Source organism: Acidimicrobiia bacterium, from assembly GCA_040289475.1.
Classification (GTDB): Bacteria; Actinomycetota; Acidimicrobiia; order ATN3; family PSLF01; genus PSLF01.
In genome coordinates, this window is sequence record PSLF01000009.1 from 1,325 (window position 1) to 58,995 (window position 57,671).

51 protein-coding genes (1 of these 51 cut by a window edge) are annotated in these 57,671 nt (G+C 55.7%); 35 read left to right on the forward strand and 16 right to left on the reverse strand.

The features are described from left to right. Window positions 1–66: 66 nt before the first annotated feature. The 3 genes from C4318_05920 to C4318_05930 form a co-directional block, all read right to left on the reverse strand. On the reverse strand, window positions 67–291 hold the full coding sequence (locus tag C4318_05920; protein ID MER3454680.1) for a twin-arginine translocase TatA/TatE family subunit: 225 nt from the start codon (window positions 289–291) through the stop codon (window positions 67–69). A gap of 74 nt (window positions 292–365) precedes the next feature. Continuing rightward, window positions 366–1,346: a hypothetical protein gene (locus C4318_05925; protein ID MER3454681.1), complete on the reverse strand. Its 981-nt coding sequence runs from the start codon at window positions 1,344–1,346 to the stop codon at window positions 366–368. Further along, the gene (locus C4318_05930) at window positions 1,343–1,990 is read right to left on the reverse strand and encodes a hypothetical protein (GenBank protein ID MER3454682.1); all 648 of its coding nucleotides are present in this window, start codon (window positions 1,988–1,990) and stop codon (window positions 1,343–1,345) included. Before C4318_05930 ends, C4318_05925 begins: the two co-directional genes overlap by 4 nt. Before the next feature lie 44 nt (window positions 1,991–2,034). Between C4318_05930 and C4318_05935 the strand changes: the two genes are divergently transcribed. Beyond that, window positions 2,035–3,186 (forward strand): hypothetical protein, encoded by a 1,152-nt coding sequence (locus tag C4318_05935; GenBank protein MER3454683.1) that lies wholly within the window; start codon window positions 2,035–2,037, stop codon window positions 3,184–3,186. A 20-nt stretch (window positions 3,187–3,206) separates the two neighbouring features. Here the strand turns inward: C4318_05935 and C4318_05940 are convergent, their stop codons facing one another. Next, the gene (locus C4318_05940; GenBank protein MER3454684.1) at window positions 3,207–3,572 is read right to left on the reverse strand and encodes a transcriptional regulator; all 366 of its coding nucleotides are present in this window, start codon (window positions 3,570–3,572) and stop codon (window positions 3,207–3,209) included. A gap of 243 nt (window positions 3,573–3,815) precedes the next feature. On the opposite strand from C4318_05940, the gene glmS reads away from it, so the two are divergent. The 12 genes from glmS to C4318_06000 all read left to right on the forward strand — a co-directional run bounded on the left by glmS (window position 3,816) and on the right by C4318_06000 (window position 16,217). Beyond that, the gene (gene glmS, locus C4318_05945) at window positions 3,816–5,678 is read left to right on the forward strand and encodes a glutamine--fructose-6-phosphate transaminase (isomerizing) (protein ID MER3454685.1); all 1,863 of its coding nucleotides are present in this window, start codon (window positions 3,816–3,818) and stop codon (window positions 5,676–5,678) included. 7 nt (window positions 5,679–5,685) lie between these two features. Beyond that, complete coding sequence (locus C4318_05950) at window positions 5,686–6,093, forward strand: hypothetical protein (GenBank protein ID MER3454686.1); 408 nt, start codon at window positions 5,686–5,688, stop codon at window positions 6,091–6,093. Beyond that, the gene (locus C4318_05955) at window positions 6,094–7,695 is read left to right on the forward strand and encodes a bifunctional ADP-dependent NAD(P)H-hydrate dehydratase/NAD(P)H-hydrate epimerase (GenBank protein ID MER3454687.1); all 1,602 of its coding nucleotides are present in this window, start codon (window positions 6,094–6,096) and stop codon (window positions 7,693–7,695) included. A 64-nt stretch (window positions 7,696–7,759) separates the two neighbouring features. Continuing rightward, window positions 7,760–8,953 (forward strand): alanine racemase, encoded by a 1,194-nt coding sequence (alr, locus tag C4318_05960; protein MER3454688.1) that lies wholly within the window; start codon window positions 7,760–7,762, stop codon window positions 8,951–8,953. Between the two features lie 8 nt (window positions 8,954–8,961). Next, window positions 8,962–9,687, forward strand: a complete 726-nt coding sequence (locus C4318_05965) for a uracil-DNA glycosylase (protein MER3454689.1) — start codon at window positions 8,962–8,964, stop codon at window positions 9,685–9,687. Between the two features lie 18 nt (window positions 9,688–9,705). After that, window positions 9,706–10,236 carry a tRNA (adenosine(37)-N6)-threonylcarbamoyltransferase complex ATPase subunit type 1 TsaE gene (locus tag C4318_05970; protein ID MER3454690.1) on the forward strand — a complete coding sequence of 177 codons (531 nt, stop codon included), beginning with the start codon at window positions 9,706–9,708 and terminating at the stop codon, window positions 10,234–10,236. A gap of 4 nt (window positions 10,237–10,240) precedes the next feature. Further along, window positions 10,241–11,068, forward strand: a complete 828-nt coding sequence (gene tsaB, locus C4318_05975; GenBank protein MER3454691.1) for a tRNA (adenosine(37)-N6)-threonylcarbamoyltransferase complex dimerization subunit type 1 TsaB — start codon at window positions 10,241–10,243, stop codon at window positions 11,066–11,068. 12 nt (window positions 11,069–11,080) lie between these two features. Then, the gene (rimI, locus tag C4318_05980) at window positions 11,081–11,665 is read left to right on the forward strand and encodes a ribosomal-protein-alanine N-acetyltransferase (GenBank protein MER3454692.1); all 585 of its coding nucleotides are present in this window, start codon (window positions 11,081–11,083) and stop codon (window positions 11,663–11,665) included. A 69-nt stretch (window positions 11,666–11,734) separates the two neighbouring features. Next, on the forward strand, window positions 11,735–12,775 hold the full coding sequence (gene tsaD / locus C4318_05985) for a tRNA (adenosine(37)-N6)-threonylcarbamoyltransferase complex transferase subunit TsaD (protein MER3454693.1): 1,041 nt from the start codon (window positions 11,735–11,737) through the stop codon (window positions 12,773–12,775). A gap of 229 nt (window positions 12,776–13,004) precedes the next feature. Then, on the forward strand, window positions 13,005–13,292 hold the full coding sequence (locus tag C4318_05990; GenBank protein ID MER3454694.1) for a co-chaperone GroES: 288 nt from the start codon (window positions 13,005–13,007) through the stop codon (window positions 13,290–13,292). Window positions 13,293–13,425: 133 nt separating this feature from the next. Further along, window positions 13,426–15,051, forward strand: a complete 1,626-nt coding sequence (groL, locus tag C4318_05995; GenBank protein MER3454695.1) for a chaperonin GroEL — start codon at window positions 13,426–13,428, stop codon at window positions 15,049–15,051. Between the two features lie 140 nt (window positions 15,052–15,191). After that, window positions 15,192–16,217, forward strand: a complete 1,026-nt coding sequence (locus C4318_06000) for a hypothetical protein (protein MER3454696.1) — start codon at window positions 15,192–15,194, stop codon at window positions 16,215–16,217. Here C4318_06000 and C4318_06005 read toward each other — a convergent pair. Further along, a complete protein-coding gene (locus C4318_06005; GenBank protein ID MER3454697.1) occupies window positions 16,201–16,893 on the reverse strand; it encodes a DUF554 domain-containing protein in 693 nt (230 codons plus the stop codon). The genes C4318_06000 and C4318_06005 overlap by 17 nt on opposite strands. Window positions 16,894–16,907: 14 nt before the next feature. Continuing rightward, on the reverse strand, window positions 16,908–18,578 hold the full coding sequence (locus tag C4318_06010; protein ID MER3454698.1) for a methionine--tRNA ligase: 1,671 nt from the start codon (window positions 18,576–18,578) through the stop codon (window positions 16,908–16,910). 255 nt (window positions 18,579–18,833) lie between these two features. On the opposite strand from C4318_06010, the gene C4318_06015 reads away from it, so the two are divergent. Together C4318_06015 and C4318_06020 are read left to right on the forward strand one after the other, a co-directional pair. Beyond that, entirely contained in the window at window positions 18,834–19,991 is a 1,158-nt protein-coding gene (locus tag C4318_06015) for a GuaB3 family IMP dehydrogenase-related protein (protein ID MER3454699.1), read from the forward strand. A gap of 74 nt (window positions 19,992–20,065) precedes the next feature. Beyond that, window positions 20,066–20,635, forward strand: coding sequence for a hypothetical protein (locus C4318_06020; protein MER3454700.1), 570 nt, complete (start codon window positions 20,066–20,068; stop codon window positions 20,633–20,635). On the opposite strand, the gene C4318_06025 is transcribed toward C4318_06020, so the two are convergent. After that, window positions 20,632–22,107, reverse strand: a complete 1,476-nt coding sequence (locus tag C4318_06025) for a nicotinate phosphoribosyltransferase (GenBank protein MER3454701.1) — start codon at window positions 22,105–22,107, stop codon at window positions 20,632–20,634. The genes C4318_06020 and C4318_06025 overlap by 4 nt on opposite strands. Window positions 22,108–22,131: 24 nt before the next feature. Between C4318_06025 and C4318_06030 the strand changes: the two genes are divergently transcribed. From C4318_06030 to C4318_06060, 7 genes are all read left to right on the forward strand, one after another. Continuing rightward, the gene (locus tag C4318_06030; GenBank protein MER3454702.1) at window positions 22,132–23,760 is read left to right on the forward strand and encodes a GMP synthase (glutamine-hydrolyzing); all 1,629 of its coding nucleotides are present in this window, start codon (window positions 22,132–22,134) and stop codon (window positions 23,758–23,760) included. Next, window positions 23,738–24,229 (forward strand): hypothetical protein, encoded by a 492-nt coding sequence (locus tag C4318_06035; GenBank protein ID MER3454703.1) that lies wholly within the window; start codon window positions 23,738–23,740, stop codon window positions 24,227–24,229. The genes C4318_06030 and C4318_06035 overlap by 23 nt, the downstream gene beginning before the upstream one ends. A gap of 96 nt (window positions 24,230–24,325) precedes the next feature. Then, on the forward strand, window positions 24,326–27,085 hold the full coding sequence (locus C4318_06040) for a hypothetical protein (protein MER3454704.1): 2,760 nt from the start codon (window positions 24,326–24,328) through the stop codon (window positions 27,083–27,085). After that, on the forward strand, window positions 27,069–28,187 hold the full coding sequence (locus C4318_06045; protein ID MER3454705.1) for a chemotaxis response regulator protein-glutamate methylesterase: 1,119 nt from the start codon (window positions 27,069–27,071) through the stop codon (window positions 28,185–28,187). Before C4318_06040 ends, C4318_06045 begins: the two co-directional genes overlap by 17 nt. Further along, window positions 28,156–29,184 (forward strand): hypothetical protein, encoded by a 1,029-nt coding sequence (locus tag C4318_06050; GenBank protein MER3454706.1) that lies wholly within the window; start codon window positions 28,156–28,158, stop codon window positions 29,182–29,184. The genes C4318_06045 and C4318_06050 overlap by 32 nt, the downstream gene beginning before the upstream one ends. Window positions 29,185–29,203: 19 nt before the next feature. Further along, window positions 29,204–30,730, forward strand: coding sequence for a hypothetical protein (locus tag C4318_06055; protein ID MER3454707.1), 1,527 nt, complete (start codon window positions 29,204–29,206; stop codon window positions 30,728–30,730). Further along, a complete protein-coding gene (locus tag C4318_06060; GenBank protein MER3454708.1) occupies window positions 30,727–31,413 on the forward strand; it encodes a hypothetical protein in 687 nt (228 codons plus the stop codon). The genes C4318_06055 and C4318_06060 overlap by 4 nt, the downstream gene beginning before the upstream one ends. Window positions 31,414–31,456: 43 nt before the next feature. Here the strand turns inward: C4318_06060 and C4318_06065 are convergent, their stop codons facing one another. Next, window positions 31,457–32,047, reverse strand: coding sequence for a hypothetical protein (locus C4318_06065; GenBank protein ID MER3454709.1), 591 nt, complete (start codon window positions 32,045–32,047; stop codon window positions 31,457–31,459). Window positions 32,048–32,328: 281 nt separating this feature from the next. Here C4318_06065 and C4318_06070 point away from each other — a divergent pair, with 281 nt between their 5' ends. From C4318_06070 to C4318_06085, 4 genes are all read left to right on the forward strand, one after another. Beyond that, window positions 32,329–34,614: an ATP-dependent DNA helicase PcrA gene (locus C4318_06070; GenBank protein ID MER3454710.1), complete on the forward strand. Its 2,286-nt coding sequence runs from the start codon at window positions 32,329–32,331 to the stop codon at window positions 34,612–34,614. Window positions 34,615–34,770: 156 nt separating this feature from the next. Next, window positions 34,771–35,217, forward strand: a complete 447-nt coding sequence (locus tag C4318_06075) for a methylmalonyl-CoA mutase (protein ID MER3454711.1) — start codon at window positions 34,771–34,773, stop codon at window positions 35,215–35,217. Continuing rightward, window positions 35,204–36,358 (forward strand): ADP-forming succinate--CoA ligase subunit beta, encoded by a 1,155-nt coding sequence (locus C4318_06080; protein MER3454712.1) that lies wholly within the window; start codon window positions 35,204–35,206, stop codon window positions 36,356–36,358. Before C4318_06075 ends, C4318_06080 begins: the two co-directional genes overlap by 14 nt. A 62-nt stretch (window positions 36,359–36,420) precedes the next feature. Further along, complete coding sequence (locus tag C4318_06085) at window positions 36,421–37,311, forward strand: succinate--CoA ligase subunit alpha (GenBank protein MER3454713.1); 891 nt, start codon at window positions 36,421–36,423, stop codon at window positions 37,309–37,311. Window positions 37,312–37,322: 11 nt separating this feature from the next. Here C4318_06085 and C4318_06090 read toward each other — a convergent pair whose 3' ends face one another. Further along, on the reverse strand, window positions 37,323–37,925 hold the full coding sequence (locus C4318_06090) for a hypothetical protein (protein ID MER3454714.1): 603 nt from the start codon (window positions 37,923–37,925) through the stop codon (window positions 37,323–37,325). A gap of 228 nt (window positions 37,926–38,153) precedes the next feature. Between C4318_06090 and C4318_06095 the strand changes: the two genes are divergently transcribed. Next, complete coding sequence (locus C4318_06095) at window positions 38,154–38,777, forward strand: phosphoribosylglycinamide formyltransferase (protein MER3454715.1); 624 nt, start codon at window positions 38,154–38,156, stop codon at window positions 38,775–38,777. A gap of 37 nt (window positions 38,778–38,814) precedes the next feature. Here the strand turns inward: C4318_06095 and C4318_06100 are convergent, their stop codons facing one another. Together C4318_06100 and C4318_06105 are read right to left on the reverse strand one after the other, a co-directional pair. Next, window positions 38,815–39,276, reverse strand: coding sequence for a hypothetical protein (locus C4318_06100; GenBank protein MER3454716.1), 462 nt, complete (start codon window positions 39,274–39,276; stop codon window positions 38,815–38,817). A gap of 40 nt (window positions 39,277–39,316) precedes the next feature. Further along, on the reverse strand, window positions 39,317–39,769 hold the full coding sequence (locus C4318_06105; protein MER3454717.1) for a hypothetical protein: 453 nt from the start codon (window positions 39,767–39,769) through the stop codon (window positions 39,317–39,319). A gap of 187 nt (window positions 39,770–39,956) precedes the next feature. On the opposite strand from C4318_06105, the gene purH reads away from it, so the two are divergent. From purH to mdh, 6 genes are all read left to right on the forward strand, one after another. Then, window positions 39,957–41,558 carry a bifunctional phosphoribosylaminoimidazolecarboxamide formyltransferase/inosine monophosphate cyclohydrolase gene (gene purH / locus C4318_06110; GenBank protein ID MER3454718.1) on the forward strand — a complete coding sequence of 534 codons (1,602 nt, stop codon included), beginning with the start codon at window positions 39,957–39,959 and terminating at the stop codon, window positions 41,556–41,558. A gap of 36 nt (window positions 41,559–41,594) precedes the next feature. Further along, complete coding sequence (locus C4318_06115) at window positions 41,595–42,473, forward strand: bifunctional methylenetetrahydrofolate dehydrogenase/methenyltetrahydrofolate cyclohydrolase (GenBank protein ID MER3454719.1); 879 nt, start codon at window positions 41,595–41,597, stop codon at window positions 42,471–42,473. A gap of 9 nt (window positions 42,474–42,482) precedes the next feature. After that, window positions 42,483–43,397, forward strand: a complete 915-nt coding sequence (locus C4318_06120; protein MER3454720.1) for a 5,10-methylenetetrahydrofolate reductase — start codon at window positions 42,483–42,485, stop codon at window positions 43,395–43,397. Window positions 43,398–43,493: 96 nt separating this feature from the next. Next, window positions 43,494–47,861 (forward strand): hypothetical protein, encoded by a 4,368-nt coding sequence (locus tag C4318_06125; protein MER3454721.1) that lies wholly within the window; start codon window positions 43,494–43,496, stop codon window positions 47,859–47,861. Window positions 47,862–47,882: 21 nt separating this feature from the next. Further along, on the forward strand, window positions 47,883–49,346 hold the full coding sequence (locus tag C4318_06130) for a proline--tRNA ligase (protein MER3454722.1): 1,464 nt from the start codon (window positions 47,883–47,885) through the stop codon (window positions 49,344–49,346). 119 nt (window positions 49,347–49,465) lie between these two features. Further along, window positions 49,466–50,404: a malate dehydrogenase gene (mdh, locus tag C4318_06135; protein ID MER3454723.1), complete on the forward strand. Its 939-nt coding sequence runs from the start codon at window positions 49,466–49,468 to the stop codon at window positions 50,402–50,404. A gap of 72 nt (window positions 50,405–50,476) precedes the next feature. Here mdh and C4318_06140 read toward each other — a convergent pair whose 3' ends face one another. Then, window positions 50,477–52,306 (reverse strand): hypothetical protein, encoded by a 1,830-nt coding sequence (locus C4318_06140; protein ID MER3454724.1) that lies wholly within the window; start codon window positions 52,304–52,306, stop codon window positions 50,477–50,479. 153 nt (window positions 52,307–52,459) lie between these two features. Here C4318_06140 and C4318_06145 point away from each other — a divergent pair, with 153 nt between their 5' ends. Together C4318_06145 and C4318_06150 are read left to right on the forward strand one after the other, a co-directional pair. Next, entirely contained in the window at window positions 52,460–53,233 is a 774-nt protein-coding gene (locus C4318_06145; protein MER3454725.1) for an enoyl-CoA hydratase, read from the forward strand. A gap of 40 nt (window positions 53,234–53,273) precedes the next feature. Then, a complete protein-coding gene (locus C4318_06150) occupies window positions 53,274–54,194 on the forward strand; it encodes a hypothetical protein (protein ID MER3454726.1) in 921 nt (306 codons plus the stop codon). Between the two features lie 137 nt (window positions 54,195–54,331). On the opposite strand, the gene C4318_06155 is transcribed toward C4318_06150, so the two are convergent. From C4318_06155 to C4318_06170, 4 genes are all read right to left on the reverse strand, one after another. After that, window positions 54,332–55,330, reverse strand: a complete 999-nt coding sequence (locus C4318_06155; protein MER3454727.1) for an NAD-dependent dehydratase — start codon at window positions 55,328–55,330, stop codon at window positions 54,332–54,334. 8 nt (window positions 55,331–55,338) lie between these two features. Next, window positions 55,339–56,076 carry a hypothetical protein gene (locus tag C4318_06160; protein MER3454728.1) on the reverse strand — a complete coding sequence of 246 codons (738 nt, stop codon included), beginning with the start codon at window positions 56,074–56,076 and terminating at the stop codon, window positions 55,339–55,341. A 135-nt stretch (window positions 56,077–56,211) separates the two neighbouring features. Further along, window positions 56,212–57,225, reverse strand: coding sequence for a hypothetical protein (locus tag C4318_06165; GenBank protein MER3454729.1), 1,014 nt, complete (start codon window positions 57,223–57,225; stop codon window positions 56,212–56,214). Window positions 57,226–57,375: 150 nt separating this feature from the next. After that, on the reverse strand, window positions 57,376–57,671 hold the 3' portion of the coding sequence (locus tag C4318_06170) for a hypothetical protein (GenBank protein ID MER3454730.1). 4,009 nt of this gene lie beyond the right edge of the window; the window shows 296 of its 4,305 coding nt (coding positions 4,010–4,305); the start codon falls outside the window, past its right edge; its stop codon occupies window positions 57,376–57,378.

The window sequence follows — 57,671 nt, forward strand, 5'->3', positions numbered from 1 at the left end:
CTTTCCAGATTCTTTTGCATAGGCGCTTAGCCAATTCGGAGCAGTGAAAAGATCGCTATATTTCGGCTACTTGTGATCTGTATCCTTCTCTGGATCTGCAGCTGGTTTGGTATTAGAGGTTTCGGTAGACGGGTTTTGCGAGGACTGCTTACTTCCTTCAGCTACTGCCTGGTCGAACTCTTTTTTAGCAAGGCCTATGGACCGCGCAAGCTGAGGGAGTTTGTTGGCACCGAATAAGAGAAGTAGAATTATCAATATTATCAACAGCTCGGGCATGCCCACAGATCCCATGTTTCCCTTCCTTTAGCGCTTGGCTCGCGCGAGCGACACTAGTTGGCTTCTCGCTGCATCATATCACAAGGGAATCATGACCTCCCCAAGCCCGCTGCTTCAATGAACTCCTCTGCTACTCCCAATTTCCAAAACGAAAACGGGACGGGACCGAATCCGCAGACGATTTCGGAGGCGCCTGCTCTATGGTACAAGTCAATCCGGTCGGTAAGTTGTGCTGTTGTGCAGATGAGGCGGCTGGTTTTCGCTTCTTCATAAAGGGTTTCAGGGCTTTCGGGAGATCTCAGCTTGAACTCTTCCATCATCTCGAAAAACCTGGTACGCAAAAGCTTCTCGTTCTTAGCGACGAGGCACGTGAGTCCTACGGAAACATAGGGAACTTCGAGGCCATGATCATGCGTTCTGCTGCGTCCAGCTCGGTCCCGCAGCTCGCGTAACAAGGCGACCTTGGCTGAAAGCGACCGGGGGCTGATGGCCCAAGAGACGTTCCATCCGTCTGCATACAAAGCAGCAATCTCGAGAAGTTTGGGTCCTCCTTTCCCGCCGACTATTGTCGTGACAGGGTACTGGGACCTTATAAAGCGAGAGACAAGCTCGGTTGTGGTTTTGAGTCGAGCGAGTCGTTGTGATGCTGAGCCGAAGGGAACCCCTGCCGCCTCGAAGTCTGGCGGATACCATCCCGCCCCTAAGCCCAACCAGAATCGCCTGCCGGATCCGGAGGCGATCGTCTCTGCCGACCTGGCTAGAACTGCGGGCGGCCTCAAAACAGAACAGGCAACCAGAACGCCAAGATCGACCTTGTTCGTTGCTTGGGACAGGGCTCCTAGGGTTGCTGTGTACTCAAAGCTCGAGTAGCGATCTCTCGTGCCTCCGTACTTGGAGAGGTCCAAATACACGTGGTCGCTCATCCATAAAGAAGCAAATCCGACATCCTCGGCCCAGCGAGCTACTTCCAAAAGGCCCGTCCAAGAGGGGGCGGAACCGAGTGTACCTCCTGACCGGTGTGGTAGGGAGTAAGCATAGTGGGGAAGAGCCAGTCCGAACCTGATGCTCAGCTCAGTGCCTCCAGGCCCTTTACGAGTACTCCAACGCCCTCAGCCGGGATCACAAATGTCTGTGAGTTTTTCCAACTCTGGTACGTCTTGCAGTGAGCACGGGGAGCGTCTGTCACAATAGCCATAGTCGCGCACCCCGCCTCTCCCATCTCCTGGATAAGTCTCTCGAAAGTACGGTTCGCAGGCACCCGAGAATGTCCGTCCCACTCCAACACCGTAAGAAATACCGACTGACCTCGATGCTCAATCACGACACCTGAGCGGTATCGGCGTGTTCTAAATTGCGTGGGTGGAATGGCGCGGACTATATCTTCAAGACTTTGCACTCGCTGCTCTGACGGAGCGGCATCGGTAACGGCATGAGCTGCGGCCTCGACGAGTTCTAAAAGCGAGGACAATCGAGGGCAGGCCGAGCCGGACATTTGCAAATCACTATTCACTGACTGGGATTGAGAAGCAGAACTTTGCCTGTCTGTCACTACTGACTCGGCCAAACTGGCTTTGTCGATCCGTGTCGTGTTTCTTGCGATTTTGGACCGGGCTGCAGGGTGGTCGGCTCTCGACCTGTGAAGCTCGCGCTGGCGGCGGCCTGCGACATAAAGAAGTATTAGATACAGCAGGCCGATCGCGACCACTGCAAGCACGAATTCAGCGATCAGAGAAATCCTCCTAGGAGTAGCTTGTCGTTATGACTTTCGCATACCAACACATCGGCTTTGGCTTCTCTGCAGCGGATCGAGTTTGGCTGGAGGTCGTTCCAAATCTTTCTACTAACTCAGCCGCTTTTGTCGATTCTGTCCGCGCTGATCTGGAGAGGAGCCTAGCTGCCGGCGTATACGGTGGTAAAGGCTTCCGGAATTCGGGACAAATAGGCAATGTTGTTGCCGTATTGGATGTGCATTTCGACCCAGACCACCAGCGCAGCGTGTGGAGTATAGCTGGGAACCCACCCGGGATCGTTTTCGCTGTGCTCCAGCTCGCTGCTTTGGCATTAGATCGTATCGACCTTCGAAACCACAGTGGCGTGCATCCGCGCATGGGAGCTGTGGACGTGGTCCCCGTAGTTCCGTTACGAATAGCCGCCTTACACGACCAGGATTTGGGGCCGAGTCATACGCCAGATAGCCCTGAAACGCGGGTATCCCAATCGGCCAGAGAAGACCGTACTACGACAGATCTCGAGGGAATGTGGGCTCTGTGGGCGGCCAGAGAAATTGCCCAGCGTCTCTGGGTCGACTTTGGCATCCCCTCGTACTTTTACGGGGCTGCCGCTACCTGTTCTGCCAGAGAATCCCTACCAAGGATCAGAAAGCCTTTCGAAAGGCTCGAAGAGGAGATTGGCAGAGGATGGCTTCCAGACGTGGGCGATCCTATAGCGCACCCTCGATGGGGCGCTTCGGCTGTGGGCGTACGTTCTCCGCTTGTAGCCTTCAACGTAACCCTCGCAACCTGTGCGCTAGATCCCGCTAAGCGGATTGCCGTCCAGATTCGGCGCATGCGGGACGAGGGCGAGCTGGAAGGAGTAATGGCTATGGCGTTTCCGCTTCCCAGCCGTGGGCGGGTTCAGGTGTCGATGAACCTCACCCTACCCGGAAAAGCAGGGGTCGAGGCGGCTTTCTCGGCGGTGCTTTCATTAGCGGATCGGGAAGGAGTGGACGTAGAGGGCGCCGAGGTCGTCGGCTTGGTCCCCCGGGCCGCACTCGAAGGACATAGTCAGAAGCTTCTGGAACTCTGTCCAGATCTCTTTGAGCACGTCCTTGAGGATCGGATCCTTCAGTGTGGTCTGCAGGTGGCTGATTCTGCGAGCTCAACCAAGCCTCTCCTCACCTTCCAGATTTAGCCCGTACGAGTCGTTTTGGGCTAGACAGCTTTCTTTCCAAGAGATTCCTTTTTGAGGTCCCCCCGTTTTTCATGAGTGCCTTCGCGCTGTCGCCTCTGTTGCGCTCTAAGCTTTCGGATCTTGCGGCGCTCCCTCTCGGACATCCCGCCCCAAATACCGAATTTTTCTGCGTTCGCTAGGGCGTATTCCAAGCACTCCGTACGGACGACACAGCGGCTACAAACTGCCTTCGCTTCTCGTGTGGAGGCTCCCCTTTCGGGGAAAAAGAGGTCTGGGTCGACTCCCATGCAAGCTGCGTACGCCTGCCATGAAAGGTCTTCGTCGCCCACGACAGCCTGTTCGGGCACTATCTGGAACAGAATCGAAGATTGAGTTGCATTCGTCATGTGCCCGGCTCCAAACGCATCGACCCCACAACGGTGTAATTACGATGTTGTAATTCTACGGATTCCACTTGAAATTGCAACCCCTCGGGCATCATTTATCTGGAGAGCGCTCTTGACGTCTGTGCCGCTCTTGCTCCGCTTTCCTGCAAATGCAGTAAATGGAGCGCAAGTCCATGGGGATAAACGTTCCGCTCTGCAATACTCGTCTTGTCCGAAAACGTCGGCTTGGAGGGGTCCGGCTCAGTGTGCGGAATCATTGGATATAGCGGTGCCCAAGACGCGATACCAGTTCTCCTTGACGGACTCGAGCGGTTGGAGTACCGCGGCTACGACTCTGCAGGTATTGCCTGCTTAGACTCAGGCTCGATCTGGAGGCTCCGAAAGGCTGGCAAGGTAGCGGAGCTGGTCGCCGAGGTCTTGGCGCATCTCAAAGTACCGGGTAATTCAAGCGATTCGGAGGGCGGAGAGTTAGCTGCAGGTATCGCGCATACCCGCTGGGCCACACATGGTGCACCCAACGAACGAAACGCCCACCCACACCTCGACTGCACCGGAAGGGTGGCGGTAATTCACAACGGAATCATTGACAACCACCAACAACTTCGAGCTTCGCTCACGAACGCTGGCCACCGGCTGGACTCTGACACCGACAGCGAGCTCCTGGCGCACGTCATCGAGGACTCTTTGCGCTCGGGAGCGGGATTAGTGCGGGCGGCTCTCGATGTACTGGAAAAAACCGATGGAGCGGTGGCGATGGCGGCGATATCTGCGGACTATCCCGGCAAGGTCGTGCTCGCTCGGCGCGACTCCCCGCTTCTTGTCGGGGTTGGCGACGCCTTCTGCGTCGCAGCGTCTGACATTTCGGCTTTGTTGCCTTATACCAGGAGTGTGGTAGTGCTCGAAAATAACCAAGTCGCTCTAATCGAGGGGGATTCGTTGGAGGTGTTTGGATTGGATGGTAAATCGAAGGAGCTCGCAGTGAAGGAGATCACGTGGGAGGCTGCTAGTCCGGAGAAGGGTGGTTACGAAGACTTCATGCTCAAAGAGATCTACGAGCAGCCCGGTGCTATCGCCAACACGTTGATGGGTCGACTTAGGGGATCGAGGGTGCTCCTGGATGAGTTGAAGATCGAGACTTCGGATGTCGCCAATATTTCCAAGGTGTGCGCAGTGGCCTGTGGCACCAGCTACCATGCTGCACTGGTGATGAAATACGCCACTGAGCAGTGGGCTCGCCTCCCCGTAGAGGTCGACTTGTCATCCGAGTTCAGATATAGAGAACCGGTCATCGATCCGGATGCGCTAGTAGTTGCAATTTCCCAGTCGGGGGAGACTGCAGACACCCTCGCGGCGCTTCGATACGCGAGGTCTGAGGGGGTAAAGACTGTAGCGATCTGCAACGTAGCCGAGTCCTCGATGGCTAGAGAGTCGGACGCAGTTCTTTATACGCGAGCGGGTCCTGAAGTTGGGGTGGCCGCAACTAAGACTTTCACATGCCAGCTTACAGTTGGAGCCCTCCTTGGTTTGTATTTCGCGCAATCGAAAGGTCGGCTCGACGACGAAATTACAGGGCTCGTATCGGAGATGCGAAGGATCCCATCCGCGATCGAAGCAAACTTGGAACGGTGGGACAAAGAAACGAGATCACTCGCAGAGAAGCTAGCTGACCGAAGGGACATATTCTTCTTAGGACGCGGGCCGGGATATCCGGTTGCTTTAGAGGCGGCGTTGAAGCTGAAGGAGACTTCATACCTAAGAGCTGAGGGATACGCTGCGGGCGAAATGAAGCACGGACCCATTGCTCTCATCGAGCCGGGAGTTGTCGTCTTCGTTGTGGCCACAAGCTCAAAGACTCAAGAAAAGGTCGTTTCAAATTTGGAAGAAATTCGCGCTAGGGGAGCCACGACGGTTGTCGTATGGGATTCATCTTGCTCTGGGACTCCCCCGGAGTCCGACTATGTGATTGAGGTTCCCAGAGTTCCCGAGCTCCTGAGTCCTATCGTGAATATCGTGCCATTGCAGTTCTTTGCTTACCACGTCGCAAAGGCTAGGGGTCTTGATGTTGACAAGCCTCGTAACCTTGCCAAAACGGTGACCGTAGAGTGACGTTTGAATGGACATTGTGTGTGAGGAAGTTATCGGAGTTGGCGTGGACCTCGTTTCGGTTTCGAGGATGCAGTCGGCTATATCCAGGCACCCGCGCATTCTCGACCGCCTGTTCAGCGATGCAGAGCGAGAGTATTGCTCACGAGCAAAACCTCCTTGGGAGAGGTGGGCGGCGAGGTTCGCCGCCAAGGAAGCTGTTATAAAGGCATTGGGCGCCAGCCCTGGTCGTATGCCGTGGAGAATGATTTCTATCGAGGGTGGAGAAGGCCGCCCGTACATCAGGCTTCTGGGCAAGGCGGCAAACTACGCACGCAGCGTTGGCTGCGATCGCATTGAGATTTCCCTTACCCACCATGAGGGAATGGCGGTTGCCGTGGCTGTCGCTATTCGTGGCGTAAAGATCCGTACGGACTAGATGCTCCCGATCGTTCTTCCCGCCCGGATGCAGGAGGCCGATCGGCGGGCCATAGAGAGTGGCACGCCATCGGCTGTGCTGATGGAAAGGGCTGGTCACGCTGTGGCTGTGACAGTCGCGCGCATGCTAGGCGGGGTTTATGGCAGGCGTGTCCTGGTGCTAGCTGGAAAAGGTAATAACGGGGGCGACGGGCTTGTCGCTGCTAGGAAGCTGCACAGAATGGGCGCCTCTGTGAGAATTGCGCTAGCCCAGTCGCCGAGAGAGCTAGGGGGGGACCCGCTTGCTATGTACGAAAAGCTCGTACCTTTGGGAGTTCCTGTCGGAACTCCGGATTCGGCGGTGATAGAGCAAGCCGCTCGCTCCTCGGACATTGTTGTCGATGCGCTATTTGGAACCGGATTCAAGGGTGTCGCTGGGGGCATTGTAGGATCGTGGATTTCAGCTATCGACAATTCCGAAACCCCGGTTGTCTCTGTCGACATTCCGAGCGGTCTCGATGGAGCCGATGGCAGCGTTAGGGGCCCTGTAATTAGGGCAGATATTACGGTGGCTTTGGCCGCACTCAAATGCGGTCACGTGCTGGGCAAGGGTCCGGAGTACTGCGGAGCGATCGAAGTGGCGGATATCGGAATCCCCGTGGATCCTGATGAGGCATCGGCTTTCTTGACAGAGCCCGAAGACGTTGCGGAAATGCTTCCTACGAGGTCATTCGATGCGCACAAGTGGAGTGCTGGATCGGTACTGGTTGTAGGGGGAAGCAGTGGCATGTCCGGTGCCGCGGTCCTAGCTGCGAAAGCAGCACTCTTAGCTGGTGCGGGGATCGTCACACTAGCGGTGCCGGAGTCAGTCCAGCCTCAGATTGCAGCTGAACACCCTGAGTTACTCACTAGGCCCCTCCCCGAGTCGCCCGACGGCTTCCTTAGCGAGAACGCATTTCCGGATGTAGCTGAGCTCGCAGCCAGATACAGGGTGATGGTTGTGGGGCCTGGGATGGGGCGCGAGGCTAGCACAGGGAGGCTGGTACGACTCATTCTCAGCGAGCTTCCCAATCCAGTTGTTCTAGATGCAGACGCACTTAATTTGCTAGGCCCCGACGCTGTCAATGAAATTGGCTGTCGGCAGGCTCCGGTCGTTATTACTCCGCACCCTGCTGAGATGGGAAGGATGCTGGGGGTGGAGGCCTCGAGGGTCGACGCTGAACGGATCTCGATTAGCTCAGAAGTGGCGTCGAAGTGGGGATGCGTCGTGTTGCTGAAAGGTCCGAGAACTGTTATTTCCGGTCCCGAGGGTGTTCCAGTGGTCAATGCGACCGGAGGACCCGAGCTTGCGACGGCGGGAACCGGAGACGTTCTGGCTGGTGTAGTGGCGGCTTTTATCGCAGCAGGAGCCTCGCCTTTGGCCGCGGCGATCTCTGGTGCTTACGTCCATGGGGTGGCGGGCAGGATTGCCGGCGAGGAAAGTCGAGGGCGAGGGGTAACGGCGCCAAAGGTGATCGAGTGTGTGGCCTCTGCGATAGGTGCCGTTTTATCCGTCCGATCGGGAACGTTCGTTTCGAAGCCCCCAAATCCGTTTCGCCATTCACAGACGAGTCGACCCGTCTAGCTGAGTATCGAGCGCCTAGTGTTATGGATTAGCCACAAAAAGTTTGGATGGGCGAAGCACAGCGATGATCTCAGTGACAAGAAGAAGCGCAGGAGCGGCGAGGTCTTGGGCCGTGGTAGATCTTGACGCCGTTACTCACAACTTTAGGGAGCTTGAGCGGCTGGTGGGGGTGCCGGTAATTGGAGTCATCAAAGCTGACGCGTACGGGCATGGGGCGATCCAGGTTGCCGAGGCATTGATACGTGCAGGTGCCAGCATGCTGGCTGTTGTGTGTATCGAGGAAGCCCTCGAGCTGAGGCTTGCAGGCATTGATGTGCCTCTTCTAGTCCTTAGCGAGCCGGCGGCGAGGGGCAAGGCGTTAGAAGAAGAGATAGCAGAGGGACTGGGGGCAGACGTTCACTTCGGCGTGTATTCGTCCGCATTCGTCGAGGCGCTCATCAGCGTTTCCGAGAGACTAAGTCGATTGGCCTCGGTGCACATAAAAGTCGACACCGGCATGCACCGACTTGGAGCCAATCCCTCGGAAGCGTTGGGTCTATTGAGGGCAGCATCAGATAGCCCATGGATAGAGGTCCGCGGCCTATGGACACATATGGCAGTAGCCGACGATCCTACCGACGACTTCACACATGAACAGCTCCGTAGGTTTAGACAGTTTCTCCAGGAGGCTAGAGTTGCCTTAGGGCGTGGACAAAGTTGGTCGTCAGTCAAGGTTCATGCTGCCAATTCCGCAGCGGCGGTTGCGTTTCCGGAATCCCGCTTCGATGCGGTGCGCGCCGGAATCTGCTTGTATGGCGAGCGGCCGAGCCCCGGCTTTCCGTTTCCAGATGAGCTGAGACTACGCCCCGTTCTCCGCTGGGAGTCTACGGTCGCTTTGATCAAGGAGGTACCTCGCGGATCCCGACCTAGCTACGGACGGACGCGCGCTGTGGAAGGGACCGGCCTCGCTGTGATTCCGGTAGGATACGCCGATGGCTACATGAGGGCGCTATCGAACAAGGCCGACATTCTAATTCGCGGGAAGCGTCACAGAATCGCAGGAACAGTGACGATGGACCATGTCATTGTAGAGTGCGCAGGGGGAAGCGATTCTAGGAGCCAAGTACGTCCTGGGGACGTTGCCGTTTTGATTGGCCGACAAGGCGAGGAAGAGATAACGGTTACAGAGCTAGCTCAGAAAGCGGGGACGATACCGTACGAAGTGTTTACACGCATTGGAAACCGAGTGCGACGGTTGTACGAGAGAGAAGAGCAATAGGGGTAACGATGCCTGGTTGCGGGACCCCCTCAGGAGGAGATGCTTCGATCGGGCATACCGAGAGTGGCGCTTCAAATCTAGAGTCTCTGGAAAAGCTCGCCCGGATTTGCACCAGATGCAGACTCGCAGAATCTAGGACCAACGTCGTTTTCGGCCAAGGAAAAGCCGATGCCGATCTGATGATCATTGGCGAGGCACCTGGCTACCACGAAGATCAACAGGGATTACCCTTCGTTGGTGCTGCTGGCCGTTTGTTGACCACCCTCTTGGAAGAAGTGGGGATTGCCCGCTCGTCAGTGTACATAGCCAACGTATTGAAGTGCCGGCCTCCTAACAATCGCGACCCACTCGACGACGAGGTCGAAGCATGCAAGGGTTACCTATTTCGCCAATTGGAACTTGTTTCTCCTATCGTGATTGTCACCTTAGGCAATTTCGCCACAAAAGTTATCCTCGCGCGCACTGCCGGGATATCGCGGTTGAGAGGCCAAGTTTTCCCGTACAGAAATAACTCCGTCGTAATACCTACCTATCATCCAGCCGCCCTTCTCAGAGGAAGCTCACCGTCTCGTTTAGCCGATGCACGCTCCGACATGCGCTTGATCGCAAAGACTTTGGACGAAAGGCGACGCATGCAGTACGAGCGGCCTAAAAAGGAGGCATTTGAATGGGTAGAAAAAGGGACTCCGGCACGAGTGGGAGCACAAAGCGCATCCCAGCTCGAGCTGTTTTGAAGCTGCGGCCGGTCGACTATCTTTTTTCGTACCGACACAGGTAGGTCTGCGAAGTTGCAGACTTTGTGCCGCCTCAATAGCAGCGGGGCCGAAGAAACCGAGGCTTTGGGCGAAGCTCTCTCGCATCACTTGCGCGAGGGAGATCTGGTCGTCTTGAGAGGCCCGTTAGGGTCCGGAAAGACAACCTTGGTGCGAGGAATCGCACGGGGCCTCGGCTGCCCCGCCGTCTCCAGTCCGACATTTGTTCTCGTGATGGAGTACAGAGGTCGTAAAACCCTCCGCCACGCCGACTTCTTTAGGCTGGAGTCATCTGTAGAAGTCGAAGATCTCGGATTGGAAGAGATCATGGGACCAGAGGCCATAACTGTTGTCGAGTGGCCTGAGCCGCTTATGCCTTTTGCCGAAGCAGGATATTTACAAATCTTGCTCGATTTTGGTTGTGCACCATCCGAGAGGTGTATCGAGGTCGCCACGGAAGGGGAAGCGTTTCGAAGCCGTTCTCATCGCATTGCCCAGGCTTTGGCTAACACTTTTCAGAAGGCGGTCTAGGGCTATGTTGGTTTTAGGGATCTCGTCGTCGACAGCCAAACACTCGGTTGCGGTCTGTGAGGACAACAAGGTTCTAGGCGAGATTTTTGTCGGGACTCCCTTTCGGCACGCCGAGTACCTGCCCAAGGCACTTTCGGAGGTTTTGCTTTATGCCGAGAGAAAAGCTGCCGAGGTCGATGTTGTCGGCGTGGATATCGGGCCGGGGCTTTACACAGGGTTGCGAGCAGGGGTCGCTGTGGCCAAAGCGGTTTGCCTCGCTCTCGACAAGCCGGTTGTCCCCGTTCCTTCGCTTTGGGCGTTGGCTTACGCAGGATCGAGGGCAGTTGGGGAGAAGTTGATCGCAGTGGTCGACGCGAGACGGAAGGAGCTGTTTTGGCAGGTCTGTCCTCCCTCCGTAGACGAGCTCGCAGACGCTCTCGCTGCTTACGTTTCCGATTGGGGAGCGTCGACGTCAGAGGAAGAGATCGGGCTTAGACTGGGAAAAGAGGAAGATTTGCTAGCCGAGCTCTCTGAGCTCGGTCCAACGGCGCACCAATACGCGCTGTTAGGTGAGGGGGCTGTGGTGTTTAGAGGCCGAGCTCTCGCTACAGCTTCGAAGGCTGGACGCAAAGACCTTTTATCGTTTTTAGAAGCACTGCGAATCATCGAGGTGTTCAAATATCCAACTGCGTCTGGCGTGGCCGAGTGTGCATCGCTACTGGCTAATGTGGAGCCAAGCCTTCTCTTGGCACCCGAGAATGTAGGTGCAATCTACATGCGGGGCCCTGATGCCAACCGACCCGCCGAGCGACGGGCCGAGGCTTTGGTCCCCTCCAAGATTTTCTTCGAGTAACGGGTTTTGTTTATGGCGACTTCACTTAGAGACAGTTCAAACATTTCACTTCCTGTCGAAGTCGTGCCAATGAGGCGCAAGCACCTTCAGGAAGTGCTCTCCATAGAGCAGCGGGTGTATCCGACGCCTTGGTCTTTAGCCCTGTTTCTTTCGGAGCTTTCCCTTTCCGCCAGTCGTGCTTACTTTGTCGCCAAGTCCGGACGGCGGGTGATTGGCTATGCAGGAGTGGTGATGGCTGGGAGCGACGCCCATGTGACAACGGTCGCCGTCGATCCCCAATTCCAAGGACGAAGGGTCGGGACAATGCTTATGCTAGCTGTGGTCGAAGAGGCGATAGCTAGGGGGGCCATATCTCTTACCTTAGAAGTCCGTTCCACAAACGTTATTGCTCAGGCGCTTTACAAGAAGTTCGGCTTCGTGTCGGTGGGGCTACGTAAGAACTATTACATAGAAACTGGCGAGGATGCCCTGATCATGTGGGCAAGAGGTATCGACACGGCCTCTTACAGGGCATTGCTCGAATCGATAAAGACGAGCCTTTTTCGGGAGGGGATCTTGTGCACCGCCCCAGTGATAGGCTCTTCAGCTCCTTCTTGATGCGAGGATTACGCGCCTGTGGAGTCCTTGCATATTCCCCAGTATGTCGACTAGGTACCTGAGGTAGCGGTGAGGACGCCTTTGGTACTCGGTTTAGAGACTTCCTGCGACGAAACAGGAGTTGGAGTGGCGCGAGGGCACACTGTTCTGCTTTCTAACGTCCTGGCCTCTCAGGAACGTCTCCACCGAGATTTCGGCGGAGTTGTCCCGGAAATAGCCGCACGAGCGCACCTGGAACACCTGGTACCTGTTGTCCACAGGGCCCTAGAGGACGCAGGAGTGGAGCTAAGAGAGATAGACGCGGTAGCAGTTACTGCAGGACCCGGGCTTGCTGGCGCACTCGTGGTGGGGGTCGCTGCCGCAAAGGCATTGGCAGTAGCTCTCGAAAAGCCCGTCGTGGCAGTCAACCATCTCGAAGGCCATATTTTCTCTGTCTTTCTTGAGTATCCCGAGTTCTCACCTCCGGCTGTTGCGCTCATAGTGTCCGGGGGACACACTCTTCTGATCCACATCGAAGAGATGGGAAAGTACCGGATTTTGGGGGCCACTGTGGACGACGCGGTCGGTGAGGCTTTTGACAAAGTCGCTCGGTTGCTCGGCTTTGGATTTCCGGGAGGTCCGCTGATAGACAGGGCTTCGAAGGAAGGGGATCCACAACGATTGCGCCTACCCCGGCCGATGCGTGGCGAGGGGTTCGACTTTTCCATGGCTGGACTCAAAACAGCTGTAATAAACGCCTTGCAAGAGCTGCATGATCGGGGAGCTCGAATTCGGCGCCACGATGTGGCCGCTGCGTTTCAAGAGGCGGCTGTAGATGTAATGGTGGAGAAAACTGTCGCCGCAGCAAGGGAGGAGGCTGCTGAAAGAGTCTTGGTGTGCGGCGGAGTGGCAGCCAATTCCCGATTGAGAGACAGAATGGAAAAAGTGTGCAAGGCCGAAGGGATCGAGCTGTTCGTCCCCTCGCCCAAGCTCTGCACGGACAACGGTGCGATGATAGCTGCTGCCGGAGCGTTCCGCCTCGAGGTTGACGGTCCGTCGCCCTTGGACTTTCGAGCAGATTCCGGACTACTGTGGCCTTTCGAAGCGCTTGTTGCGCCAACCGACTGCTGACAGTTCAATTTCCGCCCGATAGGAGAAAAGGCCTCGACATTGACAGCGGCGATGGGATAGCAATAATATCCGAATTAGCACTCGATCATGTTGAGTGCTAACGAGCACGGTGTTCGCCTGACAGCCAGCTCTGGGCAGCCAGAGAATACAAGGTGGTTGAGGGGCGAGCGCCGAGCTGTGTTGTACAAGCATCTGTATAAGTCAGTCTTGAATTTAGGGAGGGAAGGAGATGAACCTGAAGCCACTTGAGGACCGAGTAGTCGTCAGACCGAAGGAGGCCGAAGAGACCACGACTTCTGGATTGGTTATTCCCGACACCGCTAAGGAGCGTCCTCAAGAAGGAGAGGTGCTCGCAGTTGGGCCGGGTGCCTACCAGGATGGGCAGCGAATCCCCATGGATGTGAAGGTCGGTGACACCGTCATCTATTCAAAGTACGGGGGCACCGAGATAAAGGTAGACGACGAAGAGCTTCTGATCTTGAGCTCGCGGGATATCCTCGCGATCGTTGAAAAATAGCTAAAAAGAAATCCGATAGATAGCCCAACGTTGGCTTCCTGCGTCAATCGCACACCCGGGGTGGGGGAGTTTTGCCTTTGTCATAGGCGCAGGTACGCAGGAGTCGCATCTGTCTTCTTGAAGGAGTAAAGACATGGCCAAGATGCTCAAGTTTGACGAAGACGCCCGACGCTCCCTTGAAGCGGGTGTTAACAAGCTTGCGGATGCTGTCAGGGTAACGCTCGGCCCGCGGGGCAGAAATGTCGTTCTCGACAAGAAGTGGGGGGCTCCTACCATCACCAACGACGGCGTGACCATAGCCCGCGACGTCGAGTTAGAGGACCCTTGGGAGAATATGGGGGCCCAGCTAGCCAAGGAGGTAGCGACAAAGACGAACGATGTTGCCGGCGACGGTACTACCACAGCTACCGTCTTGGCTCAGGCAATGGTTAGAGAGGGGATGCGCAACGTGGCTGCCGGTGCGAATCCGTTGGCTCTCAAGCGTGGCATCGAGCGTGCAGTGGAGGCAGCCGTAAAGGCGCTGGCGGAAATGGCCACAGAGGTTGACTCCACCTCGAAAATCGCCCAGGTTGCGACAATCTCCGCTAATAACGACGCAGAAATTGGAGAAAAGATTGCCGAGGCGATGGAAAAGGTCGGCCGCGACGGGGTTATCACAGTCGAAGAGTCGAACACGTTCGGCCTCGAGACCGAATATGTCGAGGGAATGCAGTTCGACAAGGGATACATCTCCCCGTATTTCGTCACCGACGCTGAGCGAATGGAGGCCGTACTAGAGGATCCATACATACTCATCGCGAATCAGAAACTCGCTGCTATTCACGAGCTGCTTCCAATCATGGAAAAGGTCATGCAAGCAGGCAGACCCCTATTGGTGATCGCTGAAGACGTCGAGGGCGAAGCTCTGGCCACGCTCGTGGTGAACAAAATTCGAGGGACCTTCAATTCGTGTGCTGTCAAGGCACCGGGCTTCGGAGAGCGTCGGAAAGCAATGCTTCAGGACATAGCGATCCTGACAGGGGGGCAGGTTGTCTCAGAGGAAATCGGATTGAAACTCGAGAATCTCTCCTTAGAGATGCTTGGGCGAGCCCGCAAAGTTACGGTGACTAAAGACTCTACTACGATCGTAGAGGGCGCCGGCTCGAGGTCGGATGTCGAGGCCAGGATCGCCCAGATTCGCCAGGAGATCGAGAAAACCGATTCCGATTGGGATCGCGAGAAGCTCCAAGAGCGCCTAGCAAAGCTGGCTGGAGGTGTTGCGGTTATAAAGGTGGGAGCTGCCACAGAGGTCGAGCTTAAAGAAAAGAAGCATCGGGTCGAAGACGCTCTCTCGGCGACGAAAGCAGCTGTAGAGGAAGGGATTGTGCCTGGAGGTGGCGTAGCTCTTCTGCGTGTGCAGTCTGCGATAGACGCTTTGGATCTGGAGGGCGATCTCAAGACAGGGGCTCGAATCGTTCGCGTCGCTCTAGAGGAGCCGCTGCGCCAGATCGCGAACAACGCAGGCCAAGAGGGATCAGTTGTGGTTCAACGAGTAAAAGAGTTAGAGGGTTCGAAGGGCTACGACGCAGCTAAGGGCGAGTACACTGATCTCATCGAGGCTGGGGTTATCGATCCAGCAAAAGTAACTCGATCTGCTCTACAAAACGCGGCTTCTATTGCAGCACTGGTACTAACGACCGAGGCGCTAGTTGCTGAGAAGCCCGAGGAGGAAAAGGCCCAAAGTCACGCCGGTCCGGCTAGTGGCATGGGCATGATGTAGCCGTTTTTTGAAGTTGCAACGGGGGCTCGCGCGCAAAAGACGCGCGGGCCCTTGGTGTTTTTAAAAGAGCCCGGATCCTCATCGCACCTCTGCGCAGAGGGCCTGCGCACGAAAATTTTCTCAATTTTTCCTAAAGAGAGATGGGTCTGAATCCGACACCCATTACAGACAGCACCCCGAAAATCCTGTCTCGGACCGTGGAAGGCCAGCCCGCTGGGGAGGCTGGCCTTCTTGTTTTGGACCTTCTCTTTCTTTTTGCCTGCATGTGGCGCGTGGCACCTACCTTCTGCATTCCTCGAAATGGATCCCCACAAGTTTCGGGTGTTAGACGACCCATCCAAGAAGCTTCCCCAGATGAATGCATTCGGAGAGCTGGATTTACCCCCCGTGGTAGCCTAGTCTTTCAGGCAGTGCTCGGCTCGCTTTTCGCCGATGGAGGCATCGAAGATGGCAGAAATATCAAGGAGTGGTTACCTAACTTGAAAGCAGCGCGCAGAGCTGATTACCTCAGTAACCTCAGCACGCATCCGATTCTTGATTCAGAAACTTTTTTTTCCAAAGTAGCGCAGGCTACGCTCGATGTATCCGAAGATCTAGATTCCGACCGGGAGCTAGAAGAGCTCTCTGAAGCAAGGTCCGCGAACTTCCGCACTGCCTCGGTGCTCGTTCCCCTCTTCGGCGGTGACAAGGGACCGGGTGTGCTGCTTGTGAAGCGCTCCGACAAAGTGAGCCTACACAAAGGGGAGATATGCTTTCCGGGAGGCAGCTTGGAGGAGTCCGACAGCGGTGCTCTGGAAGCTGCGCTAAGAGAAACTCAAGAAGAGATCGGTCTGAGCAGAGAGAACATAGAAATCCTTGGCCGCTTACCCGCCGGGTTAACTGCTGTCACCTCGTACCTAGTGATTCCGTTTGTCGGAGTAATCCCTTTCGAACCGGACAAGGTCACACCGCAGCCGTCGGAAGTTGCCGACGTTATGTGGGTTTCGATCTCGGAGTTGGTACGAGATGGATCTTATCGAACGGAGCCGAGGCGACTCCATGGGATAGAGAAAGCCATGCACTTTTTCGATCTTGCAAACGGTGAAACAGTTTGGGGATTGACTGCAAGGATTCTTCACGAACTGTTGGTGAGGGCAGGGGTTTTCTCGCTTAACTCACGGCGGTGACCACCGCCACGATGAGAGGTGTAGTAATTAGTGCTGGGAGGTAGTCAGCCACCGGCAAGTCCTCGACCTTCGATAGCTTCATCCCAATGCTTATAACTATCAAACCGCCTGCGGCTGTCATCTCTGAGACGAGCCGTTCTGAGAGTAGGGGAGCTACGAGTCCTGCTGCCAAAGTTAGTCCCCCCTGGAAGACCAAAATCACGGCTGCCGATAAGTAAACACCTGCGCCAAGCGCGGCAGCAAAGGCCATGGAGGCGAACCCATCCATGGCGGCCTTCACGATCAGCAGCTCCGGATGCGCGTTGGCACCGTCCTGAATGGCCCCAAGCAGTGTCATAGGTCCAACGCAGAAAACCAGAGACGGAAGAACAACTGCGTCGTGGAGTCGGGATCTCGAGAGAGTCATCTGGTCCTTGGATCGAGAAACCAGAGATTCCAGTCTGTCATCGAGTCGTAGGCACGACCCCACAACCACTCCACTGAGTAGGCCTCCTAACATGATCAAAACGTTGCTGGTCTGCATAGCCTGACGGATTCCCAATGCGATGGTGAAGACGCCCAGAGCTTTTGGAATGACCTCTTTTACGTGTCGGGGAAGCGCCCTCCGGGCGAGGACCCCAACAGTTGTGCCAGTGAGGACAGTTGAGACGTTGACGGCGGTCCCTAGGCCTCGCACATCCACGCACCGTTCTAGCCTGAGACCGTCCCGATGCGGTCATTTTCCTCCTGGACGAGGGAGTCTTCTACTTTTCTGAAAAGAGGCTCCACTCCTACCAGAGGGGTCCCCCCTTCGATGCGCCCTGCCCGCCACCCCTCTGGCTTCTCCGGTGCGCCGTAGAACCCAGCAAGTTTTTCCGAGGAGAACGGCAGGAAGGGCCAGAACAACACGCGTAATGACTCGACAACTTGAACTGCTGTCCAAACAACGGTGGCTGCCTCTTGGCGACTGGTCTTGATGAGTTCCCAAGGCACACGGCGGTTTAGGTATCCGTTGGCAGTCTGGGCTAGCGAAAGAGCCTCTTTGAGTGCGTTTCTGAATCGACAGCCGGCGAGCTCGGCACCAACTCTATCGAATGTGGTATTACAAGTTTGCAAGAGCGCATGTTCTTCTTCCCCCAGCTCTCCGGGATGCGGAACACGTCCCTCGAAGTTTGAGCGCGCGAAGCTGAGCACGCGGTGAACAAAGTTGCCGTAGGTGGCGACCAGCTCGGTGTTGACACGGGTTTGGTACTTTTCCCAGCTGAAATCAGAGTCTTGAGTCTCTGGCATTTCCGCGCACAAGACGAAGCGAAGAGGATCGGGAGGATGGCGCTGCAAGTAGTCCGGGAGCCATACAGCCCAATTCCTCCCTCTGGAAAACTGCTCGCCTTTGAAGTTCAAGTACTCGTTGGCTGGAACGTCGTAAGGGAGAGCTAGCCCCTCGTAGCCCATGAGCATTGCCGGCCAAATTATGGTGTGAAAAGGGATGTTGTCCTTTCCTATGAAGTAATACGGCTTGACTTCTTCGCCGGCGTCCCAGAAGCGGTGCCATGCTTCTGCATCTCCGGTTCGTTGTGCCCATTCGACAGAAGCCGATAAGTATCCACAGACGGCTTCGAACCACACATAGATTCTTTTGTCTTGGTACCCTTCTAGTGGAATTGGCACTCCCCAGAGAATGTCTCTAGTAATAGGGCGTGGCTTGAGGCCTTCTTCTAGCATCCCCAAGGTGAAGTTGCGAACGTTTGGTTTCCAGTGCGCCTGCGCCGACACCCACTCTTTTAAGGGCTTTTCGAACTTGTCGAGTGCCAAGAAGAAATGTGCGGATTCTCTGACCACCGGGCTGGAGCCACATATTCTGCACTTTGGATGGATGAGTTCAAGAGCGTCTAGTGGCTTGCCGCAGTTATCGCACTGATCACCCCTGGCGCGTTCAAAACCACAGTTGGGACAGAGCCCTTCGACGTAGCGATCGGGTAAGAACCGACGGTCTTCTTCGCAAAACAGGTGCGGGGTGGTGTCCTCGAAAATGTATCCCTTCTTGTAAAGGGTCAAAAACATGTCCTGGGCTATCCGCCGATGGTTATCGGTCCCAGTCCGCGTGTACAAATCCCATGAGACCCCAAGTTTTTCCCAGCATTCCAAGAGGACCGCGTGGTAGCGATTGGCTATGTCTTCAGGCGACACTCCCTCTTGGTCGGCCCTTACCGTTATCGGCGTTCCGTGTTCGTCGGATCCCGAAACCATAAGGACCTCGTTTCCTGCCAGCCGGTGGTACCTAGCGAAAATGTCGGCAGGAAGATACACTCCGGCCACATGTCCGAGGTGTGGCCAACCTGATACGTAAGGCCATGCGACTCCAATGAATATTCTCTCGGGCACCTTTCCTCCGAAGGCTGTTATTAGCTATCGGCATAGAACACGCTCGATAGTACCGCCGGGTCGCTGCCTGCGACACAGCCTTAGGTCATTAAGTACGGGACATAGAGTATGGGACATTAGGCTAGCGGTGATAGAACGCTTGCTTACTTAGAGCTGCCATTCCGACAATGGTGTCCTTCTGCGCTATGCTCTGTGATTAGCTGGTGTGAGAATATGGGCGCGGTAGTGCGAGGCGGACTATCAGGTAGGTGAGACGTGGAGATCGAAGTAGGCATAGGTAAATCGGCCAGACGGGCTTACGGGCTAGACGAGATCGCTATTGTACCGAGCCGGAGAACTAGAGATCCCGACGACGTAAGCATTGTTTGGGAGATCGACGCGTTCCGATTTGAGCTTCCTCTAATAGCAGCTGCGATGGATGGTGTCGTTAGCCCAACTACGGCCGTGGAGATCGGAAGGCTGGGCGGACTGGCCTGCCTGAATCTGGAAGGTCTGTGGACGCGCTATGAAGATCCCGAGCCATATCTAGACGAGATTGCCTCTCTTCCAGCCGAGCAAGCCACACGGCGAATGCAAGAGATCTACCAGGAGCCCGTAAAAGAGGAACTCATCTACAAACGCATACAAGAGATCAAGGGCGCCGGCGTGGTGGCGTGCGGATCCCTCACTCCGCAAAGAGTGCGACAATTCTTGGACGCTGTTCTTCAGGCAGAGCTCGACATCTTGGTCATCCAGGGAACCGTAGTGTCAGCAGAGCATGTATCGACCAAAACTGAGCCGCTCAACCTGAAGCGACTCATCCGTGAGCTCGACCTTCCGGTAATAGTAGGCGGGTGCGCGTCTTACACCACGGCGCTCCACCTGATGCGGACTGGTGCTGTGGGGGTGCTCGTCGGAGTCGGACCCGGCCACGCATGCACGACCAGAGGGGTCCTAGGTGTGGGGGTGCCCCAGGCCACAGCAATTGCGGACGCCGCTGGCGCCAGAATGCGCCATCTTGACGAGACTGGCCGCTACGTGCACGTGATAGCGGACGGTGGGATGCGGACGGGCGGGGATATCGCCAAGGCGATCGCGTGTGGGGCAGATGCTGTCATGTTGGGCTCACCGTTAGCAGCAGCGCAAGAGGCGCCAGGGCGGGGTTTCCACTGGGGGATGGCCACTTTCCATCCGACCCTTCCCAGAGGGACTCGTATTCGAGTGGGGCAGAGGGCGCCTCTGCAAGAAATCTTGATAGGTCCCGCTCACGAGAACGATGGGACGCTCAATTTGTTTGGTGCGCTTCGAATGTCAATGGCAACGTGCGGCTACCAGAACATAAAAGAGTTTCAGAAGGCGGAGATTATGGTCGCGCCTTCCCTACACACCGAGGGCAAAAGCATTCAAAAGGCCCAGGGTGTGGGCATGGGTTGAGCGCCCGGTTGCGTTAATAACGGCCTGCTCCATTCGTCTATTTGTTGACCCAAAGATAGAGACCGAAAGGAGCTGTGGCTCACGGAGTTTGGTCCGTCGAGTCGGAGATCAAAGTGATCTATAGGGCCGTGAAGCCTCCGATCCGCTTCTATGTGGGAGTCGGTGGGACGGCACAGCTCGTTGTGCTTGGCGCGACTCGACTGGGGCCCGTGGCGAAGCGGCCGGGAGTCGCTAGTGCCGCAGCGACAGCAGTGGCATTTATGGCATTTTTCTTAGCTGGGTTGGTCGCCCAGAGAGGTTCAAGGGGACCTGCCAGAGTAGTGTGGGCTCTCTTCGGGAGTTTCTGGGCGGGGTTTGGGTTTTGGGTGGTGTCGGTTCCCTTTTCTCTAACAGCGCCCCTCCCTGTCAATTCGGCGTCATTTCCGCTTCCGGCCTTTGTTTATCCGTTTCCCTTTACGTATCACGACTTCGATGTTTCCAGAGATCTTGCTGCGGTACTGTTCATGTCTGCGCTTTCTGGCCTCACCTCCGGAGGATTGGGACTGATGGCTGAAGCTTTGGGCAGTGCGTCGGTTGGTCGCGCGAGTTCCTATGAGACTGGAAACGACACAAGCGCAAACGAAGATGTGTCGGAGTTGGGCTAAATTGCGGGAAGCGGCTCGATGAGCGAAGGATGGATGCGAACCTCGTAGCTTATATGGCCTGACCTTACCTCCTCTGGGAGTCGCTCGAGCTGTGATAGGCAGAGGGATCTTGCAGAATCGATATCTACGTCTGTCGTAGTTTTTCCGTCCGCCATGACGTCCGTGAGGAGGGGTTGAAAGGTTAGGACCTCCTCGTTCATACCGCTGTCGCTAAATTTTTCCCACTCGGACGCGCTCGTTATCCCGAGTAAATCAGAAGGGGTGCCGCGATCGTCATCAACAGCGAAACGGGCAGGCACCAATATATCGTATGCGAAGGTGTCATCGGGTTTTAGCGCTCGATACACCTGCTTGGGGCCCGGAAAGGTGGCTTTTTGAGGGGAAAGCTTTACAACGTCCCTGTCTGCATAACGAACCAGTTTGTAGACGATGTCGAGGTTTGGAGCATCGGATGATGTGGATAGCTCCGTACCGACTCCGAATGCGTCTACGGGGATACCTCCCTCTACAACCTCCGCGATCTTATGATCGGAGATATTTCCGCTGGCGAAAATCTGCATCCAGTTGCACCCTGCTTCGTCGAGTATTTGCCGAACTTTGATTGCGTACTCGGCCAAGTTCCCCGAATCGATCCTTACTCCCCTAAGCCTTACTCCTTGCGCTTCGAACTCCTTGGCTACTTTGGCCGCTTTCCGAGCCCCTTCCAATGTCTGGAAGGTATCTATGAGGAGAATGCTCCGCTCTCCAAATCGCTGTGCAAAGGCTCTGAACGCCTCCGTTTCGTCGCCGAAAGCTTGTACGAACGAGTGAGCCATCGTGCCTGCGGGGGGTATACCGTACAAGGCGGCCGCCTCAAGGTTTGATGTGGCCTGAAACCCGGCAATGTATGCGGCTCTTGCAGTTGTCGCTGCACTCTCTGGGCTGTGGGCTCTTCTGGCCCCGAAGTCCACTAAAGCCCTACCACGGGCCGCGATGTAGCAGAGGGCAGCTTTAGAGGCCACAAGAGTTGCGTGCTGGATTTTGTTTATTACGAGAGTCTCTACTATCTGGGCAATAGGGAGTGGAGCAGTGACCTCCAATACAGGCTCTTGAGCGAAGGCAACAGACCCCTCGGCCATCGCTCTCACGGAGCCGGTGAACGAGAAATCACCCAAGAACTCGAGGAACTCGGACCTGTACAAGCCCAGGCTTTTTAGGTACTCGATGTCGGATCCACAGAATCGGAGAGTTTCGAGCGACTGAAGAAGTTCTTTCAGACCACAAAAAACAATAAAGGGTCTGCTCGGGGGCAGACGGCGGCAGAATAAGCTGAACACCGCTGGCTCAAACATGTTGAGATCGAAGTAGACCGAAGCCATGTTGATCTCGTAGAGGTCTGTAAAAAGTGCCGAAGTTGTCCGGTATGGGTGGGGAGAATTCACTCTCGATCCGCCGCTCATGGTTAGCTCTGTACTGTAGCCAGCATTGGACATCTAATTTTGCGATAGAAGGTCGAGATGCGCCGGCGTGATTGTGTTTTGGTAGTCGATTTCGGTGCGCAGTACGCGCAGTTGATAGCAAGGCGCATTCGCGACGCCAAGGTCTACTCTGAGATCGTAGCGCCTTCGGATCTAAAACGGCGTATTGCGGCTGGGGGAGTAATAGGCCTAGTACTTTCCGGTGGCCCCAAGTCAGTGTACGCCAACGACGCTCCCCGTATCGACCTCACTGAACTGGTAGGCGGTGTGCCAATGCTGGGGATTTGTTACGGCGCACAACTTATCGCAGACCAACTGGGAGGCGAGGTTCGGCGGACCGGAGTCGCAGAGTTCGGCAGAACCATGCTGAGATCCGTTTCTGGCTCTGTTCTCTTGGGAGAACTTCCCGAAGAGAACATCGTCTGGATGAGTCACAACGATGTGATCACGGCTCCTCCTGGCAACGCGGTGGTCACCGGATCCACGGACGCGAGTCCGGTCGCCGCATTCGAGGATCTTCGAAACGAGGTATACGGTGTGCAGTTTCATCCCGAGGTAGTACACACCGAACGAGGAGACGAGATTCTCAAGCGCTTTCTCTTCGAAGTTTGTGGTGCTAGCCCTTCTTACACGACGGTGTCCGTAATAGATGCTGCTGTCGAGGAAATCAGGGCGAGAGTGGGAGACGAGCGAGTTCTGTGTGGACTGTCAGGAGGTGTTGACTCCGCGGTTGCCGCAGCCCTAGTACACAAGGCGGTGGGAGACAAGTTGGTGTGCGTGTTTGTGGACCACGGGCTGCTACGCAAAGGCGAGGCAGAAGCTGTGGTGCGAACGTTTCGAGAACGAATGGGGATGAATTTGGTCGAGGTGAAGGCTGCAGACAGGTTTTTACAGCGTTTAAAAGGCGTGACGGATCCCGAGGAAAAGAGAAAGGCGATAGGCGAAACTTTCATTCGCGTATTTGAGGAGGTAGCACGCGGAGGTCTCGGTCCAGACAGTGCCCAGCCTCGTTTAAGAGTTTCTCACGAGAGAGAACCAGCTAGTCAACAAGCATCGCTTAGTAAAGGAGAGCTAAAAGAAGTCCCGCGGTTTTTAGTGCAGGGCACTCTCTATCCCGACATAGTCGAGTCGGGGACTTCACAGTCAGCCACGATAAAGAGCCATCACAACGTGGGCGGCCTTCCCGAGACAATGGACTTTGAACTGATCGAGCCATTGAGAAATTTGTTCAAAGACGAAGTGCGGCGAATAGGCGAGGAGCTCGGTCTCTCTGAGGAGATCGTTTGGCGGCAACCTTTTCCGGGACCCGGTCTTGCCGTGAGAATCATTGGTGAGGTGTCGCCCGAGCGTCTCGAGATCTTGAGAGAGGCCGACGCCATCGTCCTTGAGGAGATCAAGCGGGCTGGCCTATATAAGGAGCTGTGGCAGAGCTTTGCCGTTCTCCCTGCCATCAAAAGCGTGGGGGTCATGGGAGACGAGCGGACCTATGCATATCCAGTGATCGTTAGGGCGGTCAAGAGTGAGGATGCAATGACCGCCGACTGGGCGCGCCTTCCTTACGAGGTTCTAGAGCGAATCGCGACCCGCATAATCAACGAAGTCGAGGGAGTGAACCGGGTCGCTTACGACATCAGTTCCAAGCCTCCTGCGACTATCGAGTGGGAGTAAGGCTGTGGACCCGAAAACTGAACTCACGCGCTATGTGGTGTTTCAGATCGGAAACGATAGGTATGCGTGCCCGCTGGAGAACGTGGCCGAGATCAGTCGCATACCAGCTGTCACGCCTGTCCCGCGCACCGATGACTTTGTTGTGGGAGTCGCCAACTTGCGTGGAAACATCGTGACGATACTGGATCTCAAGCCTTTGTTGGGCATTCCCGAAGATGAAGACAAGCCACTCTCGCAGTACAGGATGCTGATAGTAGCGCACGATAACCTAACGGCAGCTATAGTCGTCGACCGTGTCGAGGGAGTTGTCACGATGGCCGTGTCCGATCTGGAGCCCCCCCTTCCCGGTGTTCCCGAGCAAATAAGACCGTGGATCTTGGGGCAATTCAGGCATGGGGACTCCCTTGCGGGCGCCATCGACCCCGCAATTATCGCTGGCTTGCGAGAATTGTTGGAGAAACCAGTCTGAGGGTGGAGGAACAGGCTGAGTTGACTCGGTGTCCTGTCCGAAGGGTCCGCTTATACGAGTACGGCAAAAGGCTGGGAGCAACCAGTGAGTAGCTGGATGCAGGACGAGTCTCTTCTGCAAACCTTTCGTTCGGAGGTCTCCGAGCGGATCGCCTCTCTTCAGGCCGGACTACTGCAGCTCGAGGAGACTCCCGACAATCCCGACGTCATGAATGCGATCTTCAGGGACGCTCACACCATCAAAGGCTCCGCCAAAATGATGGGCTTCGTGGCAATAAAAGAGCTTGCACACCGAATGGAAGACGTCTTGGGGGATGTAAAGGATGGCCGTCTGGCGCTGGGACCAAGTCTCGCTGATATTTTGCTCCACTCCTCCGACCAGATCGTTGCATTGCTGGACTCGCTGGATCGCCCCGACGAGATTCCCAACGCAGCGCGTGCATTGATCCGAGCACTTGAGGAAGCGCGGATCAGAGGAGGATCGGCGAGAAACACGCAGCGGTTAGGGGAAGCGAGGGAAGCCAAGTCCGAAAGAGCTGCCCAGGTCGCTCGGGAGCAAGGAGAGGAGAACGCCCAGCTTGCTTCGGCTTCTGCTGAACTGTCGGGCGGACGTAGTAGAGAAAACATGCCACCAGAAACGCACGCCGACCTTTCTCCAGAATCGATCGAAATCCAAACTGCCGATCGTGCCGCTGCAGGAGGGCAGGCGGATCGGTCTCGTGATGAGAAAATACATCCTCGCAATTCTGAGCAGGCGAAGCGGCCCTGGCAGCAGAGAGGGGGTCGAGAGGGAGATGAGGGCGCAGCTAAAGGAGAACCCCGAAGGTCAGGGAGCGACCAGACCGAGTCATCCAGTCCTAGAGCCCCTTCTTCGCTCGGAGAAACTCTTGGAGCGGCTCGCATCGCAAAAAAGATCCATGTGAGGGCTCGGCAGCTCAAGGGATCAACAGACTCTGCAATTGCGGGGCCCTCTCCGTCGAACGAAGCAGCTATGCACGAGTCGCCTCCAGCAAAAGCCGGAGCAGAAGCTGGGGTTTCGGTGAGGTCGGAGACTTTCGTAAATCCGATTGGCCAGAGTATACGTATCGAGGCATCGAAGGTGTATGAGCTCATCGATCAGGCGGGAGAGGCTGTAATAGGAGAGGTCAGGATCGAAGAGCTCGCCAGACGTCTTTCCGATTTCATGCGAGATCTCGAAGCGCGAATGCGGCGATTCAGGCACAAGCAGGATTCGAACGCTTTTCTGTCGGCTCTGGAGGAAGTGCGCCAGAAGGTCGGATCGATAAGCTCACAGCTGATAGAAACCGTTCTCTCTCAGACCCGCAGCCTCGATCGCCTCCAAGAGCAGGCTATGGGACTCGCCATGCTTCCCACCGCGTCGATCTTCGCTCCCTTCCCTCGCCTTGTGCGAAACCTCTCACGGGAGTTGAGCAAAGAGGTGGAGCTTGAGCTCGATGGTGGAGGGACCGAGCTGGACAAGCAAGTTCTGGAACAGATCGTCGATCCGATAAGACACCTTCTTATCAACGCTGTGGATCACGGAATCGAGCGGCCCGAGGAGCGCCTCAAGGCAGGTAAACCTCGCAAGGGGACTGTCCGAGTCGCCGCTCGCCAACGAGGGCGCCAAGTCGTTATAGAAGTTAGTGACGACGGAAGGGGTATCGATCCTGCTCGAGTGAGAGAAGCCGCCCTAAAGAAGGGTTTAATTCTTGACGCTGACGAGCTATCAGAGTCAGAGAGCCTCTCGCTTTTGTTTCGTCCGGGATTTTCAACGGCCGGGTGGGTCACGGATACCTCCGGCCGGGGCGTGGGGCTCGACGTCGTAAAAGAGGCTGTAGACCGCTTAAAAGGAACGGTCGAGGTTTACTCGAAGGTAGGAGAAGGAACGACCTTCTCCATCACTCTCCCCATCACTCTTGCGATAGTGGACGTACTATTGGTCGACCTAGGAGGCCAGGACTTCGCTATTCCCGTTGCCTCGGTAGATGAAGTGTTATCGCCCCAAGATCAAGAGGTAAAAGAGGTAGCTGGGACAACCTGCGTCGTATGGAGAGGTCGCTCGGTAGCGCTTTTCGATTTGCACTCGATTCTAGGGGTGCCAGGCTACAACGAATCGAGCTCGCCTCAGAGCCGCTCCGAGGCTGGAAACGCGGCTTACATATCGCATCCCAATAATCTCTCGGGCTCTGGAGATCCTACCGATGAAAGCGGCGGTGCCGGCCCGGCCCTGATTCTCAGCAGTGGGACTCGCAGGATTGCTGCACGGGTGGACGCTCTGATAGGTCAGCAGGAGGTTGTCATCAAAGGTGTGGGTTCTTTCTTACCGAGAATCCGGCACATCGCCGGGGCTTCGATTTTGGGCGACGGGCGCGTCGTACTCGTACTGGATCCAAACGAGTTGATAGATACGGCACGGCGTCCAGGCGGATTCGGAGTAACTAGCCCCAGACGGAGAAAGCTGATCTCTAAGACTGGCGCAGCTCCCCGTCGAAAACTGTTGGTCGTCGACGACTCACTCGCTATACGAGAAATGCTGCGTTCGATTTTCGAGGCTGCCGGCTACGACGTCGAAATTGCAATTGACGGACAAGATGCACTTGGAATCTTGCAGACATCCAAGGTGGACGGGGTGGTGACCGACGTAGAGATGCCTCGCCTGGACGGATTTTCTTTGTGCGAAGCAATAAGAGCTAGACCCGACACCTCCGAGTTGCCGGTGATCATGGTTACTGGGCTCGAGAAAGAAGAAGACAAGAGGCGGGGTCTAGAAGTAGGCGCCAATGCATATATCGTCAAGTCCGCTTTTGACCAAAGCGCTCTCTTGGATGCGGTGAGAAGCCTTGTCGGATCGGCTTGACGAGCTAGAGAGAGCTGCAAATCGCATTCGCGTCCTGGTGTGCGAAGACTCGAAGACCGATCGCGAGGTTTTGGTTCGCCTCCTAATCCACAACGAAGGAATAGAGGTTGTGGCGGTGGCTGAGAGGGGAGAGGACGTCATACCTTACCTTGAACGTTTCGATCCTGACATAGTCACTCTCGACATCAACCTTCCAGGTAAATCGGGCATCGAGGTAATCGATGAGGTCATGGCCAAACACCCCATCCCCATCCTCGTTATATCCGGTCAAGCTGGAGATCCTAGTGTCGCAATGGAGGCACTTGCCGCAGGAGCCGTGGAGATTATTGCAAAGCCCGAAATTGACTCAGATGATGGCTTCGAGGCCCAAGCAGTGCGGCTCGGGGATCTTTTGCGAACCCTCTCGAAGGTGAAAGTTATCAGGCATCTCAGGGCGCGCCTTGGCGGTTTTGGAAAGTACTCGGCCATCGAAAAAGCCCGCGTAGAAGCTATAGAACCGGCTGTTGCTTCGCCGAAAAAGATCGTAGGGCTTGCGGCATCGACCGGTGGTCCCCAGGCGCTCAAAGCTGTCCTGGCGGAACTGGGACCCGATTTTCCTGCGCCGGTCCTCGTCGTCCAGCACATTGCAAAGGGGTTTACCGGTGGGTTCGTGGAGTGGCTGCAAACTGCAACTAGTCCCGAGGTCCGGTTAGCCCAAGACGGGGAGCCTCTTCGGGCCGGCGTGGTCTATGTTGGACCCGAGGATTATCACATGATCGTGCGAGGCGGCACGGTGATCCTGAAGCCCCCCGATCCCAAAGACAAGCACTGTCCCTCTGCGGACAAGTTATTCGCTAGCATGGCATCAGAGGTTGGAAGCGGAGCGGTGTGCGTGATACTTACGGGGATGGGAAACGACGGAGCGTCAGGTGCAATGCAGGCCAAGGCGAAGGGTGCTTTGGTGATCGTACAGGACGAGCTATCCAGCGTCGTCTACGGGATGCCCAGGGCAGCTTTGGAGTCGGGAGCGGCAACCTATGTCGTCTCATTGGGGCGCATGGCGGACGCGATAAGAGCAGCCGTAAGTACCGATACAGAGCAAGCTTTACCGGAGAGCAGGTGAGAATGCTCAAGAGAGGGAGGAACCCTTGGGCAAGGCCAAGATTTTAGTGGCAGACGACTCGGCTACGCTGCAAAAGGTTGTCAAGGCAGTGTTGAGCCAGCAGGGATACGACGTCGTCCTGGCTGATGATGGCTTAGAAGCAATACGCAAGTTCTACCAAGAGCGCCCCGACGCCGTAATCTGCGACATTCTGATGCCGAAGATGAACGGCTACCTCGTGTGTCGCCTCCTCAAGGAGGACTGGTCTGCTGAGTCTGTCCCCTTTATCATGCTCACCTCCCAGGACGCTCCATCCGACCGTTACCGGGGCCTGAAAACTGGAGCAGATGCATACCTTTCCAAGGATTTCGACGCGTCCATGCTACTAAAGGCCGTGGACGAAGCCCTTGCCTCGGTGGCCGATCGAGAAAAAACACCGCTGGCTGACGAGGAAAGAGCTGAGATGTCCGACGCCGAGATCCTGGCCCGGGTCGGGGACATGCTGGATCGTAAACTTTACGAGGCTACTCTTATCGGAGAGGTCAACAAGCTGGCCGCTGTGTCCAGTGACTACGGTGATTTGGTCGCCAACCTACTGTCATTGATTGGATCATTTATCGAGTTTTCGATGGCAGCTATTGCTCTTATCGGTGAAGAAAGTGTCGGAGTCGCCGTAGCAGAGCCGGCTACCTACGAAGACTTCCAAGAAGTTGTCGCCCACATCGTAGACAATATGAACGCGTATGGTGACAAGGCCCTGGCACCCGAAGATGTGAACGTCTGGGCCATTGATCCCGATCAAAATCTCGGTAAGGCCGAGGAGCCAATTCACCCTCTATCGACTTTCGTGTGTATGCCGCTGAGGACACAGGACTCGATTGTCGCTCTGCTTGCTATCTGCTCTAAGCGAGCCAATGCATTTGGCGAGAAAGATCTTTCGACCCTGAGGCTTATAGAGCCTGCGGTAGCAGTGGTCGTGGACAACGGAAGGCTGTACGACCAGGCACGGCTAGGCTGAAGAGCGAACCGAGTACGGGGTGGCAGGCGATTCATTCGAATTTCTGGACGACAAAGTATTCAAAAGGATCGGCGATTTAATCGAGCACGCAACGGGGATCAGCTTCGATGAGAAGAAGCGTGAGATCCTCCGGCTTCACTTGAAAGAGCGGGCGATCGCTACCGGTTGTTCGAGCTTCTCTGACTACCTTGCGCTCCTTGAATCTCCTTCTGGTGCCAAGGAGATGGAGGAGTTGTCCAACAGAATCGTTGTACACCAGACAGAGTTTTTCCGGAACCGTCCGCAGTTTGAGGCGTTGGAAAAGCTCGTACTTCCCGAGTTGCTTGCCGAGGCAGCAGGGACTGGACGCACGCTTAAAGTGTGGTCTGCGGGTTGCTCTTCCGGAGAGGAGCCATACTCAATTGCGATGGTTGTGGCCAAGGTCTTAGGTTCGGGGTTAGGAGCTTGGAACGTGGAGATAGTGGGCACCGATATCTCCGGACCGATCCTGTCTAGGGCGATACAGGCTCGATATCCTGCCAAGGCGGCTCGTACGGTTCCCGAACCGTACAAGTCTTTGTATCTTCGGGAAACATCCGATGGCGGTTTCGAAGTCGCCGAGGAGATAAAAGCTCTCGTTTCTTTCAAGGTTCACAATCTCGTAAAAGAGGAGCCGCCTGCCGAAGTACTGCCCGGGGCCCAGCTGGTGTTCTGTCGCAACGTGACCATCTACTTCTCACAAGGATCGCTGCTGCGTGCCATATCCAACATGGAGGCCGCACTGAGACCGGGTGGCTACCTCTTCTTGGGACATTCCGAGAGCCTTCTTGGGGTAGACCACTGCTTTGAACTAGTGGATTTAGCGGCGACGTTTGCCTATCGCAAGCCTAAGAGCCCTCAAGCCGTCCCACAAGCACTACAGCGTGCCATAAAGCGAACAAGGGAGAGCGGAGCTGGGGCGCAGCAAGAGAGCGCAGGGAGGCCTCCACCTAGCGGTATCAGGCCGGGGATGTCGCGTTCTGCCGCCCCACCTCTACATCCGATGCGTGGGAGCGATGAGCTAGCCGAGGTCGGCTTGAGCACGCCCGTAGGTCAGGAGTTCAACTCTGAAAGGCATGTATCCTCTCTGAGGAGCGAAGATGAGGCTCGAGTAAAGGAAGTCGTTGCTGCTGTTCAGGGACGGTTGGAAAAGGGAGATCCGAGAGGAGCGCTGTCTCTCGTAGAAAAAGAAATCGCCCGCACTCCTACCAACGCGGCTCTTCATTTCTTACACGGCTCCGCCTTGCACGTTCTCGGAGAAGATGGCGCAGCAGCTGCGGCATTTGGGAAGTCCATATACTGCGACGCTCGTTTTTCTCTGGCGTACTTTTACAGGGCTATCTTGCATGAAGACCAGGGGAACCTCAAAGCCGCGACCCGGGACTATGCTGCTGCCATGCGGCTTTTGGAGGCCGACTCGCCCGGAAAATGGGATCCGTACTTAGAGGCAATGGATCACTCTCAACTTGTAGAGGTGTGTCGTCAGAAGCTAGTCAAACTGGCTAGAGTTTCGGAAGAAGTGAGATGAGCGCCGATCGCAAAGACGAGCCACCTGCACAGTCGCTTTACAAGCCTGACATTCAGCCAAGCACAGTGCCGGAAACGCCACAGATTGAAAAGGTGGAGTTGGAAGGAACGGAGCGATCCCTCGAGCGGGTGCAGGACCGATATCCGGTGATAAGGAGCCTAGAGGATTACCCATCCCGAGTACGAGAAGACGAGCCCGAAGCATTCGAGCACGCCACGACCGAAAAGGTCCTTCTCTTCCGGGTCGCTTACTTGCGCCTAGCCATCCCATTAGACCGGATAAGGATCGTACAGCGCGCCGAGGGAATAAAACCGCTCCCCGAGTCTCCGAGGCACGTTGTCGGTCTAATGGAGCTGGGTCCGTCAGAAGCTATACCTGTTGTAGACCTTGCACACTCCTTAGGGATCAGGAATACCACTGAGGGTGGTGGGGAGGACTCTAAACGAGTACAGCGTATGCTCGAGTCGACGGGCGGTGTCAAAGAGCATGTTCTCGTTTACAACTCCGACCGCGGGACAGTTGGATTTATGATCGATCGTGCCGAGGCAGTCGTTGAGGCAGCAACAAATCCTCTTCCTGCAGCCCTTGAGGGTGCGGAGGATTCTTCCCTCACAGGGCTCGCACGATTCGAAAACGAGACAGCGTACCTCATCGACTTGGAGCGTCACGTTCCCAAGCGATGACGTCGAGGCCGGACCGAGGCGCTTTCAAGCTGCTATCAAGTGCTCAAGCTGAAGACGCAGTCGTGTCGTTGCTTTCCAGAGCTCTTTCCAGTTTTGGGCTTATTGCTAGGGAAAGGAACGCAAGAAGCGACTCTTTTACCTGACTTCTGTTTCGCACATCCGCTACAACTATGAAGTCCAAATCAGCGATGCCAAGAGTTACGGCTATCTCGGTTTTTAGTGCGTCTAAATCCCCCAAGGATGTCGCCTCGCTGCTCGGCGTGTTGATAACGACCAAAAAGGGCCACTTCCCATCCTTAACGAAGTACCTGAAGTACTCGGCCGCCTCCTCGTACGATTCTTTTTGGCCAGCCCGCACAATCAAAATGAATCCGAGCATTCCCTCCTTCCATGCCTGCCAAAAGTCCCTCAGTTCTTCTTGAGTCCGCATGCCGTATAGGTAGATTACGAGTTCTTTGGAGATGGTGATACGGCCGAAGTCGATCGAGATCGTCCCCTTTCCACGGGGATGGGGTTCTTGGGTGGCAACCGTCATGTCAGCGATGGTTCTGACAAATGTCGTCTTGCCCGATCCCGGGGCCCCGGTGACGACAACCTTAACTGGAGCTGATGATTGCTGGCCGAGAAGTGCCAAAGATGCGAACCTCTTCTATCGAAAAAAGTTTCCTTTTACCGAAGCGATTTTGGCCGACAAGGGCACCTTCTACAGAATATCGCTGCCGATCACAGCCTCCTTTCTGTAACTGTGCCCTGAGGGGGCAGCTTCTTTGCCTATGTTTCGACAAGACGGAAGCGTTTTGAACCCTAGTGTGGCATGAGTTATCAGAAGGCATAGTAGCGACTCCGGCGTTCACAATGCAGTTTGGAGCCGGCCTGCACTAGTCTTCATGCGACAGCTAAAGGATCGGGAGGATCATGCGAATAGTCGGTGATCCCGTAATGAGTTCGCTAAACGAGCAACAAAGAGAGGCAGTCGAGTCGGAAAGCGGACCTGTTCTAGTAGTAGCCGGGGCAGGGTCTGGCAAAACACGCGTACTCACACACCGAATCGCCTACCTCGTAAGCACGCTCCGAGCAGATCCTTCTTCGATTCTGGCCATTACTTTTACTAACAAAGCGGCAGAAGAAATGCTCCAGCGGGTTGAGGGGCTTTTAGGATCCCGCCTAGCGGGCGTTATGTGGGTGAAAACGTTCCATTCGGCATGCGCCCGCATACTGCGCGACAGCGCCAGGCTACTTGGGTTTTCCTCGAACTTCACCATCTACGACGAAGCCGACTCCCACAACCTGATCAAAAATTGCTTGAAGGATTTGGGATACGATCCCAAACGGATTCCACCGGGAAGAGTGAGGCAGCTGATTTCGGCTGCCAAGAACGAGTTAGTGAGCCCATATTCATATCAAGCGGGGATGGAAGAGGGTCTCCCATTCAATCTTGGAGAGATCGCCTCAGAGTACTCTAGGAGGCTTCGAGACTCCAATGCAATGGACTTTGATGACTTGATAGTGAACACCGTCAATCTTCTCCAAGAGCACCCCGCGGTTCGAGCTTCCTATAGCCAGAAATTTACCCATATTTTGATCGACGAGTTCCAGGATACCAACCTCGCGCAGTGGGAGCTCGTCCGCATGCTCGGTTCGTCTCATCGCAGCGTATTTTGCGTGGGAGATCATGACCAATCTATTTATCGATTTAGAGGTGCCGACTACCGCAACCTCGACAGATTTATGCAGGAGTTTCCCGAGGCCAGGGTTGTAAAGCTCGAACAGAACTACCGTTCTACCCAAGTAATTTTGGATGCGGCGAACGCGATTATTTCCAAGAACCAAAGCCGGGTTCACAAGAAGTTATGGACTGCAAAAGGTGGCGGCGACAAGATCGTTGTTTACGAAGCGTACGATGAGCAGGACGAAGCGTCATTCATCTGCCGGCAGATCGAACGATTCGTAGCAGAAGAGGTTTTTTCTTTTGGAGACGTGGCGGTTTTTTACAGGACCAACGCTCAAAGCCGGGCTATCGAAGAGGCAATGGTTGCGGAGGGGATTCCCTACCGGGTCGTGGGAAACGTCCGGTTCTACGAGCGAAGAGAGGTAAAAGACCTCACGGCATACTTGAGGGTTTTACTCAACCCCTTCGACGAGCTCTCGTTGTTGCGCATAGTAAATGTGCCTAGACGAGGCATTGGTGCAGGAACTGTAGACAAGCTTAGGAGAGCAGCTTCAGCGAGCAGAACCACTCTTGCATCTTTGGTAGAACAAATTGGCGAGTCGGATGGAATAGACGGCGATGTCGCAGGGCTAGGCTCACAGGCGACACAGCGCGTCGCTGCTTTCGGTAGACTGCTCGCCTCTCTCCGAGACACGGCTAGTAAGGCTCAGCGAGTCGAAGAGATCGTCACGACTGTCCTCACTGAGAGTGGAATCATCGAGGAGTACGGGGCCGATGGTAGCCCTCAGGCGCTGTCCCGCATCGAAAACCTCGAAGAGTTTGTGGGCGTGGCCCAACGCTTCGACGAGCTAGCCGACTCGGGCGAGCTAGGAGAAGACACGTGGGCAGGAGAGTCGGCAGGATTGGGTCGCCTAGAAGCTTTCTTGGAGCAAGTTAGCCTTGTCTCCGCCTCAGACGAGGTCGAGAGAGACTCCTCTGCAGTGCAACTTCTCACTGTTCACAATGCAAAAGGACTCGAGTTTCCAGTGGTCTTTGTCGTGGGCTTGGAAGAGGGGATTTTTCCTCATTCTAGATCCCTGCTAGACGAAGAAGATCTCGAAGAGGAGCGCCGCTTGTGCTACGTTGCAATCTCCAGGGCGGCCGAGCGGCTGTTTCTTACGCATGCGGTAACCCGCAGCCTGTATGGCTCGATCATGCAAAACCCCCCTTCGCGGTTTTTGCGCGAGCTACCAGAGTCGACTCTCGACCGAAAGGGCTTCTATTCTGATGAGGCTGGCAGTGCGAGAAGCAGTGAAGGCCTTCTCAGCTGGCGAGGCACGGCTACAGCTTCTGATAAGGGGCGCCCCAGCCGTGTTGCTTCCCCGGTATTAGTTGTAGGTGATGACGTAGTGCATGCCAAGTACGGCGAGGGGGTGGTCGTTGAGCGGTACGGCTCCGGAGATGCCGCCGAGGTTGTAGTGCGCTTCCCCGGAATTGGCGAGAAGAGATTTTTGTTGGGTTGGGCTCCGCTCAAGAAAAAGGGTGTGTCGTGAGCAAAAGCTTTAGAGAAAAGCGAATAGATCAACCTAAGACCCGGAGGGTGGAGTCAGTGAATTTTCAAATCCAGCTGTCGGCGCGTGATTGGATTTCGCGTCTAATGGGTGTCGGCGATCGATGATCGATCGCTAGAGAGCTGGCGAGTTGGGATGATGGCCGAGGCGGAAAGAAAATACAGAGTAGTAATTGCTAAGCCAGGTCTGGACGGTCACGACAGGGGGGCCAAGGTAGTGGCTCGAGCCCTGCGCGATGCGGGTTTCGAAGTGATTTATACCGGATTGCACCAGACGCCCGAGCAGATTGCCGAGGCAGCCGTACAAGAAGATGCCGATGCCGTCGGTTTGTCGATTCTTTCTGGGGCACACATGACGCTGTTTCCAAAGGTAGTTGAAGAGTTGGCCGCTCGGGGTGCTAGGGATGTTCTGGTTTTCGGAGGCGGCATCATCCCGCCAGAGGATGTCGAACCGCTCAAGAATGCGGGGCTTGCCGAAGTATTTACCCCTGGTACTTCTTTGAACGAGATTGTGGAGTGGTTGAAGAAAGCATTGGAGTCAAGAACCGGCGCAACCAACCGTGGAGGGAAGAATGGATCTGCTTGAGTACCAGGGCAAGGCGCTGTTGCGCCAGTTCGACATTCCCATCCCCGAGGGAATCTTGGCGAGGAGTGCCCAAGAAGCTGGGGATGCGGCCGAACAGTTGGGCGGGAAGGTTGCAGTCAAAGCACAGGTCCGAGTGGGAGGCCGTGGAAAGGCTGGCGGGATCAGGCTTGCGGAAGGCTCGGATGAGGCAAAACGGTGTGCCGAGGAAATCCTCGGGATGGAAATAAAAGGACACCGAGTGGACTCGGTGCTCGTCGAAAGGGCTATGCGGGCGATTCAAGCCGAGTACTACACGAGCTTCATGCTAGATAGGGAGCGGGGTGGTTACCTCGCAATGTGTTCGGCACAAGGTGGGGTTGAAATTGAAGAGGTGGCTTCCAGAGATCCCGCTGCGATCGCAAAGGTGCCGATTCACCCGTTACTTGGTTTCAAAGACTACCACGCCAGAGCGCTATCCTCCCTTGCTGGCTTGGCTCCAGAGGCTAGAAAAAGCTATCTGGAGGTTGTCTCCCATCTCTACGAGGCATTCTCGTCTCTCGATGCCGAGCTGGTCGAGATCAATCCACTCGTGCTCTCCGAGGACGGCTCGCTTGTAGCTCTGGATGCAAAAGTCGCCGTAGATGACAACGCCTTCTTCAGGCACCCCGAGTTCGAGGAACTGAGAGAGATCTTCGCTACCGACCCTCAGGAGAGACTAGCTCGCGAGAAGGGTCTCAATTACGTAAAGATCGGCGGAACCGTAGGAGTCATCGGTAATGGAGCCGGGTTGGTCATGTCGACACTTGACTTGGTAGCCAACGCCGGAGGTAAGGCAGCCAACTTTTTAGATGTAGGCGGCGGTGCAAGTGCGGACGTGGTTGCGGCAGCATTGGAAGTTGTCTCATCGGACGCCCAAGTCAAGTCGATTTTGGTCAATATTTTCGGAGGCATTACCCGCTGCGACCAGGTGGCAAAAGGTATTTCAGAGGCACTTGACAGGATCGAGCTGCGAGTGCCGTTAGTCGTACGACTCGACGGCACCAACGCTGCTGAAGGAAGAGAGATTCTCTCCTCGATCGGCGGATACGGCGGGAAGTTAAAGAGTGCCAAAACCATGGAAGAAGCAGCGGAGCTGGCTGTACAGCTGGCGGGTTCGCCGTAGTACCTACGACTCCGGGAAGGCTCGAGGCTCGATTACTGGCGCGAATGGGCAATGGAGGATAGATGTCGATTCTGCTCGACGAAGACACGCGTGTAACCGTACAAGGACTGACCGGAAGAGAAGGCAGTTTTCACGCCCTGAGAAACAAATCTTATGGAACCAAGGTCGTAGCCGGGGTCACGCCTGGAAAGGGTGGTAGCGACGTCGAAGGGATTCCGGTCTACGACACGGTTGCTGAAGCCGTAGAGAGGGAAGGGGCAAACGCAGCGTTGATATTCGTTCCCGCGAAGTTCGCTCCGAACGCAGTCTACGAGGCGGCGGACGCGGGCGTAGATCTTATCGTGTGTATAACCGAGGGGATCGCTGCTCATGACGAGGCTACCTTCGTCGAGTATGTGAGGTGTCTCGCGAGTACGCGCAATGGAGGGCATCCGGTGCTAATCGGACCCAACTGTCCCGGGATCATGAGCCCGGGCAAGGCCAACATGGGCATCATGCCGACCGAGATCGCTACACCTGGACCCGTGGGTCTAATAAGTCGGTCCGGAACCCTTACTTATCAAGTGGTCCAAGAACTCACAAGGGCGGGGATCGGGCAGTCGACCTGTATAGGAATTGGAGGAGACCCTTTTATTGGCTCGCGATTCGTCGACTTGCTCTGGCGATTCGAAGAGGATCCTGAAACTGAGGCCATCGTAATTATTGGTGAGATAGGCGGTTCCGACGAGGAGCGTGCTGCTGCTTGGATACGGGACAACGCAACCAAGCCAGTTGTAGCTTATGTTGCTGGTTTCGAGGCACCCGAGGGAAAGCGAATGGGGCATGCGGGGGCTATCGTTTCGGGGAGCAAAGGCACCGCGAAGGCAAAAGCTCAGGCACTCGAAGAATGTGGGGTAGCCGTAGCACGCTATCCCTCGGAAGTCGCAGCGCTCATAGCCAAGGTCTTGGGGTAGGGCTCAACAGGTCAATCTTCGAGGATCCTAAGCGACTGCTCGACTCGTTCGTCGACGGAGCCGCTGACCGTGTAGTACTGGACGTCGTAGTTGCGAAGGATGTCGAGAATTCGAGTGTCGATATCTTTTTGGAACTCGGGGTCTTCTGGGCGGAGCCCGTCGGGGACTATGGGGAACTCAATGGGAAGATAGAGCACGTGGCTGTACTGGGAGCGCAGGTTCTCGCTCGCTATGTCGAGGCATGCCTCCCAGAGGTAGTGCTCCTTTCGGAACTCCTGGTTCTCTAGTACCCAGCTGGCGTAGGCCATGACGTCGACGAGGCTGCGATCGCCGACGAACTCGGGATGGGTCTGCTCGGTGTGCCACTGTCTAAGGAAAATGAGGGTTTCGGTCTCTGGGGTGGCGTCCTTGTCCAGCTTGAAGCCAAGTTCGACTACCTGGCGGGCAACTTCAGGCAGTAGCGGAAGATCTAGAAGTCTGGCGAGCTCGTTACCTAGTGTGGTCTTCCCGGTCGAAAAGCTACCCACAATTGCGATTCTTCGTTTGCGTCGGCCGTGGACGTGACTTCTAATTGGCTCGCTACGCATAGTGTGCTCCTCGGATCCATTTCCCATCTCGACCACCTCTCGTTGTCCAAAGCTGCTATAAGCTCGCTGCCTCGCCAGATCGCAGACGTGTATAGCAAAATACACTAGCCGAGAGGAGCGTCGTTAGAGGTCCGAGAGGGTGCTCGCTTTCATCGGGGAGCTTTGAGCGTGCGATGCGAGGTGCGGCTCAGCCGTGGGGCGTATCATCGTGCGCGAGAACACGTGCTGACTACCGAGTCCGGAGGGTGTGAGGGCATGAAGAAGCGCTTTGCCATTCTGGTCTCAGGTACAGGCACCAACATGAAAGCTCTCTTGGATGCGGTTAGCCGAGGTTTCGTTCCGGCTCAGCCGTGTCTCGTGCTTTCCGACAGGCCACATGCTAAGGCCCTCGCAGTAGCTCGCCAAGCACAGGTTCCTACATCGGTCCTAGAATTCGCAGCCTTTGGCTCTAGGGAGGAGTTTAGCGAGGCTGTCGCCGCCGAGCTGAAAGCTCACGGAGCCGAATTTGTGTGTTTGGCGGGCTTCATGCGAATTCTATCCAAGCCCGTTATAGAAGCTTTTCCGAACCTAGTAGTAAATACTCATCCCTCGTTGCTGCCGTCATTTCCTGGCGTAGACGCGGTAAAGCAAGCCCTCGATTACGGAGTAAAAGTCACCGGCTGCACAGTGCACTTTATTGACGAAGAAGTGGATCACGGACCAATCATCGCTCAAGAAGCGGTACCTGTTTTACCGGGAGACAACGAGCGCACTCTCCACGAGCGCATAAAAGCAGTCGAGCACCAGATATACCCCAAGGTCGCCAGGTGGCTGGCACTTGACCGGATAAGAGTTGTAGGACGAAAAGTAGACATAGACGACGAAGAAGAGGAGGAGTGAGTTTTCCCCCCGGTTGTGTAGGGACTGCTGGGCAGCGTCAAAGGATGCCGAAGCGGACCAGCTCGGCTATCCACATCATGGTGACCGAAGCAACTGTTGCGACCGCCAATACGCGCAATATCCATCTGGCCGAGCCCAACCTAACTCCGACCCTTCGGCCGGTTACTGCAACGGCCAGGAACATGAATCCTGCTAGGACTACGGCTGCAAACAGGTAAGGGCCCGCCGGGTTGGCGAGGAAGGCATCCCGCACTCGACCGCCTCCCATGTGAGCAAAGGATTTCGTCATCCCACAGGACGGACACGGAATCCCGGTAGCAAGTCTAAACGGGCAGAGGATCGGCCCTTTGCTCAGATCCTTGCGCGAGAGATACATCGACGCGAGGACTGCTACCGGCGATACCGTCGACGCGAGCGCATAACCGAGCCGCTCTCTCCACACTGCACGCCTTACGGTGAGGCTCAGGGGGAGCCTCTCCGACAATTTGGGCTCATTCACGCTTCGGAACCAGTACTGATCTCGGCACTTACGGTTTGGTTCAAAACGCGGCCACAAGGAATATGAAGAGGAGATAACCCACTGACGTGACCGCCGCAAGACCTCCCAATATGGCTCCAATCCAACCGGTTATCTTTCCGATTTTGGCTTTGTCCTCTCCTCCCAAGGTACCGAGCGATCGCGCAATCTCTTCTTCCGCCCTCTTTGCCATGATGATTCCCCCGATGCCGAGCAATCCGAACAGGCCGCATGAGAAGAAGGCAGCTATCAGTCCGACAAGTCCTAGAATCATTGCCGTTTGGGCACTGGGAGCATCGGGCTTGGATACGACGACTGGAGCTCCATACCCATAAGCAGGCTGCTGGTAGATGCCTGAAGGTGGCGGCATGGGAGCTTGTGGAGGCGGGGGTGCCGGCTGATACGCCCCGGGAGCTACGCCCGGAGGCGGTTGGTTGGGGTCTTGGGGATACCCAGATCCGTAGGGTTGCGTCATCTGCTTCTTCGCTTCCTATTTGAAACCGGTTCTTGGAGAATGGTTTGCTCACAGTAGCAAGCTCTACCAGGCTACCACGATTCAATGTTCTTGAACTGATGCCCGCAGATAGTATTCGAGTGCGTAATGATTCCCCGGTCGGACGAGGATGTTGGAGCAAGCATTGGCAAATTCTCGAGGAGAAGCAATGGATTCGGAAACAGATCTTGTGCGTGTGCAGACGGCGCTGTTGAGTGTTCACGACAAGGCCGCCGTCCTTGACTTCGCGCGCAGGCTTTCCTCCTGCGGGGTCCGGATCATTGCCTCTGCAGGAACAGCTTCTTATCTGAGGTCTAACGACATATCCTGTGACGCTTTAGAAGATGTGGCAGGCACGCAAGAGCTGGCAGGTGGGAGAGTCAAGACGCTCCACCCCACGGTTTACGCCGCGATCCTAGCCGATAGGGCTGATCCTGCTCACATGGCGGATCTGCAGCGTCTCGGGGTTTCACCAATAGACCTCGTGTGCACAAGCCTGTACCCCTTCGAGGAAATAGTTGCTCTCGCAGGCGTTCTCACAGAAGACATCGTGGAGAACATCGACATAGGTGGTCCCTCAATGGTGAGGGCGGCAGCGAAGAACCACGCATGGGTAGGTGTCGTAACCGACAAGTCGCAGTACGAATCCGTCGCCGCTGAGATAGCAGAGACTGGCGGGCTCTCTTTGGAAACCAGAGTCCGGCTCGCCAGAGAAGCTTTCGTGCGCACATGCAGGTACGACGCCGCAATTGCCACCTGGATGGAGGGCCGCCTAAATGAGCTCGAAGAAGGTGTTATAGAGAGAACAGAGCGAGAACGAGAGGCTGCCAAGCTGCCGCGAGACCTGCTGTTGCCCCTCTGGAGGCGGATGCTCCTCAGGTACGGCGAAAATCCCCATCAGGCCGGCGGTTTTTATGAACTGTATGGGAGCGCTTCACTTTTGAGCGAGGCTTCTGTGCTCGGTGGTAAAGAGCTTTCCTTCAACAATCTCTTGGATTTAGATGCCGCTTGGTCTCTGGCTACCTCCTTTTCGGAGCCGGCGGCGGTAATCGTAAAGCACACCAACCCCTGCGGAGCAGCCACAGCATCAAACGTGGAGCGAGCGTACTCGATGGCACTCGAGTGCGATCCGGTGTCTGCATATGGAGGTGTCGTAGCATTCAACCGAAAGGTCGATCTAGCCACCGCCCAGCGCATCACCGAGATCTTCACGGAGGTCGTTGCGGCACCGGACTTCGAGCGCTCGGCACTTTCCAAGCTTTCTTCTAAAAAGTCGCTGCGAATCGTGAAAATGCCGTTCGGGAAGGTTCCCTTCGAGCTGTTTTTGAAGTCGTCGTTGGGAGGTTTTATCGTTCAGACGCCCGACGAGCTCGAGGACGATTCCGAGTGGAAGGTGGTGTCGGCACTGTCGCCGTCTAGAGAGATGCTTGATGCCCTCCGCTTCGCTTGGAGGGTGTGCGCATCGACCAAGTCGAACTCCGTCGTGATCGCCCGCGGCACACAAGCTGTTGGAATTGGGGCCGGGGACCAGTCGAGAGTGGGAGCAGCCGAAAAGGCCATAAAGCAAGCAGGAGAGCGCGCAAAAGGCGCTGTTGCGGCGAGCGAGGCATTCTTCCCCTTCCGCGATGGCGTCGATGTCCTCGCTGCTGCTGGCGTATTGGCGGTAGTACAGCCGGGAGGATCGGTGCGCGACGAGGAAGTGATAAGAGCAGCTGACGAAGCGGGGATGGTAATGATCTTCACGGGCCGTAGGCACTTTCGACACGGATAAGTCTTTCGGAGTCGGAGGAGGCATGTGAACGTAGCAATGAGAGAAAATGGCCCTTTGTCAGAGACGGTGATTCTCGATGGCAACGCTTTGGCCTCGGAGATTCGTAGGCGCTTAGCGGAGGAGGCGAGGGAGCTTCAGCGTCTCGGAAAACCAGCTACGCTCGGAACGCTTCTCGTTGGAGAGGACCCGGGTTCGGTCTCTTATGTGAGGGCCAAGCACAAGGACTGCGCAGAGGTTGGAATCCGATCGGTGGAGAAAAAACTACCGGTTTCGGCCTCTTGCAAAGAAATCGAAGCCGTTGTCGACGAACTCAACGCCGACCCAGAGGTTTCTGGCTTCATCGTTCAGTTGCCGCTCCCTTCTCATGTCGATGAAGCGGCAATCCTACAAAGAATCGATCCCGCCAAAGACGTAGATGGATTGCACCCGACGAACTTGGGGCGACTAGCTCTGGACGATCCGACCTTCTTGCCGTGTACTCCTGCCGGAATTTGTACTCTACTCGTCCACTACGGGATCCCGATTGAGGGTGCAGAAGTAGCAATCCTGGGACGGGGACGCACTGTTGGGAGGCCGCTTTCTATGCTGCTCTCCTCACGTGGTAAGTTCGGCAATGCTACCGTCACGATATGCCACAGCCGCACTAAAGACGTGATCTCTCATGTCAAAAGAGCAGACATAGTAGTCGCCGCAATGGGTGTAGCACGCATGCTAAAAGGAGAACATATAAAGCCCGGGGCCGCCGTTATCGATGTGGGGATCACGAGGACCTCAGAGGGTCTCGTAGGAGACGTCGATAAAGAGAGTGTGGAAGGGGTAGCGGGGTGGCTAGCCCCCATGCCGGGCGGAGTTGGACCGATGACACGGGCTATGCTTTTGCAGAACACTATCGAGGCAGCCCGCCGACGAGCCTAGGAGAGAGAAATGCCCGAAGAACCCTCCACGCTAGCCACACTGCTACACCGAGGCGAGTTCGTCGTAACGGTAGAGATCGGTCCTCCTAAGAGTGCCTCTGTCGAGTCGGTGAGGAAAAAAGCCAAAACCTTGGTGGGATACTGCGATGCAGCCAATGTGACCGACAACCAAGCTGCCATCGTTCGCCTCTCTGCGTGGGCCGGTTCACTGGTTCTCGTCGAGGAGGGATTGGAGCCCATTATGCAGATGACCACTAGGGATCGAAACATCATGGCGATCCAGAGTGATCTTTTAGGTGCATGGGCTTTGGGCGTCCGAAACGTACTGGCTCTCTCCGGAGATCCTATAAAAATCGGAAACCATCCGATGTGCAAACCGGTGTCAGAAATCGACTCGACCGGGCTAGTGCGCCTCCTAGCGGGTATGCGCGATACCGCCAAGCTTTTCAACGGGGAAGAGATCGATCCTGCTCCGCGCTACTTTATCGGATCGGCAGTAAATCCCACCCTTGACAGCAGCGACAAGGTGCGCCAAAAGGTGGATTCGGGGGCAGACTTTTTTCAATCCAACATCGTGTACGACCTGAGGGCTTTCAGGAGGTGGTTTGAGCCTCTAAGAGACGAAGGCCTGTTCGAGCGAGTCCCACTTCTGGTGGGGGTAACACCTCCCAAGTCGGAGAAGATGTTGCGGCATGTCAAAGACAACATCCCTGGTGTAAACGTTCCAGAAGAGGTGTTGTCAAGGATGGCAGGCAAGCAAGGTGACCGGGCGGCCGAAGAGGGAAAGGCAATTGCGGCAGAAGTTATCCAAGCCCTCAAGGGGATCGAGGGGGTAAGAGGCGTCCACATTATGGCAATAGCGTGGGAAGAGATAGTTCCAGAGATTGTCGAGGCCGCAGGACTTACTCCCCGTCCTCGTGTGTAAGCGGAGTGTGACGCTCTCCGGACGGCTAAATTGACCGCTACCGACTGGAACCTCCTCAGTTTTAAGAGACTAGTCATTCTTGTACTGGCCGTAGGCGTGACTGTTTACGGGCTAGGTGTTGTATCTACCCCAGCCATGGGCGCGGCGACGTGGTCTACCATAGAACGAATTTCTCAAGCTTCAGGAGGAGGCAATACCGATGGAAACTCGGGGGAACCATCGGTCTCATGGAATGGGCGGTTCGTCGCGTTCTCTTCTCTCTCATCCAATCTGGTAACTGGGGATACAAACTCTAAAAGAGACATCTTCGTCAAAGACAGGCAAATAGGAACTACTGTCCGCGTCTCGGTCGACTCGAGCGGAACCCAGGCGAACGACCACTCCAGGCAGCCGGCGATATCCGGCAATGGGCGCTACGTCGCTTTTACTTCGGCGGCCTCTAACCTCGTGCCTGGCGACACGAACGGCGTCGAAGATGTATTCGTAAAGGACATGCAAACCAATATTACAGAGCGAGTTTCTGTGAACAGCGCAGGGGACGAGGCAATTTTTGCGTCGGGATCTCCCAAGATCTCTTATGACGGCCGGTATGTGGTTTTTGCGTCGTTTGCAAACAACCTAGCCCCCGGTGACACCAATGGGACGTGGGACGTGTTCGTACGGGACCGGCAGGCAGGGGTTACAAAAAGAGTCTCGGTTAGGCCGGATGAGGTTCAAGCTAATGGTGCTTCCGAAAACCCAGCTCTTTCATTCGACGCTCGCTACGTAGCTTTCGAGTCTAGCGCGACCAACCTCGATCCAGCAGACACATCCTCATTCAAAGACATTTACTTGAAGGATCTTTTATCCGACACGATCACTCGGGTGTCGGTTCCGCAAAACCCTGCCGTGTCCACCGACAACCACTCTTATGCTCCTACGGTGTCGGCTGATGGGTCGCGCGTCTCGTTTACCTCTTTCGCATCGAATCTGGTGGCAGGCGATCTTCCAGATACCTCGGATGTATTTGTACGAGATATGTCAGCTGGAGTTACTACGCGAGTGGGGCTTTCGTGGAGGGGGGATCCGGTGGAATCGGTAGCAGCTAAAGACTCGATGTCTTATGACGGGAAGCGAGTTACCTTTCACTCCTCTAGCGCAGTCGTAGTACCCGGCGATAACAACATTTTTGCAGACGTTTTCGTCAGGGACACAGCAGCATCTTCAACCGCCATAGTTTCTTGGCGATCGGGAGAGCAGTTAAACGACAACGCTACGAACCCCGTTATCTCGGGAGACGGGCGTTACGTAGCCTACGAAACCGCCGGAACATTCACCTCCGCGTGGCCCGATTCCGACGGCAATCTTGACGTATATTTTGGTTATTCATCGGAGACTCCGCTAACGCCGGAACCATCTCCTAATGCGCTGGGGAACTTTGTCCCAGGGCCTCCTCCCCCACCCCCTTCGAACCTTCGCAAAGTATCTGTGGGCGATACAACTGCTGGGGTCGCCTGGGACGACAACAGCTCGGACGAGTTTTTATTCAAAATCGAGCGTAAGATAGCGGGCGGATCCTATGCCGAAGTGGCAAGAGTTGGAGCCAACGTTACTTCTTTTGCTGACTCCGGCCTCGTCCCAGGGGCTCAGTATGTCTATCGAGTTCGAGCCGCTAACACCGAGGCTAATTCCGCCTACTCCAACGAGATAACCCTTACTACGACAGGGGGGTTCCCACCCGCAAGTCCGACTGGTCTCACGGCATCGGCGCTGGGACCTAGCAGTGTTCGATTGGACTGGATCGACAACGCAGCGAACGAGGACTCCTACAGGATAGAAAGAAGACAAACATCGGGGATTTTTGAGGAAATAACAGTCATAGGTGCCGACATTACGAGTTTTACGGATACTGCTCTCATACCCTTGACCACGTATACGTATAGAGTCAGAGCGTCTAACTCGGCGGGCTTCTCATCGTACTCCAACGAAGCAACGGTTACCACGCCCAGTCCTGCAGCGCCCGAACCGCCCACTAGCCTCACAATCAGCCGCGTCGGAGCTACCGCACTAGAACTTACCTGGACCGACATGTCGAGTTCGGAAAGTGGCTTCCGAGTCGAGCGTTCTTTGGATGGAATCTCGTACACGGTGGTAGGAACCGTGGGAAGCAACGCGACTAGGTTTGAGGATTCGTTATTGGAAGGCTCCACCAAGTACTTCTATCGGGCGGTCGCGTTTAATTTGGGTGGGGATTCTCCACCTTCCAACGTCGTAAGCACGACGACTCGTCCCTCGGCCGTTTGTCGGTTGGACTCGGTTGTTTACACGTCGGATGCCAGCGGAAACTCGGAGATATATCTGAGACAGGGTGGGTCGACGAAACGGGTGACATTCAGCGGTGTGAATGAAAAAGATCCCGTCATTGATCCTGATGGGACCCTTATCTGGTACACGAGCAACGAATCCGGCTTTGACAAGCTGTACACAATCAATGTCGATGGGCAAGGCAAAAGAATTCGATCACCCGATCCCGCAGGGTCATTCTCGGACCGCTCACCCGCGCTCGGGAGAGAGCTCGGCGGACGGACCAAGGTTGCCTTCATCTCGGATCGCTCGGGGAGCCCGGAAGTTTACGTAATGAACGCCGACGGCTCGAGCCTCTCAAGGCTCACAAACTTTGGGGTGGGAGACCGGACAAGTCCTACCTTCACCCCTGACAGCTCCGCTATTGTGTTTTCCTCTTCGCACACCGGAACTTTAAGACTCTATACCGTTGCCGTTGTTGGTGGTCCGGTCGCGGAGCTATTTCCCGGGGGAACAGACAATAGAGCAGACCCATCCCTGTCGCCTGACGGCTCCAAGATCGTGTACGTCAGCGACAAGTCAGGATCTTCGGCACAAGTGTATTTACGAGACATAGCAACCGGTGTCGAGGTTGTCTTGACTTCTAGCCGATTGTTCTACAAGGCTCGTCCCCGGTTTTCGGCTGATGGCTCTCTCGTGTACTTTGTGGCCGCGGACGTATCTACTGGACTCGACATCCGCGCTGTTCCGGTCGCCGGTGGGTCCGAGACAACGCTGGTTGGGACTACCGCCTCCGAGATATTGGGAGGTACCGGTGTCGCAGCCCCCTACGATTACGCGCCTTTGTCTAGCTACCTTGCAGAAGGTGCCACTGCTGGCGGCTTTGAGACCTGGCTCCTCCTCGCCAACCCGACGAACGCATCAGGGTCGGCGTGCATTACGCTTCTGACCGATGGTGGTCCTGTACGAGCCGGCGTTTTTTCGGTGGGTCCCAAATCGAGGCTGTCGTTGAATTTAGGAACTTTTGTCAGGACGTACTTCGCTGGGAGCGTAGTGGAGTCTCTCGAGGGAAAGGTGCTGGCTGAGAGAGCAATGTACTCGGGTGTCCCAGGGAAGCTCGGCTCGCACCTGTCAAAGGGAGCCCCCGAGCCCTCGACGATTTGGCATGCAGCCGAAGGAGCTACTGCAGGGGAGTTCGAGACTTGGATTCTAATAGCGAACCCGAGCTTCCGGGTCGCCACTGTGGATGTAGCCTTTTTGAGCACCGGTGGAGTGGTAGGAACCTCGCGAGTACCCGTACCTCCTGGGCGAAGAGTATCGGTCCTCGCTGATTCCGTCGTTCCATCCAGTTTCGACGTCGCAACGAAGGTCACATCGGACGTGCCTGTTGTGGTTGAACGCGCCACTTATACCTCGGGTCCAACGAGAAGCGGAGCTACTGCCTCTCCAGCCCTTCCGGCTCAGGGAACATCTTGGTTTGTTGCCGAAGGCGCTACTATTGGCGGTTTCGAGACCTGGATCCTGGTTTCTAACCAGGGATCGCAACCAGCGTGCGTGACGGTGACGCTCCTGGAGTTGTGGGGAGCGCACGATGTATATGGCCCGTCTACTCCGTTGTGTCTGGCCCCACTCTCCCGACGGTCCTTGAACCTAGGTGCGTTTACCTCCACTTTCGAGGTGGCTACAAAGGTCACCTCGGTTGCGGGATCTGACGGTTCTATAGTGGCCACAGCTGCCAGGCCAGTCGTAGTCGAGAGGGCGATGTACAACAATCATCCTGTTCTGGGTAAAGGTTCTTCCTCTGCGGAAGCTGTTCAAGAAGGGGGCACGGAGTGGCTCACAGTAGAGGGGGCCACCTCGGGAGGTTTCGAGACCTGGGTGCTTTTGGCAAACCCAGGCCCCCAGGCCGCATGTGCGGATGTCGTCTACCTTACCTCGACAGGGGCAGTACCGGATCCTAGGGCGACGCCGATCTGCCTTCTTCCTGGAACGCGGCGATCTCTCCGAATAAACGACGTTGTCGTTTCCTATGACGTTGCGACGTACGTAAAGTCGGTGTCCGGATCTGCGGGCGGTATAACCGCCATTTCGCCACAGCCTATCGTCGTTGAACGAAGCATCTACACTCCTGCCATGCCCATCCGTGACGCTAACTCGGGACCCGGGTTTCGTCTCGCCTGAATAGGAAGCGAGAGGTACTCAATGGCCGCTCTTGCTAAGCGATCCGAAGATTTTCCCCGCTGGTATCAAGACGTTATTACTCACGCGGAACTAGCAGAAGGCGGCCCCGCACGGGGGACTATCGTCATACGGCCCTACGGGTACGGGATTTGGGAGCAGATCCAGAGGCAGCTCGACGAAAGAATCAAAGAAACTGGCCACGAGAATGCTTATTTTCCTTTGTTTATCCCCCTATCTTTCTTGGAAAAAGAAGCGGAACATGTCGAGGGATTCAGTCCCGAGCTGGCTGTCGTGACTCACGGTGGCGGAAAGGAGTTAGGCGAGCCTCTAGTGGTTAGACCCACGTCGGAGACAGTTATCAACTACATGTTTTCGAAGTGGATTCAGAGTCATCGCGACCTTCCGGTTCTCGTTAATCAATGGGCCAACGTGGTGCGGTGGGAGCTTCGGCCTCGCCTTTTCTTGAGAACCACCGAGTTTTTATGGCAGGAGGGGCACACGGCTCACGCGACCAGCGATGAAGCGAGAGAAGAGGCCCTTCGAATGCTGGGAGTCTATCGAGAGTTCATCCGCTCCCGTCTGGCCATCTCGGCGATAACTGGGGAAAAAACGCCCAAGGAGCGTTTTGCCGGAGCGGACAAAACGTACACACTAGAGGGGTTGATGCAAGACGGCAAGGCACTTCAGATGGGCACCTCTCATGAGTTGGGTCAAAATTTCGCTCGTGCCTTCGATATCGTCTACACGGCAGAGGATGGAAGCCGGCACCACGTGTGGCAGACTAGCTGGGGTGTTTCGACCCGCTTGATCGGCGCAGTGATCATGGCTCATGGCGACGACTTTGGGCTCCGGCTTCCGCCAGCCATAGCTCCCGTTCAGGTAGTAGTGGTGCCTCTCGCCAGCGAGGATCCAAGACCGACTGAAGTTGCTCACCAAATCGCCCATTCGCTGATGGACCGAGGAATAAGGGTCAAGGTTGATACCGAGCTGCATCAGAGTTTTGGATGGCGCTCGGTCGCTTGGGAGATAAAAGGTGTTCCTGTACGGGTCGAGGTTGGTCCGAGGGATCTCGCGTCTTCTTCTGTAATGCTGGTTAGGCGGGACAAACGGGAGAAATTGAGAGCTCCTCTGGATAGGCTCGAAGACACCGTCGAAACCTTGCTACGCGAAGCCCAAGACGCACTTTTCAAAGAAAGCGACAAGTTCAGAAAGGAAAAGACTTATATCCCCAATTCGTTCAACAACTTCTTGGAGGCCATCCAAGAAAATCCAGGATTTTACGTGATGCCAATTTGTGGAGAGAGACGATGCGAAGACCGTCTCGCAGATGAAGCTTCAGCCTCTGTGCGCTGCATTGATTCCCCGGAGCTATCCGAGGCAGGCTATGACAACAAGATTGCCGGTATCTTGAACCAACGAAGGGGGTACTGTCTACTCTGCGGAGACGAGGCTGCTTATACTGCGGTCGTGGCGAAAGCTTACTGAAGCTCGTTCTGTTGGGGAGGTAGAGCCCCAGGTGTGCACCCCTTCCTGCTTCTTGGGACTATTAGCGATCTGTAGTTGGAGCACTGTGAATTTAGGTAGGTCGATCAGGGCAAGGTGGTATCGAAATGAAAGCAACGATTATCGGGGCCGGTAAATACGGCTCGACTACGGCACAGCGTCTTGCAGAGCTTGACATAGTTGACGAAGTAGTCATGGTGGACATCGTCGAGGGACTTCCCCAGGGGCTGGCCCTCGACATCATGCAGTCGCGTCCAATCGAGGGCTTTACCACGGTGGTGAGAGGTTCCAACGACTACGGAGCTACGGCAGGTTCTGACATCTGTGTCGTAACGGCCGGGGTTGCCCGGAAACCTGGAATGAGCCGGATGGATCTACTGGAGACGAATGCCAAAATCGTATCCGACGTTGTAAGGCGTTTTGTGGAGTTCAGCCCTGACGCAGTGATTATCGTTGTTTCCAACCCCTTGGACGAGATGACTGCTTTGGCAGCCAAGGTCAGTGGCTTTCCGAAGCAACGAATTATGGGCCAGGCAGGGGTTTTGGACACCGCCAGGATGCGGCATTTCGTCGCCGAAGAGTTCGGCGTGCAACCCTCGGAGGTGGAGGCAATTACGCTGGGATCTCACGGAGATACGATGGTTCCGGTTCCGTCCCAAGTGAGAGTAGCGGGAAAGCCACTTCGTGAGATCGCAACCCCCGAGCAGATCGAAAAGCTGGTAGCCAAGACCAGAGATGCAGGTGCAGAAATTGTAGCCCTCCTTAAGACGGGATCGGCGTACTTCGCTCCCTCCTCGGCTGCAGTGAAGATGGTGAGAGCAGTTGTACAAGACACAAAGGAAGTTCTCCCGGTGTGTGCCTGGGTCGAAGGAGAGTACGGTATCAGCGGTGTGTACCTAGGTGTGCCTGCGAGGTTGGGCCGGGGAGGAGTCGAAGAGATCGTCGAGATTCCCCTAGAAGACACGGAATACGAAGCCCTCCATAAAGCCGCAGAAGCAGTTAGGTCAAAGCAAGCAGACCTGGAGAAGCTCTCGGGGTAGGCCACCCTCAAAGAGTTTTATGACGAGTGGCCCGAGGAGCGGAGGAGAGTCTTTATGACGAAGGAATTCCTGTCATGACTCTGTATCTTCCTGCTTGTCCGCAGGAAGATCCAAGCTAATCACCCCGGTTTTCGAGTCCAGCCGGCTGTACTCCGTGAGCTGTATTTCGCTGGACACGACGGTTTGCACCGAATCAGATCCCAACGATAATCCTTCATGGGGGTCAAGGGCATCGCTTCTTAGGAAGGTTCGAGTTTTATCTGAACGACGATTTTCGGCTGGGTCCGCGGATGGATTTGGCGGCCCCGCAGCAGCAAGGATGTCCTCTCCTTCGTGAAGGACTGCGAGCGCTTCAGACCCTAGACTCTGAGCAAGTTTTTCTCTTTGGGCCCTCAGCTTGATAGCTCTCATTACTTCCTCGGGAATCTCCGGTTCAGAGGAGGGATCTTCGATTCCTGTGTCGATGGCGTCAAGTAACTCTCCCAGGGATGTCTTTCTTGTGATCACCGCTGTTCTTGTGAGGCCGTATAGGATCGACGATGAAAATACGATTATTGCGGCATCGGCTGTGAGGCGAAAGCGGGATGATCCAAATGCCAGTGCCGATAAGACGACAAATCCTGCGAACATGAGATATAGCGGTAGAAATTCTCTCCACCGGTATTGCGATCGCCATGCTGCATAGACGGCGAAAACGAGAAGAGGAAAGTAAAAGGCAATTCCGGCGTACGTGATCCAGGTGGGCCTGCCCCAGCCTTCCTCTAAACGAGCGGTAACATAGGGATCCCAAAAGTCGAGTCCTCTGAGTATCCGAGCGAGCACGACCGAGGGTAAACGTTCTAGGTGTGAACGCATGTACTGAAGCCCTCTGGCCGTAAAGAGGTCGTCGACTATCTTTTCGTTGTGACGGGGATCGCGCACTTCGTAGAGAGTCCGTCGATCGTTGGAGATGCCACCGTAGTACCACGACCCTGTGTAGACCCTGTCGTAGTAGGCAACTCGGTTGTTGGCTCCGGCTATCAGGGTCCCCAGCGAGCTCGAAGGGGCGATTGTTCTAAAGTTCGACCACGTATGGTGGAGCCAGGGTGTGTAGACGACCAGAGCGGCAGCTATCGCGCAGCAGGCCAAAATTGCCCGTCTCGAAATCGACAGCCGCTGGATCGACACCATGACAAAAGAGATCGGTAGGAGGATCCAGGCCGCCCCTTCGGCTCGTGTCAAGGCCAGTGCCCCAACTAGCGCTCCAGCAATCGTCGCCCGGTAGAGCGCGGGCTTTTCTCGCAAAAGCAAGAGAACGTAGACGAGGGTTACAGCTAGAAAAGCAAAGAGGGCCTCGGGGTACAAGACGCCGTCGGCCGCTATAAAAGGAGGATAAACAGCGGCGACGATACCGGCGACAGCAGCGACTCGGGAATTGTAAAGCTTTCTAGTGACCAAGAAAATGGCGACGACCGTGGCCGCACCTATAGAGGACAACAGAACCCTGGCAATCAGCGGATTGCGGTTTGTTAGGGAGTAGGCAGAGGCCAGTGCGACGGTATATAGCGGAGGTCGAAACATCGTGGTTCTTATTTCCACAGCTGTTTCTCCGCGATCGTTGGTGACGGCCCATGGACGAGAGTATCCACCTCCGTCCAGCAATGAGCGAGCGACTTGGTCGTAGTCGTACATGTCTCTCAGCTCTGGAGCGATGAGGTAGTTGCCCAGGTGGAAGTTGTACGCGACACGGAATACAAACGCGAAGCAAAAAAGTAGGATGCATACCCGAACCAGTGGATAGGCCCGCAGGATTTCTTGGGTCTTCTCTACTACGGTGCGGCGGTCGTCCTCCGGACGGGCTACATAGAAGTCGTCGTCTCGAAAGTACCGCTCTTCTAAAGAATCAACGTTGCCTGTTTCCATCCCTGCTCAAGAATATCGTCCGATCTCGGGGCCTGAGAGGTGATCAGCTGAAGCTTTTCTCGAGCTTTTGGCTACAGCGAGTTTGAAATCGAAACCATATTTACAAGCTATGCTTTTACCGCCTTAGGCTCTACATGAACAGGAGGACTTGTAATGGCGCTTGTCGAATCTTCCACCGAAGGTCGAATCCGTATTGTGACAATAAACCGTCCAGACCAACGCAATGCGATAAGTCCCGAGGTCTCCACACAGCTTGAAGCTGCGATCTCCGAGTTCGAAAAAGACAATGATGTCTGGGTGGGAATTATCACCGGCGCCGGTGATAAGGCCTTCTCGGCTGGAGCTGACCTAAAGGCGATAGCTGCCGGAAGAATGCAGGAGATCTGGACGGCCGAAGGTGGGTTCGCGGGGATCACCAAACGATCCAGAACCAAGCCGATCATTGCGGCGGTAAATGGTGATGCGTTGGCGGGAGGGTGTGAGATTGCCCTAGCCTGCGATTTGATTGTAGCTGCCGAGCATGCCCGCTTCGGTCTTCCCGAGGTGCGCAGGAGCCTGATCGCAGCTGCGGGTGGGCTGTTCCGCCTCCCACGGCGGCTTCCACTTTCGGTGGCAATGGAGATGATTCTCACTGGTCTGCCGATATCGGCACGTAGAGCTTACGAGTTGGGTTTGGTAAACCGGGTTGTCCCGGCGGACCAAGTAATGTCGGCGGCCATGGAATTGGCTGGAGCAATTGCAGAGTGTGCACCAGTTGCTGTACGAGAGTCCCGAAGGGTTGTTGTCGAATCGCTTCTAGCTTCCGAGGAGGACCGTGGCTGGGAGTTGTCTGCCAGGGCGACAGCCACGGTGGTCGGTACGGAAGACTTCCTAGAGGGCCCCAGGGCCTTCGTAGAGAAGCGAGAGCCTCGGTGGAAGGGCCGATGACTCAAATTGAGGTTGATTAGGTAGCACATTCCAAACGAGGATGCGTCACCTGATCTGGCACTCGTACTGGTTTTACCGTCGAAAGATCTCGGGCGCACGCCGCATCGACGGTTTAGTACTTGATGTCGGATCTGGGAACTCTCCTTTTCCTCGTGCCGATGTACTCGCAGAGAAGTTTTTGCTGGACGACTCCAATCGCATTTGGGGTCAGAAACCGGTACTGTCGGCGCCGGTGGTCGCCTGCGATGCGGAGGCACTGCCGTTCTCCGACAAAACGTTCGATTTCGTAGTCGCCTCGCATCTGCTTGAACACGTCGACCGTCCCGACAGAGTGATGTTGGAGCTGTCACGTGTGGGTAAGGCAGGGTACATAGAGTGTCCCGACGAAGCCTATGACAAACTGGATTCCCCTCCCTATCACAGGTGGTTTGTTGAGCAGCGCGGCGACCGTCTGGTGTTCAAGCAAAAACAGAACGCGGTTTTTGACGAAGGAATCAAGGCTCTCACCCACGATACGCTGTACAAGGATCGAGGATTCTGGGCGGTCTTTTGGAGAAGATTGGAGCGATTTTTTGTGATGTACCGCTGGGAAGGAAAGATTGACTTTGAGGTCCACTATCTCTCACTCCCCACCGGTGAAAAGGGAACTGCAGAAAGATCTGTTTTCGATGACGAGCAGTGGCTGCTAAAGCACGGGTTCTTGGTCGTCAAGCCCGAGGAAGGGGCACCAAACTCTGGGCTAGTGGATGCAGTTTTCAGGCTCACATGGAGAGCGCTCTCACTGTCGGTTAGAGGAAGAAGGCCGTATCCACGAGTAATTGACTTGGTCGTGTGTCCTGCTGATCGTTCGAAGCTCGATAGATCCGGAGTATCGGAGAACAAGCGAGAAGGTACGTTGGCGTGCGGCGAGTGTGGACGGCTCTTTCCGGTAGTAGAGGGCATACCGCATCTTTTCGTGTGAGAGAATCCAAATGGGGATGTTGTGGTGGCGGCCTTCCTTTCGCCTGCAAGAAGGGATGGGCGGGCGGCTTATGGTGCCACCACCAGATTCGAGGCGAAGCAATCCTTTCCGTGGCCCGACTTTCCTGGAAAGTCGAGCTACAGACAAAGAGCTGACGGAAAAAACGGAGAATCCGGTTTTTTACTCTCGGACTCGTACCATTCGATCGTGCGAACCAGCCCTGCCTCGAAGGAGATTTGCGGCTCCCAACCCAACAGCTCTCTGGCTTTGGAGTTGTCGCAGTACATCCGCCAGATTTCCCGCGGCCTATAGGGAAGCGCACCAACTCTGAGCTCGACCGGGTTTCCCAGGAGTTCCAGCACTGTAGAGGCAACATCTTTCATCGATCGCTCTTGGCCGCAGCCCACGTTGATAACTTCTCCGAGCACCGAGTCATCGGCTTCTGCGGCTTTTATGAATCCGGCGACGATGTCGGAAACGAAGTTGAACTCTCTGGTTTGTACACCTTCGGTGATTTCGACGGGTAGTCCCCGAAGTGCCCTGGCAATAGTTTCAGGGATGATACGATCGGGGCTCTGCATGGGCCCAAAGGCGTTGAACGGTCTTATTGCCACCGTGGGGATGCCGTAGGCGTCCTTGTATATCAAAGCGAGTCGCTCTGCCGCGTACTTTGAGACGCCGTAGGGGGATACAGGGTTGACGGGGCCCGTTTCCCGAAACGGCACGTCCACGTCTCCATAGACCTCGCTGGTGCTGGCATAGACGAGCCTTGTCGGGGGATGGCTCGCGAGTGCCTCCAAAATGTTTCTAGTACCTTCGATGTTGGTGGTTGTGCACTCGGATACCCGATCGAACGAACGGCCCACGTGAGTGAAGGCTCCGAGGTGAAATACGTAGTTAGGTTTTACTCGTTTGACGACGCGAGCCACGGCGTAACTATCGGTCAAATCAGCGTCCTCTAGCCGAATTTTTCCTGTGAGGTCGGCGAGTCGAGGAGGGTACAGAGCGGATACGTCGGACACCAACGCAACGACGTCAGAGCCGAGATCCATGAGAGCTCGCGTCAAATGTGACCCGATAAATCCCGCCGCCCCTGTTACCAAGACCGTGCTTTCTTTGAGGGACCTTGCGCTCATTTAGATTCCTAGACCCGAGAAGCAGATCGTATCGATTTTCTGATCTGAAGAAGCTCTTTGAGTATGGATGGGAGGTCTTTTAACATCGACAGTTTACTGTCGGGATCGTTTTCCCAGTGAATGGGGACCTCAAGCACCGTTATTCCTAGCATTGCTGCTTTTCCCAGTATCTCTGCATCGAAAAGCCATCCTTTAGTGGTCTGGCTTGAGAAGAGTATCTCGGCGACGTCAGAGCGAAACCACTTGAAGCCACAAAAAATATCGCGGGGAAGCTTTGGGACGATCGCACGCGTGACGCTCAGACAAACCTGTCCAGCCAGTCGTCGTGGCAGCGACTGTGGCCGTACAACTGAGGCACCCGACGCTAACCTAGATCCAACTATGATTCCGAACTCCTCTTCTCTAGCGAGTTTCCAAAATCTTGGGATTTCGTCAGGGGGCGTCGAAAGGTCGGCATCAATGAAAAACCGCCAGTCACCATTAGCCTCCAGCATTCCGCGCCTTACGGAAAACCCCTTCCCCTCGTTCCTCGAGTTCACAAGCACACGGACTTTGGTGCCAGGCGGACATATTTCGCGAGCAATTGAGGCTGTGTGGTCCGGGCTGGCGTTGTCTACGATGATGATTTCGTTAGTCTCTCCCACGCTTCCCAGTGCTTTCGACACTTCCTCGATGGCGGTCGCAATCTTGTGCGCCTCGTTGAAAGTCGGGATGATAGCTGTGATGCGTGGATGTTCAGAGGACATACTTGCGAGTTCCGGTCAGCTTGGATCTTCAGTCCTTCTTGAGCCGAGGCGAGCTAGCGAGCATCGCAGCTTCGATCGGTCGCGTAGAAGCTAGCACTGGAGCCTGAACACTTTCCCTCGAGCCAGAGGCACAGTTCAGGTAGTGGAACCTTCTTGTTTGATCGGTCTTGCCTTGACGACACCTCTAGCATGTAGACCTTTGCGGCTCGGAAGAAACGAGACCAATACCGGCTCGTCGTTAGGGTCGCCAGCTGGATCGAGCGGAAGCACTCGATAACGCCAGTCAACCGCAGCGACCACGCAAGCAGTAGCCAAAAGCCCGATTGCTATTCCAGCTACCGAGTGTGCAAGCATCTGCTTTAGGGCATAAGAGGAGTCGATATTGCCTTTGAGATCGATACCCTGGATCACCATGATCAAGGGTATCGAGGCTACTACCACCGCTGTAATCCCTAGTAGTTCTCGGGAGTCTACTTTTCTCCACAGTAAAACGAGTAGCAGAGGCACGAAGAAAACCCCCCAAATGTCGGCGAAAAAGTAGGCGACCGCGACTGCAATGCCAATCAGTATCGCAACCCCGATAGGATGAACTTTTCCAGGCTCTCGCGCTCTGGTTGGCAGGTTCGTGGGTCGAGCAAGTGCTACGGGTAATCCTTCGCGGGGAGGACGCCGCGTACCACGAGGCGGTCTCATGCCTGGGGGAGGCATGCGTCGGCCAGGAAGCTCGGGTGCAGCCCGGCGACGCCGTGGAGCTCTTTCCGAAGGCTCGACACCGGCTCCGGTCTTTGAGGCAGTTGTCGGCGTATCTTCGGACCTAGCCGGCGCTGCGGGGGGAGCTATAGGAGGAGAAGGTTGACCCGGAGATGCTGGTGGTACTTGGGGAGCGACAGGGAGAGTTGGCGGTACGGGTGAAGCCTCGGGCACGCGAGGTTGTACCGCGCCCCTCTTGGTCATTCGCCGCTGCTCGTCGGGGATCGTGGCGCGAATTCGATCCGCGAGACGCTTCCTGGCGAGCGCGCGTTGCTCGGCAGGAGAAAGCGTGGCCTGCTCTTCTGGAGTGAGAAGTTGCTTCTCCTCCTCCGAGCTAGGTTCTCTCTCTGCCGGGTGGGGCTGCCCCCCGGGCTCTTGACCGCTGCCGTTTTCCGTCATGAGATCCTCCAGTTCTTAGCAAAACTTCGTTGCCTGAAAGACTTGTTGCAAAAATTATTTTTCGCAGCAAACTGCGAGACGCCTCGCTTGAATTCTCATCTTTGCTACTAGGGTCGTACAGCCTCTGACGTGACCTGAGCCCTCTCCTCCTTATCCCCGCTGCTGCGGAGGTAGTCCAGAATCTTCGGCAGAATCCTGCATATCGTGATTACTACTGCTCGACGACGGCCCCGACTCTGAAGTAGGGGGTGGCTCCGGAGCCGATTCTCGATTCGGCAGCGGCCTCGTATCCAAATACTCTCCTCTGTCATGTGGAGGAACAGGGCCCGGAGGTGGCACAGGACCCGGACCTGGGCGAGGGCCACGCGGAGGGCCACCTGGGCGAGGGCCACGTCTTACAGTCGCCGCAAGTAATGCTCTTCGCCGCGCTGCTTCTACCCAGCGAA

Coding starts and splice junctions, on each gene's coding strand:
- C4318_05920 (MER3454680.1), bottom strand. CDS start 291: ATGGGATCTGTGGGCATGCCCGAGCTGTTGATAATATTGATAATTCTA.
- C4318_05935 (MER3454683.1), top strand. CDS start 2,035: ATGACTTTCGCATACCAACACATCGGCTTTGGCTTCTCTGCAGCGGAT.
- C4318_05940 (MER3454684.1), bottom strand. CDS start 3,572: ATGACGAATGCAACTCAATCTTCGATTCTGTTCCAGATAGTGCCCGAA.
- C4318_05950 (MER3454686.1), top strand. CDS start 5,686: ATGGACATTGTGTGTGAGGAAGTTATCGGAGTTGGCGTGGACCTCGTT.
- C4318_05955 (MER3454687.1), top strand. CDS start 6,094: ATGCTCCCGATCGTTCTTCCCGCCCGGATGCAGGAGGCCGATCGGCGG.
- alr (MER3454688.1), top strand. CDS start 7,760: ATGATCTCAGTGACAAGAAGAAGCGCAGGAGCGGCGAGGTCTTGGGCC.
- C4318_05965 (MER3454689.1), top strand. CDS start 8,962: ATGCCTGGTTGCGGGACCCCCTCAGGAGGAGATGCTTCGATCGGGCAT.
- tsaB (MER3454691.1), top strand. CDS start 10,241: ATGTTGGTTTTAGGGATCTCGTCGTCGACAGCCAAACACTCGGTTGCG.
- rimI (MER3454692.1), top strand. CDS start 11,081: ATGGCGACTTCACTTAGAGACAGTTCAAACATTTCACTTCCTGTCGAA.
- C4318_05990 (MER3454694.1), top strand. CDS start 13,005: ATGAACCTGAAGCCACTTGAGGACCGAGTAGTCGTCAGACCGAAGGAG.
- groL (MER3454695.1), top strand. CDS start 13,426: ATGGCCAAGATGCTCAAGTTTGACGAAGACGCCCGACGCTCCCTTGAA.
- C4318_06000 (MER3454696.1), top strand. CDS start 15,192: ATGGGTCTGAATCCGACACCCATTACAGACAGCACCCCGAAAATCCTG.
- C4318_06025 (MER3454701.1), bottom strand. CDS start 22,107: ATGTCCAATGCTGGCTACAGTACAGAGCTAACCATGAGCGGCGGATCG.
- C4318_06030 (MER3454702.1), top strand. CDS start 22,132: ATGCGCCGGCGTGATTGTGTTTTGGTAGTCGATTTCGGTGCGCAGTAC.
- C4318_06040 (MER3454704.1), top strand. CDS start 24,326: ATGCAGGACGAGTCTCTTCTGCAAACCTTTCGTTCGGAGGTCTCCGAG.
- C4318_06060 (MER3454708.1), top strand. CDS start 30,727: ATGAGCGCCGATCGCAAAGACGAGCCACCTGCACAGTCGCTTTACAAG.
- C4318_06070 (MER3454710.1), top strand. CDS start 32,329: ATGCGAATAGTCGGTGATCCCGTAATGAGTTCGCTAAACGAGCAACAA.
- C4318_06075 (MER3454711.1), top strand. CDS start 34,771: ATGGCCGAGGCGGAAAGAAAATACAGAGTAGTAATTGCTAAGCCAGGT.
- C4318_06080 (MER3454712.1), top strand. CDS start 35,204: ATGGATCTGCTTGAGTACCAGGGCAAGGCGCTGTTGCGCCAGTTCGAC.
- C4318_06085 (MER3454713.1), top strand. CDS start 36,421: ATGTCGATTCTGCTCGACGAAGACACGCGTGTAACCGTACAAGGACTG.
- C4318_06090 (MER3454714.1), bottom strand. CDS start 37,925: ATGGGAAATGGATCCGAGGAGCACACTATGCGTAGCGAGCCAATTAGA.
- C4318_06095 (MER3454715.1), top strand. CDS start 38,154: ATGAAGAAGCGCTTTGCCATTCTGGTCTCAGGTACAGGCACCAACATG.
- C4318_06105 (MER3454717.1), bottom strand. CDS start 39,769: ATGACGCAACCCTACGGATCTGGGTATCCCCAAGACCCCAACCAACCG.
- purH (MER3454718.1), top strand. CDS start 39,957: ATGGATTCGGAAACAGATCTTGTGCGTGTGCAGACGGCGCTGTTGAGT.
- C4318_06115 (MER3454719.1), top strand. CDS start 41,595: ATGAGAGAAAATGGCCCTTTGTCAGAGACGGTGATTCTCGATGGCAAC.
- C4318_06120 (MER3454720.1), top strand. CDS start 42,483: ATGCCCGAAGAACCCTCCACGCTAGCCACACTGCTACACCGAGGCGAG.
- C4318_06130 (MER3454722.1), top strand. CDS start 47,883: ATGGCCGCTCTTGCTAAGCGATCCGAAGATTTTCCCCGCTGGTATCAA.
- C4318_06140 (MER3454724.1), bottom strand. CDS start 52,306: ATGGAAACAGGCAACGTTGATTCTTTAGAAGAGCGGTACTTTCGAGAC.
- C4318_06145 (MER3454725.1), top strand. CDS start 52,460: ATGGCGCTTGTCGAATCTTCCACCGAAGGTCGAATCCGTATTGTGACA.
- C4318_06150 (MER3454726.1), top strand. CDS start 53,274: ATGCGTCACCTGATCTGGCACTCGTACTGGTTTTACCGTCGAAAGATC.
- C4318_06155 (MER3454727.1), bottom strand. CDS start 55,330: ATGAGCGCAAGGTCCCTCAAAGAAAGCACGGTCTTGGTAACAGGGGCG.
- C4318_06160 (MER3454728.1), bottom strand. CDS start 56,076: ATGTCCTCTGAACATCCACGCATCACAGCTATCATCCCGACTTTCAAC.
- C4318_06165 (MER3454729.1), bottom strand. CDS start 57,225: ATGACGGAAAACGGCAGCGGTCAAGAGCCCGGGGGGCAGCCCCACCCG.